The sequence below is a fragment of the Haloferax sp. DFSO52 genome, assembly GCF_048158745.1.
Classification (GTDB): domain Archaea; phylum Halobacteriota; class Halobacteria; order Halobacteriales; family Haloferacaceae; genus Haloferax.
This window is the reverse complement of the sequence record NZ_JBLOPB010000004.1, coordinates 1-57,268: the sequence shown is the minus strand read 5'-3', so window position 1 is coordinate 57,268 and position 57,268 is coordinate 1. Positions and strand designations below refer to the sequence as shown.

Sequence of the window (57,268 nt, the reverse complement as noted above, 5' to 3'; positions counted from 1 at the left end):
TGGTCTGTCGCCCGAGCGACTTCTTCAGCGCCGTCGGCGGCCTCTTCGACAGCGACGTCGATGCTCCGAAGTGCGGAGACGGCGGAATCTACCTCGTCGATTCCCTCGTTGACCTCGTCACTCGCGTGTTCGATGTTTCCGACAGTCGTCTTGGTCGTCGACTGGATGTCGTCGACGACGTCCTCGATTTCCGAGACGCTGTCACGAGATTGCTCTGCGAGGTCCTTGACCTCGTCTGCGACGACAGCGAATCCAGCGCCCGCTTCGCCTGCTCGGGCCGCCTCGATCGAGGCGTTGAGGGCAAGCAAGTTCGTCTGGTCTGCGATTTCGTTGATGACTTCGACGACGCTGTCGATCTGGTCGACCTTCTCGCGAAGGTCGAGAATTTCCTCGTGGACGTCCGACGTTGCTTCGTCGACTGTCTCCATCGCGGTCGCGGCTCGGTCTGCCGACTTCCGACCATCCGATGCGAGTTCGCGCGCCTGGTCGCTCATCGATTTCGTCTCTTCGGCGCTCGACGCGATCTCTTCGACGCTGGCACTGAGGTTCGAGACTTCACCAGCGACTTCACGCATATTTTCAGATTGGCTGCCAGCTAACTCGCTAATCTCCTGAGCACTGACGGCGACGGTTTCGGACGCCTGCGAGAGCTCGGTGACAGCAGCCTCGATCTCGTCAGTTGCGTCGTCGATGTCGTCGACATCGTCGAGGACATCGTCGGCATCGGCAGCGGCTGCACCCGAAGCCTGATGAGCCGTCGAGTTACTGCTGCCATTCTGGCTTCCGTTTCGATGCTGCAGGTGTGACCCGTTTTCTGATGCCATAGAACTGACCACCACGATAGATAACATAAATTCTTGTCACCAAATATCACCATAGATAACACCAACAACGGTGAATATATCCAGAAATATCACAACGAACCAGTGGAGAATGGCATAATACAATAAAAATTCAGAATTAGTTACGTGTGCGAAAAACCATCTTGTCGGGCCGCTATTGATAAATCGCGTTGACTTATCAAAGAATTTTACTTAAAAACATGGCACTGTCCTGCAATATTGCGCCATCCACCGAGTGACTCCATCGTGTTCCTAACTGAATCGACGAACGAGTTGCACTGCGACGAACCCAGCGAGTGCGACCATCACGATAGACCCACCGGCGGCGAGTCCGTAAAGATACGCGAGCGTCACGCCGACCACACCAGCCACTTCGCCAGCTAACACGCCGTACACCAACGACTGTTTGTAACTTCGGCCAAGGTGTGTCGCAGTGACGACGGGGATAACGAGCAACGCGGCGACGAGGATGACCCCCATTATCCGCATCGCACTGACGACGACGAACGCCGTGAGAATCGACAAGAGCGTGTTCACAGCGCGGACGTGAACCCGGGATGCGCGGGCAGACGTCTCGTCGAACGTCACGTACAGAAGCGGTCGATACGCGACTGAAACCGCCGTCACCACCACGAGCGTCATCGAGACGAGCAGTCCCACGTCGGCGCGAGAGACCGTTGCGAGCGACCCGAACAGATACTGGTTGATACCGACCGAGATGCCACCGTCGGTGAGCGAGATGAGGACGCTCCCCAGTGCGAACCCGCCAGTGAGAACCATCGCAAGTGCGGCATCGCTCCGTGCACCGGTGTACTCGACGAGGGCCTGGACGACGAGCGCTGCAATCGTCGCGACGACGAGCGCACCGACGAGCGGCGGAACTGTGAGTGCCACCGTCGCTTCGAGAAAGAGCGCGGCAGCGACGCCAGCAAAGGCAGTGTGAGCGAGCGTGTCGCCGACCATCGAGAGGTCACGATACACGAGGAACGACCCCACGAGTGGGCCAACGATACCGATTGCGAGAACCGAGAGATAGGCCCGTTGCATGTACGGATACGCGAGGAACTCGAGGCCAGTCACCTCCGCAACCCACGAGAACACGACGTCGGCGACGTTCAGGAACCAGTCGAACGGGGCCGACACGAGTGAGGCGACGATGAACTGCGAAATTACGTCTGCGCTACCGACCGCGAGTGGCGCGACAGTGTCCATCACGGGGCCTCCGAGTCAGCTGGGTCGTCAGCCGCATCGACACCATCGGCATCTCGCTCGCTGGACTCTCTCGCGTGACTGTCGTGGGTGTGGTCGAGGACGTGTTGATTTGCGCCATAGGCCGCTGCGAGTGCGTCGCTTTCGACGAACGACTCTGGCGGGCCGTGGAAATACAGACGCTTGTTCAAGCACGCGATACGTGACGCGTGTGCAGTGACGACACCGATGTCGTGTTCGACCAGGACGATAGACATTCCTGCCTCGTTCAGGTCCGAAAGGAGGGTGTAGAACGATTCGCGAGACTCCGAATCGAGAGAGACAGTTGGTTCGTCGAGGGCGAGTAACTCCACCTCGGCAGCGAGTGCGCGGGCGACGAAGACACGCTGTCGTTGGCCACCAGAGAGCGACCCGATGCGCCTGTCTGCGATGTCCGCGATGTCGACGCTCTCGAGTGCGTCGTCCACCGCAGCGTGGTCGGCGGCGGAGAATCGCCCGAACAGGTTCCGTGGGTACCGACCCATCCGAACCACCTCGCGAACGGTAATCGGCATCTCTCTGACGGTCTTGGTCGCATCCTGTGCAACGTACGCGACGCGTTCGCCTGCGCTGAACTCGTTGGCGGGTTCACCGAACAGTCGAACTGTCCCGCTGTCCGGTCGCAAGAGTCCGAGCATCAGCTTCAGGAGCGTACTCTTTCCCGACCCGTTCGGTCCGACGAGGCCGAGAAACTCTCCGTCTCGAACGTCGAACGAGACACCGTCGACGACAGAGAGGTCACCGTACGAGAACGCCACATCGTGGAGTGAAACGGCAGTCATCGTGTCTCCAGAGCGGTGCGAAGCGACGGGAGGTTCGTCTCACGCATGATGTCGAGGTAGCCCCACTGTTGTCGGACCCATTCACTCGTCAGACCCGGAATCGACGTCAGCGGGAGGACGCCCTCAGCGGTGGTTTCAGCGACGAGTTGCATCGCCGCGCGGTCGGATTCGAGTGGATCAGCGAGGACGTATCGAATCCCGTGTTCCTCGATAGCCATCTGTGCTCGCTCGATATCTCGGGGGGATGGGGCGTCGTCGGGGGAGACTCCAGAGAGTGCAACGACGTCGAACCCATATCGGTCCGACAGATAGCCGAACGCATCGTGACCGGCCACGAGGATTACGTCTCGTTCACGGGTTTCGAGACCGGATTCGAATGCAGCGTCGAGGTCAGTCACTGCCGTTCGATACGCGTCGGCGCTCTCGGCGTAGACGTCAGCGTTCGACTCGTCGACAGTCTGAAACGCATCGCTGAGCGTCGTTATCGCGGTGACGACGCGGAGTGGGTCCATCCAGAAGTGTGGGTCGACCAAGTCAAGACTGGCTTCAGCGTCGTGGTCGTGTTCATCGGCAGATGCCTCGTGGAGGTCGATGTCCGCAGCGATATCGACAGGCAAGACTGCAGCGTCGTCTGCGTCGAGTGAAGTCAGTACGTCGTCGACCCACGGCTGGAACGACGGCATTCCGTGGACGAAGATATCCGACTCGATAACGCGGCCCTGAACGTCGGGGCCCGGTTCCCAGCCGTGCCCATGCTGGCCGACGGGGACGAGCGTCTCGACGACAGCACCGTCGCCGGCGACGTTGGCCGCGATGTCGCCGAAAACGAAAAACGACGCAGCCGCCAGCGTCTCTGCCGTGGGTCGAGCGGACGAGTCCGACCCGAGACACCCGCCGACGCCCGCAGCGACGGCTGTTGAGACGGCGGCGAGGAACGCGCGTCGTTTCTGAGTTCGCATATTAATAGAAAGAAGATTTCAGATAATAAGTTCTGTTATTTTAGAGTGGGTGTTTATTATCTTCGTCTGTCGACTCCACGTCGAGACACGGAACTGGGTCGGTGGTGAAGGCGAACATGCCGGTTGCGTACGTCTCGTCACGGCCCTCACAACGAGTCTCGTAACAGTGACTCATCGCAGTGACTCGTCACGTACGGTCAGTGAGAGCGACTGAATCGCGGGACATTTCCCCACCCACCACCACCGTCCGACTAACGAATGCGCGAGGACGAGTTGGCGACCCATGTCGTCGAACATTTCCGCACGGCCTTCGACGACGTCGAAATCCACCTCGAAGAGCCGTACGACCACTACGGCAATCGTGGCGTCGCCGACGTGTACGTCCGCGTTCGAACGCCCGAGCCGGTCGATTATCTCATCGAACTCAAAGCCGACGCTGCCATCAGACACGCGACTGGCGCAAACGAAATTCTGCGTCAGTACCGCCGGATGGAACGCTACTTCTACAAAGACGACGAGCACGACATCCGCCCGAAACTCGGTCGTGAGGGGGCAGGCGTTCACGTCTTTCTCCTGTTCGCACCCACCACGCGGTGTGTCGAACACGTCCACGAACATCACGCACTCTACGAGTCCGTGGCTCCCGAAGCAGTCGTCGAAGACGTCCGCGCGACGCGAAAAGTGGCGTTCCTGACGAACTTAGCCCGTGCGGCCGATGGCGAACTCGGATTTCTCTCCGTCAACGGTGTGGTTCCACTCGATTCGTCGGCGTTCGTTGACGCGATTCCCACCGACTCTCGACTCGCGGAAGCGATGGACGACGCAACGATATAGCATACACTCTCATACACCCCCCGGCCCTAGGGGTGTCTATGGGAACGACGCGGAAGTCGGTTCGAATCCCGCTGGGTGACCTCCGGCAACAGGTAGCAGATGCACTTGGTATCGCGGCATCGCTGGTCGATATCCACGATATTCGACTCAAAGACGGCGCACTGGAAGTCGAGGCGAGTTACCCGGACGGAGAGAGCGTCCCCGTCGTCGAACTGTTCGTCACGGGGCCCGACGGAACCACCGAGTCGTACGTCACGGAGTTAGACGGGGCAAAGAACCTCCTCATCGCCGGCGAAGACGTGCTGGTCGAACTCGTCGATTACGACACCGAGAAACGTGAGGTGCTCGTCTCGGTGAAACACCGACAAGACGGTGAGATGGTGACCATCCTCGGGTGTGGTGAACAGTGGGTCATACCGGTCGAACGCGACGGGGAAGAACAGACGGTCCGGTGTCGAATCCAAAGCGCTATCGACCCACCAGCGTCCGACGAGTGAAGCGACCGTCGCTCGCTCTCGACAACCACCTCAGCCGTCGTACGCGACGAACGAGACGCAATACCCATCCGGTGCAATCTCTCCTTCGACGATTGAACACGCTCCCACCCCGTCGCCGTTTTTGTCTTCGATGTAATAACTGCAGTCCGAACACTGCTGGCCTTCTTTGGGTTCGTCCTGATAGGCGACCGCATCCTGTGACGAGAGTTGTTCGGGATTCCGCTCGGTGCCGCCGATCGACGTCGCAGTAGCGTACTCTTCTGGGACACCGCCAGTTTCGCCACCTGATGCAGTCGTCGGTTCGTCCGTCTCGGTTTCACCGCTACCGCCGCCACCGGTGTCGCCGCCACCACCGGCACATCCAGCGAGGCCAGCCATCGTCGCCGTTCCGGAGAGCCAGATGAACCGACGCCGAGTCTGTTGGTCGTCTGTCATAGCCACCCTCGGGGATGAACGAATAAATGGAAGATGGCGTTTCTTGGGGGGTGAGAATCCCGTGTGAAGTAGTGGCGTGCGTTACTCGTCGGGTTGGATTCTGGAGAGTCGCATCGCGTTGCCCGTCACACCGACTGTCATCCCGGCGTCACCAGCGAGGACGGCGAGTCCGACACTGACGAGTCCGAACGGGACGCCGATGGCGAGAAGCGCCTTGATTCCGAGCGACGCCCAGATGTTCTGTCGGATGACGTGGTTCGCCTGGTGGGAGAGTTCGTAGAGATACGGCAGTTTCGAGATATCGTCTGCCATGAGCGCGATATCGGCCGTCTCCAGTGCGGTGTCTGTGCCTGCGGCACCCATCGCGATACCGACCGTCGCGGTCGCCAGTGCCGGCGCGTCGTTGATGCCGTCGCCGACCATCGCCACCGACTCGTACTCGTCGAGTAATCCTTCGACAGCAGTGACTTTGTCCTCGGGGAGGAGGCCAGCGCGGAAGTCGTCCACGCCGACCTGTTCGGCGATTGCGCGGGCCGTCCCCTCGTTGTCGCCGGTGAGCATGACCACCGAGAGGCCGAACGACTGAAGGCGTTCGACAGTCGCTCTCGCGTCGGGGCGAACCTCGTCCGCGACTGCGACGAGGCCTTCGAGTTCGTCTGCCGTCCCGACGAGGACGACTGTCTTCCCTTCGTCCTGGAGTCGGGGAATCGTGTCTTCGACGAGGTTGAGACAGCCCTGTCTGTTGCACAGCGACCGAAGGTCGTCGGAGAGTGCGTCTTCGGCGTCGGTCACGTGAGTGTGTCTGAGGTCGAACTCGAGGTCAGCGAACAGACCGGGTTTGCCGGCGTAGTGCGGGACGCCATCGAGGTCGGCGCGGACACCTTTGCCGGTGATACTCTCGAACGCAGAGACCTCGCGCCCATCGAGATTATTATTCTCGGCGTGTGAGACGATTGCCTCACCGATTGGGTGTTCGCTCCGCATCTCGAGGCCACGAGCACACCTGAGCACGTCTTCTTCCGAGTTGCCATTCAACGGCACGACGTCGGTGACGGTGAGTTCACCCTTCGTCAGCGTCCCCGTCTTGTCGATAGCGATTGCTTCGACGGCCCCCATCGCTTCGAGGTACGAACCACCTTTGATGAGGACGCCGTTTCGGGCCGCAGACGTGATTCCGGAGACGACCGAGACGGGCGTCGAGATGACGAACGCGCACGGGCACGCGAGGACGAGCATGGTGATACCGTAGACGAACCACGTCACCCAGTCCAGTCCGAAGAGGAGTGGTGGAATCGTGGCGATGCCGATGGCGACGGCCACCATGAACGGCGTGTAGTATCCAGAGAACCGTTCGACGAACTGTTCACGTTCGGTCTTGTTCGCCTGTGCGTCTTCGACCATCGAGACGATTCGCGAGAGCGTGTCGTCGCCCGCCGCAGAGTCGACACGAACTTCCAGATAGCCCGCTTCGTTGACCGTCCCGGCGTAGACATCGTCACCAGCGGCCTTATCGACGGGGACAGACTCACCGGTGATCGGTGCCTGATTGACGGCGCTCTCGCCGTCGAGAACCGTCCCATCGACCGGTATCTTCTCCCCCGGTTTGACGACGACCACGTCGCCGACGACCACGTCTTCGACCGGAACGACCTGTTCTGTTCCATCGCGTCGAACCGTCGCCTCGTCGGGCGAGAGGTCCATCAGTTCACGAAGCGAGTTTCGCGTCTGGTCCACCGAGTACCGTTCGAGGAGTTCTGAGACGCTAAAGAGGAACGCAAGCGTCGCCGCTTCGAAGTAGAGACTGGTCGGTGCCGAGATGAGACTCGCGACGACGGCGCTGACGATTGCCGTCGACATCAGCAGGTCGATGTCGAGACTGCGATTTCGAGCGGAGTAGTAGCCGTTTCGAAGGATTTCCTGCCCGCCGATACCGGCACCGACGAGGTAGAGCACTTCTGGGAGGGTAAACGAGACGCTGAGAATCGTCGTGACGACGAGTTCGATGCCGAAGATGTACTCGGTGGCGATACCTGCAGCGAGGAACGCGCCACTAACCCACGTCTTCAGTGCGCGCGTGCTTCGCCAGACGCTCGAACGGTCGGTATCGCCATCCGAATCGGACAGGTCGTCGGCGTCGGTGCCGGTGACTTCGTAGCCGGCGTTTTCGACTGCGGTGACGACCGCAGAAAGGTCAGTCTCTGCTGCGAGCGTGACGATAGCGGTCCCTGCAGTCGGGCGCGTCTCGTATTCGAGGACGCCTGAGACCCCGTCGAGGGCGTTTTCGACCTTTCCTGCACAGGACGGACAGTCCATATCGGGGACCGAGAGCGTGACGGTACGCGTGGTTGGGTCGTCGTCTACGGCGTACCCCGCGCCCTCGATACTGGTCTTGATGTCGTCGAGCGTGGCCTTCTCCGGGTCGTACTCGACGACGAGACGCCCAGTCGTCACCTGTGGGTCGATGTCGCCGATACCGTCGAGTCGGCGGACGCTCGATTCGACTTTGCCAGCGCAGGAGGGGCAATCCATCTCTGGAACCCCGAACGCTGCTCGATTCGGAGCGAGGTCCGTGGCTGGACCGTCCGGTGGCGGTGTTGCTGCCGCGGAATCGACATCGGCATCGACATCGACGTCGCAGGCGGTGCCACACCCGCAGTCGTCTGTCGAAAGATGTGTGGACGTGTCCTCGCCGCCCGTGTGGACAGGTCCATCGTGTTCGCTCATTACCCGCACTAGCCAGTCACCAGTTAATAATCCACCTGTTATAAAGCGCCCCTAAATTGGCCTTTCTTAATAATTTTCTTCGTCTCAGTTAATATCTGCTAGAGGAACGGTGGCGACGCCGTCGGCAGCGAGATCAGCCACAGACTGAGAATCGTGTAGAGAATCATCACCGCGACGAAGGGGAATTGGCTTCGGACGGCTTGCATCCGACTCGGGAACGTCCGGTACGCCTGTGAGTGCGCCACCCAAACGGCCAGCAGGTGTCCGGCTAGGACGAACGCCACGTTGAGTCCGCCGAACCACGCTGGCAGTGTGAGAACGACCGGATTAGCTGGTGGGGAGAGTGGTGTCGAGAGTGCGCCGACCAGCATCGGCGATAACGAGACGAAAAAACCGAAGTAGTGCGCGAGGTGGTAGCCGGCGGCGATGGCGAGGAGTGACGGTGCGAACCTGACGGCGAGTGCGTGCGGCGGTTCGAACGTCTCGATACGACGGACCGTTATCCGAGCGGCGAGTAAGAAGAGACCCAAGAACGCCCCGAATCCGCCGAGATAGACGAGAACATAGACGAGGAGCGGTGGAACACCGGCACCGGCAACTGCCTCGATGACCGACGCTCCCTGTTCGGTCGTGACGAACCCACTGAACGTGAGTTCCCAGACGAGGACGACGGCCACAGCGACGTCTGCTACGGTCGAGACCTCGTCGTCGGTGACGAGTCGCATCCCGGGGAGACGAACCGAGAGTCCGTCGTCGGTGACACGAATCGGTGCGACCCGTCCGTAGAAGTGGAGGAACACAGAGACTGGGTCGGCCTTGTCGAACCACACGTCGACACCAACGGCGAGTGCGCCGAGGATGGTGACGATGGAGTACCCAACGAGGACAGTCGCCAGTATCGATGGTTGGCGAGTGACGCCGACAGCCGTCTCCACCCAGACGAGGGCGAGAATTCCCGCGACGGCGGGCCATCGACCGAGTCGTCGTGGATACTCGACGAATCCGTTGGGGAGGGCGCTCGCGATGGTCCGCCACGGGTTGAGAACTCGCCAGGTATCGGTGACGAGGTACGTGAACATCGTGTAGCCTGCACGAAGGCCGGCGAAGACGACGATAATCGCGAAACTGACTGTGGGGACCTGTGGACCGGTATAGCCGAGATAGACGATGAGTGCGAGAAAGGCGAGTCCGAGGATGTGCCCTGCAGCACCGAGTCCTCGGGAGACCGTCTCGGTGAATCCAACCGTCCGCCGCCAGCGGTGGACGCTGTCGATGAACCGCCGGTCGGTCACAAAGCTAGCGAGGAGCGCCGACGCACCGACTGTCGCCCCACCGGTGGCGAGATACAGCCATCGGGGAACTGCGAGGTTGTCCTGTGACGCGCCAGCGAGTCCGACAGCGGCGTTGCTCGCAACGACGGGGTCCGAAAGGAGAGCGAGCAGACTCGCGAGGAGGATACCGAGGCCAACACGGCGAAGGGTCGAGGCGTGACTCATGAGGCGAAGATGATGAACAGGATGAGGAATCCGAAGTACAGGACGACGAGGACACCGAGGGCACGAATACGGAACGACTTCAGTTCGCGTTCTTCCTCGTAGTACGCCTCGCGATACGCTTCGACTTCGTCTGCAGTCAGGTCGTCGGGGTGACGGACACCGCGGTGGAGGACCAGCAGACGCTCTGAAGGGAGGAAATCACCACATCGGTCGCAGACGTGTCGGTCGTCCGCCGTGTCGATGTCAGTCGTCATCCGTTGGATATTCGATGTACAGCGGTGGCAGGTTCTGAACGTTTCTGTTGCGGGCCGCCGGGTGGGGCGTCGCCGGTCGCATCATCAGACCTCGAACGACATCGGTTCGAACGAGCGGAACGCCGTCTCGTACCCGTCGTGGCGAGCAATCTGTGGAAGCACGTCGACGGAAATCGCCACCGAGTCGCCGGGTTCGAGTGTGTCGGTGGCGACGCCGACACCGTAGTGATAGCCAACGTCAGGGTCGAGTGTGCGCTGGAGTCGTTCGTCGTCGAGGAGTGTCGTCCCGTCTCGTTCGACAGTCCCTCGAACACCCATCATCGGAAGGGCGAACTCGTTGTGGGGTGTGCGGGCGGAGACGTATAGATACGACCCGTCCACGCCGAATCGAGACCCGTCTTCGACGAAGTACGCGTCGAAGAAGGCGTCGCCACTCGTCTGTCTTCCAAGGTGTGTTCCGGGTAGTGAGTCGGGTGCTGGAGCTTTCCCAGTGGGCATTCCCATCATCTGCATCGCAGGCACGGCACCGCGAGTGCCTGCTTCGTCGCCGAGTCGTTTCAGTTCGACGTCGTAGAGTTCGTCCGTCTCGAACGTGAACTCGAACGTGGCCGTCTCGACAGTCTCGAATCGGTCTGCGAACGAACCCGTTCGGTGGAGTGACGTTCCACCGACTGTCACTCGTGCGTCGTAGTCACCCTCACCTTCGAGCGCGTAGTTCGACCCGTAGTGCGTTCCCATCTGCTGTGACAGCATGGGATAGGCGACTTCTTCACTCACGAGCGACCCGTCTCGGAGAATTTCGATGGAGACACCGGCGTCGAACGGGAGTATCGTTCCGGTCTCGGTGTCCCACAGCGACGCCATCAGGTGGAGCGAATCATCCGCCTCGACGACGGTCTTCTGTAACTCCGTTCCGGCGACAGACCAGAATCGATGGGGGTAGGAGTACGACAGTGCGACACTGTACGGCCCGACAGTCGTCTTGCCGTACATCTTCATGCCTTCGGTGACGGCGGGGAGGTACACCGCGTCAGGGCGGTTTTCGACGAGTGGTGGGTCGCGCCACGCAGACTGCCGTTCGAACCCACCGAGACACCCTGCAGTCACGGTGAGCGCACCGATACCAAGCGTTTTGATTGCGTCGCGTCGTCTCATGTAGCGTTGCATCCCGACGAAGTTTCGTCGGGGTGTATCGCCGGAACTTACGGTCCGAGCGCAATGTCGGTTCCGCTTTCGTGCCGACGTCCTCGAGGCAGATAGGACGACGAAGGGGCTGACGGCGATTATCAAGCAATCGACGGCGCGAATCCGAGAATCGTATCCAGATTCGACGGTGGTCGTCGACGTTCCGTCGGACATCGCCGTCTGCGTCGATAGTCGCATCGGCGTAGCAGTCCGCGAGTTGCTGACGAACGCGCTCGAACACGGTGGCAACACCGTCTACGTCGACGTGACCAGAAGTCCGAGAGACGAGGGGAGAATCGTCGTCAGAGTCAGTGACGATGGCCCCGGACTCCCAAAGGGGGAGTGGCTAGCCATCGAACGGGGACGAGAGACACCACTCGAACACGGGACGGGGATGGGGTTGTGGTTGATTCACTGGGTCGTCACGAAAGCGGGTGGAAGTACCAGACTGGACAAGTCGCCCCTCGGTGGTGCGTCGGTCCAGATAGAACTGCCAGTCGAAGCGACATCCAAAGACGATACGAAACGCTGACGGGTTCGGCCGGAAGCGACCAAGGAACGAACGTTTAGGGTCGTCAGTCACGACATCGAAGACTAATGAACGGCCATCGAGACGGGAATCCAGAGGCTGCGTTCGGCGCACTCGGGAGCGAGCTTCGGCTCGACATCCTCCGGATTCTCGAGTCTGCTGCACGAGAATCGGCGTCTCGACTCACGTTTTCGGACCTCTACGACCGTCTCGACATCGAGAGCACCTCCCAACTGTCGTACCATCTCGGCCGACTAGACGGCGTGTTCGTCCAGAAGTCCAGTGACAAGTACGGGTTGACGCAGGCGGGCGAACGAGTCGTCCGGGCGGTTTACGCGGGAACCTACACAGCACATCCGTCGTTCGAAACGGTCTCGATAGACGGCACGTGCCCACGCTGCGAACACACAGAGTTACTCGCTACGTTCGAAGAACCGTTTCTTTCGGTTGTTTGTGACGAGTGTGGGGAGACGGTTGCAACGTACGACCTCCCACCGGCACAGGCGGTTGGGCGGACACCGAAAGAGGTTCTTCGGTCGTGTGACCGCCGCGTCTACCACGAACTGGGGATGGCAATCGACGGAACGTGTCCAACGTGTGGGGGAATCATGGATGCGTCGAGTCGACAGCGAACGTCTCCACGGACCGACGAGTACGTCATCACAGCATCCTGTCGGCGGTGTTTCAATCAGGTTATGCACCCGTCAAACTCTGTGTGTTCTACCACCCGGCCCTCGTCGCAGCATACTGGTCTGACGGGCGTGACGCGACGAACGTCCGTCCGTGGGACGTCTACTCGTATACGACCGATTGGGAGGTCACGGTCGTGTCCGTGGACCCATTCCAAGCGCGCGTCGAGACAGACGTGCTCGACGAGGAGTTCGTCGTGACAGTCGTCGACGAGTCCGTGACAGTAGATACCGAGTGACTCGATTGCTCAAACGAATTTGAGTTGTGCCTCTGACAATATGTAAGATATTAGATAACTTATTTCTACTCTCCCAACCAACGTCGAGATATGGCCCTCTTCGTAACCGAATGGATTCGACGGCATCGAATCGCCGCGTTCTTCCTTCTCACGTACGCTCTCTCGTGGAGTATCGAAGGCGCAGTGAGACTCGCCGGGATGGAACCCTCGTGGACGACGTGGTTCTTCGAGGGGTTCTTGAGTCCCCTCTCGCCGGGCGTTGCCGCCGCTATCGTCCTCGCTGTGAGTGGTGAGTCCGTCCGGGGATGGTTACAAAACATCCTCAAATTCCGTGTCCACCCCAAATGGTACGCCCTCGGCATCGGCATCCCGTTTCTCATCACGTACGCCGCGGGAATCGCATCGTGGGCGCTCGGTGGACCCGTCGACTGGAGTAGCTTCGAGTTCGACCCAGTTTCCATCGTCATCGGAATCGTCCTCGGAACGTTCATCGGCGGTGGACAGGAGGAGGTGGGATGGCGTGGGTTCGCCCAACCGGAGTTGCAGGAACGATACGGCGCGTTCCGGGCCGCAGTCGTCATCGGAGTGCTCTGGGGAGGGTGGCACCTACCACAGTTCGTCTTCCCCGGTGGGATGCGGGCCGATTGGCCGCTCGTGCTTACCGCCTCCTACTTCGTCGGTATCGTCGGGTTTTCGATCCTGCTCGCGTGGGTGTACAACGGGTCCGGCGGGAGTGCCTTCCTTGCGATGGTCATGCACGGAACGGATAATTCGACTCAGGGGCGCGTCCCCCTCGACGTCGACACCGTCCTCGTGGGCGACATCGTCAACTGGGAGTCGCTCGTGTCGATGTACGTCTCGCACGCGATTATCACGTGGGCCGTCGTCGCCATCGTCATCGCCGTCGTCGGGATTCGTCTCTCATCTGGGCGACGGTGGGGTGAGAAGTCCGCCACCCAACTGGAGGACTGATTCGCGTGAACCCTCACAGACCGAGGCCAGCCATCGACCACCCGAACGACCTACAGCGTCTCCGCGAGCACCTCGAATCGACGCGACAGCAGTTCGAGTCACACCCCGACGTCGTCGGCGTGACGCTCAACGGTGGCCTCTCACGCGGGTACGGAGACGAGTTGTCCGAAATCGACCTCACGCTCTACCTCACAGCCGACGGATACGAAACGTGGACGAGTGGCCGAGCAGCAGTCCCCACCGGCATCACCGTCGTCGACGGACAGTTGTACGATATCGAAATCGTGCAGATGGATACGTTCGAATCTGAGCCGTGGTCGGACACCGAGCAGTGGGACCGCTCGTACGCCGAAATTCTGTACGACCCGGAGGGGCGACTCGCCACCGCTTTCGACGAGCACCTCGACTCCCCGCCGGGACTGGACCGCGCCGAAGGGCTGCTCTTCGACTGCTGGTGGCACTTCAGGCTCACGACAGCGTGTTGGATACGACGCGGAGACGCCGTACAGGCCCACCACGTTCTCGACAACGCCATCGACCCACTGGTCGAGTCACTGTTCGCCGTCAACGGCGAGTACCTCCCCCACGAGAAGTGGCTCGTCAATCTGAGTCGGTCACTCGACTGGCGGCCCGACGACTGGGGGACGCGACTCCAATCCGCGGTGGCAACGGGAGACGGGTCGATGGAGGCAGTTTTCGAACGACGTGCGGCCATCGCTTCTCTCTGGGACGACATCGACCGATTCGCACGCGACCAATCGGGTGACGAGATTCCGGTTCGGTGGATGCAGCGCACGTTCTATCGGGCGCTCTCACACCTCGTCGAAACCGAGCGCATCCCACACGAGACGTGGGACGCCACCTACGGAAACCGACTCCTCTCGATGGAACCCTTCGCCTCCGTCGTCTCCGTCGAAGACGAGATGGTCACGCTAGACACCACGGCGCTGGATGCCCTGACGGCGGAAGACCTCTACGAGTGGCACTATCAAGTCGTCGAAGCGGTCAGGGCGTGAGTTCAGTGGTGGTTTTCGACCGCGGCAATCCGCTCTCGAGCGGCCGACATCGCGCTCGTCGGGGCGCTCGACATGGCGTAGGAGTCGACCGCCCCATCTCGCTTTGTGACGTGTAGCCGGCCATCTTCGTACGACACCGAGGAGAGTTCCGTGTATTCGTAGTGGTGGGCGTCGTCACCGACCGAGACGTACCGATGTGCGAGGTTGACCGTCGTGTCCTCGTGGACCGCGAACGAGTCGTCGCCTGCGACGAGCGTCGTCAAATCGTATGCGCGCGCGGGATTGACCAACAGAAGCGCTCGTCCATCGATGGGTATCGAACTCACCTCGCTATCGCCGTCTCCGGCACGTACGACGTCGAGGATGGCAGATTGTGCCTGTTCGATACCGGCCTCGAGAACCGCCTCGTATCGCTGATTGACGTACCAGATTCCGAGTGCAGCGAGTGCGCCACTGCCCGCGATAATCCCGAATCCCCCGAGGGAGTCGCCGAACTGAACCACGAGGTACACCCCGAGGAAGAGTGAGCCGGCGACGATCCACATCCACTGCCACCCGGCCGCCCACAGTGGTTGGAAGACCTCGGCATCGAGAGACTCCCTACGTCCCACGAATTGAACCCCTGTCACGCACTCGTGTACTCATCTGAACTACAAGTTAGCCCGTCGAGGACTTGGTATTTCCCACTTCGTCGTCCGAGCCCGTCAGATTTCGAGGAGTTCGACGAGGTTCCCCTCGGGGTCGCGGAAGAACACGATTCGCGTTCCGCTTTCAGTGGTCTTCGGTGTGCTCAGTGTGTCGATGTGTGGTGGGAGGTCGGCTACGGCGGCGTCGACATCGTCCACAGAGAGACCAATGTGTGTCGCACCGGGTTGGTCGAGCGTCGAGTCCGAACGAGACTCGCCTTGTGGGTCGTACTCGACGAGTTCGAGACGCACGTCACCGCCATCGAGGTGTGCGAATCTGCCCGTCGCGTTCTCGACGCCGACTGCCGTTGCGAAGTCCTCGCCCCCAACTTCGAACTGGTCTATGACCGCCAATCCGAGGGTGTCGCGGTAGAACGACAGCATCGGGTCGAGGTCGCTGACAGTGATACCGACGTGGTGTGCAGTGAGCGTAGCCATAGTCTGTCTGCGGGAGGACAGACCAATAGGTGCTTCGTTCGCCCGAGGGCAGACCGTGTCTCCTATATCGTCCCACGCGTGGAGTTACGCTATGAGCGAGACACTCGTCGAGTCACTTCCGCCCACGGCCGTTCCCGAGTCGTTCGTCGACGAACTCGAAGCACAGGACGGCGTCCAGCAGGCGATTGCCGTCCGTGGGTATCATCTCGAACGAGACGGTGAGACGATTCCGCACGCGTACCAACTCATCGTCAACATCCGCGGGAAGTACATCCTCGGACTCCACCTCACGAACGGCGAGTGGCGTATCGTCTTCGACACGCGCGACCACCCCGAACTCGCACAGAAAGGTGCCCGAGCAGGGTACAGCGCGGTTCACGATGCGCTCTACGAACGTGCGCCCTCGGACGCCGAAATCGATTTCGAGGCGACGCCCGAGTTCTGGCACGCCCCACAGTAACGGTTTCTTTGTAGTCGCGCACGCGAGAGGCGTCCACTGACGCACGTTTATCGTCTCATACAGCGTCTCTGAGTCGTGACTCAACTTACCACTTCAATCGACATTGACGCGCCTGCAGAGACAGTTTGGCAGGTTCTCACGGATTTCGATAGCTACCCCGAGTGGAACGGATACACGCGAATCGCCGGTGCTCCCGAAGAAGGGACGAGACTCGTCGTCTCGTCGGGCCCCGAAGTCGGCCGAATGCCCACGTTCAAACCGACAGTTCTGCAGGCCGGTGATGGCGAACTCCGGTGGCTTGGTCACCTGTTCGTGCGCGGCCTCTTCGACGGTGAACACCGGTTTGTGGTCCAGGATATGGGCGAGGGCCGTTCGAGACTCATCCAATCCGAGACGTTCTCTGGCCTCCTCGTCGGACCCATAAACCGTCTGTACGGTGACGACACGAAACGAAACTTCGACGGAGTGAACGCGGCACTGAAAGCCCGTGCAGAGGCGATGGCGACCGCCGACGCCGGGCACCAAGCGAGTGGCGAAGTCAGCGAAGTGTAATCAGAGGCGTCTCACCTCCATCGAACCGCCTCGTCGACACCACTGTGTCCGCAGTAATTTCCCGATAGATCTCCCATCACGAGCGCGCCCATCCCCCACATATCAGGTGTGGTATATTTTTGGACACATAGTCTAAACCCTCAAATTCGGGCGTTAGACGCCCCATAACCTCGAATAAACCACCGAAATAAACCCGTTATTCAACTTGAAATTAAATATATACTGAACATATGGTCTGCTAACAGGAACTGGCATGAGAAGCCGCTCGAAGTCCCGTATACGGGGGCACGATGCGGGTTTCGAGACCAGTCCTGGAGTAAAACAATGGATATCAAGAAATTCCTTAGCGAATCACGCGCAGTCTCGCCGGTCATCGGCGTCATCCTCATGGTAGCAATCACGGTCATCCTCGCGGCCGTCATCGGGACGTTCGTTCTCGGCCTGGGCGACAAGGTCGGCGACAACGCGCCTCAAGCGAGTTTCAGCTTCGACTACGATGAAGATTCGGCCACCCCCGCAAACAGCGTCCTGACCATCACCCACGAGAGCGGTGACGCGATTCCCGCTTCCCAAGTCACTGTGGTCGCTGACAGCGGTGCGATGAGCACTGATTGGCCCGATGACCAAATCAACGCAGGTGATTCCTACGAACTGACCGGTGAGCAAACCAACGGCGACACCGTCCGCATCGTCTGGACCTCCGAAAACGGTGACTCTGCGACCCTGCAGAAGTGGACCTACAACGCCTGAACCGCTGACGAGTAACCGGCCCCCCTCCAAACTTCCCTCCTCGATTATTTTTGACCGCCGAGCGACAGCACTACTCTTAGGACTGTTTTCCTCACGTCCGAGTGTGTTATTACCAATTACTGTCAGCGAGACTTTATTTACATGGAGAACGTCAGGATATCCTGTAGGTACCGAGTACAGGCACTGAAACTGAGGATTTAGGGAGTCCTCGTTTCACTGGGGTCGGCCGGTTTACCTAAGAGACAACAATGGACATCAAAAAATTCCTTACAGAGTCGCGTGCAGTGTCGCCGGTCATCGGCGTCATCCTCATGGTCGCAATCACAGTCATCCTCGCCGCCGTCATCGGCACCTTCGTGCTGGGACTCGGTGACCAGGTAAGCGAGACGGCCCCACAGGCGAGTTTCAGCTTCAAGTACACGGACAGTACCACCTTTGACACGCTCGAAGTCACCCACGAGAGTGGCTCCGCAATCAAAGCCACCCGGCTATCCTTGGTCTCCAACGAGGATTATGCAACCACCGCAGATGGTGCTGGCGATACTGAATACACCTTCGACCAAATCGACACCTCATTGACGGATGTGGTGGCAGGTACGACCGTTACGGCGCACAGCCCCGGGAGCGGTGTCGACCTCGGTAACCAAATCTTCCGAATCGTCTGGACCTCCGAATCCGGTTCGTCGTCTGCAACCCTCCAGAAGTGGAGCGGCCCACGCGCCTAATCACTGTAACCCCCCACAGACACCATCGAACCGACCGATTCGACTTTTTTGAAACACACCACACGCCGAGAGCCACCGTTCTACAGTATTGCACATCGAAAACAAACTTATCCGGTGGCGTACCGTACGTGTTCAGTAGGGACCATCATGCCGACATCCGCCATTTCTCCCGTCGTCACCTATCTTCGTGAGCATCGCGAGGACATCGCCGACATCGCACTCACACTCGTCGGGTACGATACACAGAACCCACCGGGCGACGTTCGCGACGTCGTGGCGTGGGTCGAATCGTTCGTTTCGGACCTCGGAATCGAGACTGAACGAGTCGTCTCGGACTCGACCAAGCCAAATCTCGTCTTTTCTCTCCCCGGAGATTCCGACCGAACACTCCTCTTTCAGGGCCATCTTGATACGGTCCCGTTCGACGCGAACGAGTGGACGTTCGACCCGCTTGGAGAACGAGACGGAGACCGAATCTACGGCCGCGGGGCGACCGATATGAAAGGAGCCATCGCGTCGATGCTCGCCGTCGTAACGGCCTACACGGAGACGAACACAGTTCCCGCGGCCAATCTCGTCTTCGCGTTCGTGAGCGACGAGGAGATTGCGGGCGACGCAGGGCTTCCTGCCCTCCTCGACCAGCACACACTCTCGGCAGACGGGTGTGTCATCGGCGAGACGACCTGTGAAAACGGCAGACATTCGGTCACGGTGGCCGACAAAGGGAGCATCTGGGTGACACTCCGAGCGACCGGAACATCCGCTCACGGGTCGCGACCGATGCTTGGTGAGAACGCGATCCACCGCCTCTTCGATGCCGTCGACCACGTCGAAACTGAACTGGGTGCAATACGGTTTGCGTTCAACCCAGTCGTCCAGGCGATCGTCGACGAATCAGTCGAGTATTACCGGCCACTGTTTGGGGCCGACACGTCGCTGGAGTTGTTCGACAGACCCTCCGTCAATCTCGGTGTCGTCGCTGGTGGTGACCGGGTCAACGTCGTCCCCGACGTGGCTGAAGCGAAGTTCGATATTCGCCTGACTGCCGGAGTCGATACGCACCGAGTTCTCGAGACGATTCGGGACGTTGTCGACGCCCACGACGGCGTCGAAATACGTGATGTCAGTTGGTCCACCGGTACCTACGAAGACCCAGATGGCCCGCTTGCGAACGCTGTCGCCAGTGTGGCGAGTGAGGTAACAGGCACGCGTGTGTACCGGCGAAGTGCAACCGGCGGTGGCGACGCAAAGCGACTCCGAAATACGGGCATTCCAACGGTCGAATTCGGCCTCGGGACGGATACAGTCCACGCTGTCGACGAGTTCACGACGACAGACGCCCTCGTGGATAACGCCGAAGTGTACGCACGACTCCCGTCCGAACTCGTTTCCCAACTCGACGCAGGCAACTCGACGTTCGAATCCACAGATGTGGGAATTTTAAGCACGATTATCCCGCAAAAAACCCATCACTCAGAGATGCACGACGACTCTCGGTAACTCCCAACGACCCAGTAGCCCGACGAACCCCAGAACCTTCAGTCGACGCCGGTAACCTTCACCGCAGCCGCGAACGTTCTTAACAGAAGAGGAAGAACCGGTGTGTATGCATCCCACCGCGCTGGATTTTACCAGCCAATTACGCGATACGTACGGATTCGAAGCGACCGTCCAAGAGTTCCCAGAGGGAACGAAGACCGCAGACGACGCCGCTGCAGCCATCGGGTGCGACGTGGCACAAATCGTCAAGAGCATCGTGATGCGAGTCGGCGACGAGACGGTGCTCGTCCTGACGAGTGGGGCGAACCGTGTAGACGAGACGAAGTTAGCCGCTGAATTCGATATCGACCCGAGTACAGTCCGGAGTGCGAACGCCACTGAGGTAAAGGACGCAACCGGATGGAGCATCGGCGGCGTCCCACCGACGTGTCACGCCACGGAGTTCCCGGTGCTCGCGGACCCCACGTTCGAATCGTTCGAAGAGATATGGGCCGCAGCAGGAACACCGGAGACAGTATTTAAACTGACGCCAGCCGACCTTTACTCACTGGCAAATCCTCGCGTCGTAGACGTGTTCGAGTGACCGCAGTCTGCGGATTCTAACACCACGGTGTCCGCTGTTCGAGCCGGTAGTAACGACTGCTGACACTGCTGGAAAACCAGTTGCGAGTAGGACCGTGATATTCGGTGGGTGGGTTACTCGATAGTGCCGGCGAACCCAGTCAAGTATCCCTCGACTGCGTCGACGTCGACGTGGTCGTCAGATCGCGCCACAGCCCCAGATGCAGCGGCCTCCTTCAGCCCAGTCCCGGTCAGTACGACTGCAACTTCGTCGCTGGCGTCGAGCATACCTCGTTCGACCAACTGCTTCGTCCCAGCGAGCGCCGTTGCCGACGCGGGTTCGACCGTGACGCCTGCTTCGACTGCGAGCGCACGTTGTGCAGTCCGAATCTCGTCGTCGTCGACAGCGATGGCCGCACCACCCGTCTCACGGGCGGCCCGGAGTGCCCGTGTGCCACTCGGTGGGTCTGGATTCGCAATCGAGTACGCGATCGTCTCGTCTGCGACGACACGAGTTACGTCCTCGGCACCTGCTTCGTACGCGTCAGCAACGGGCGAGCAGGCCGATGCTTGCACGAAGTACAGTTCAGGAACTTCGTCTATCGCGCCCGCATCGAAGAGTTCACGCACTGCTTTCCACGCGCCGCTTGCGTGGCCGCCACTACTGACAGGCATCACGAGTGCGTCCGGAACGGCAGGGGCGAAGGCCGCACAGATTTCGAGCGCAGTCGTCTTTTGTCCCTCGACGCGCAGCGGGACGTCAGAGTTGAGAAAGAGGATGCCGTGGTCTGGGCCTCGCTCCAACGTGATATCGTACAGGCGGCCGTAATCACCAGCCACGTCGACGACAGTCGGTCCGAACTGTGAGATGACAGCGAGTCGTTCGGGCGGGATGTCGTCGGGGACGAACACGACACACGGGCAGTCGTGAGCAGCGGTGTATGCCGCGGTACTCATCGCCATATTCCCGTGTGAAACAGTGCCGACAGCGGTCACTTCTCCGACGAGTCCGGCATCGACGGCAGCGAGTCCCAGCGCACTTCCACGGTCTTTGAAACTCCCTGTTGGGTGCTCACCTTCGAGTTTGAGGTGAACGTTCGTCCCCGCGTACGCGTCGAGTGGGGTCCCGGATATCAGTGGGGTTCCGCCTGCGGCAGCGGCGAGTCCATCGGGTCTACTGACCGGCAAGAGCGCGTCGAACCGCCACATACCCTGTTCGTCGGTGGTGTCGTTCCAGTCGAAGGGTCCGTAATCGGTGTCGAGCCACAGCGGTTCACCACAGACACATCGCGCCACAGGTTCCGTCGTCCGGTGACCACAGTCGTAACAGATTCGTTTGAGAGACATTCGGCAGATAGCCGACCTACGAAGGGTCGTTCGAAAACGCTTCGGGTCCGAGCAGGTTCGAATTGAGTTTCCGTTCGCGCCTACCAGTCCGGTTAGGAATTCGAGTCGTCGATGAACTCGACACCGGTCACGTCGAATCGGGCCCCGCCAGTGTCGCTTTCGGTGATTTCTATGGCCCACGAGTGCGCGTTGCAGACGCGTTTGACGATTGGCAGTCCAAATCCAGTTCCGTCCACGTTCGTCGAGTAGCCTCGTTCGAAGACGGCCGTCCGGTCTTCCTCGGGGATTCCACGACCGTCGTCCGCGACGAAGAATCCGTCGTCGAGGCGGCCGACAGTAACGGTAAGCGTCTGGTCATTGTGCTCGTATGCGTTCCGATAGAGGTTCGCGAGCAGTTTCTGCAGTCGGTTCGGATCGGCCACGACGAGCGTGTCGTACGGGAACTCGACCTCGAGACTGCACTCTCCGGTTTCGACGAGGTCCCACGAGTGGGACGCGATATTTCGAAGTGAGACGTGTTGAACTTCGAGATTCGAATACTCCTGTTTCGCGAACGAGAGTAAGTCGTCTATCAACGAACTCATTCGTTTCAGTGCCTCTTCGGTGGTCTGCAGATACTCGTCTGATTGTGTCTCTCGTCCGAGTTCCAGGTTTCCACGGGCCACGTTCAATGGGTTCCGAAGGTCGTGTGAGATTATCGCCGCCATCTGTTCGAGTTGGTCACGCTCGCTTACTTCTTGTGACAGTCGGCGAGTTCGAAGGAGCGATCTCAGTCGAGGTGCGAGCTCTGCGAGTTGAATCGGAACGGTGATGACTTCGTCGACCAGTTCGAGCACCGACGTATCGAGTTGGCCGAGTTCTCCGCGAGCGACGAGAAGATAGGGGAGAAAAACCGGTTCTTCTGCGTGTTTATGGGCAACGAGTTTCGAGCGGTGGTGCTGCAGCGAGCGTTCGTCGAGGATGCAAAGGTCGAAGTCTCCGCTGTTGAGTGAGTCGAGCGACGACGACACGTCGTAGTACGGAGTCAGTTTCTCAGAGAGAATCTCTCGGTTTCTATCGTGAGATAACAAGAGTAAAAGTCGCATATCGTCGGTCGAATACTCCCGTTCGTCGTCCCACGACGGGTTCGAAGATGAGTTATTGGACATCGTGGATTTGGGTTAGTGAGATGGGGTGGGGATGGAATCTTGGGTGGTATTCGCTTACTCGTCGGACGACTGCTGGGACATATTGCTCCACTCTGGGGTTCCCGAGAGGATGCCACGAAGGTCGGTCATCGGTTCTCCGACCACAACTCCGTTTTCTGAAATCTCGAACTTTCGAAGCATGTGCTCGAACTGCGTCGTCCGTTTTTTCAAGACACCGATGACCTTCTGTAGTTTGCCATCGACCTCGACGTGCTGGAGGAATACGATGTTATCTGCGAGGTAACTGACGCCCGAGTTGGTGGCACTGAACTCGCCGGTAACGTTCGTGTGTTCGTCGATGAAGATGACCGTGACACCCATGTTCTTGAGATACCGTCCGAGTGCATGGAGTTTCCTGATAAGTTCCTCCTTTCCACCCTGCACAGAGAGTTGGTACCCGTTGATTCCGTCTATCATCACGAGTTCAGTGCCGTGTTCTTCGACTTCGGTACGGACCTGGTGAGCGAACTCCTGTGGTGAGAGCAGTAACGGTTCCATCTCTCGGATGTGGAGTGAACCTGCGGATTCCATCTCCGTAACCGGAATGCCGATCGATTCGTTTCGTTCTCGGAACGTCGAATAACTCTCTTCGAATAAGTAGAGGACTGACCGCTCACCACGTGCCGCCGCATCGTTGATGAACTGTGTTCCGAGCGTCGTCTTCCCGACACCAGTCGGGCCACTGATGATACTCACAGTCCCTCGTTCGAGGCCACCGTTAAGCATATCGTCAATTTCGGGGACTCCAGACGGAATCGACTCCGTAGTGAATTCACGAGCGTGTGAGAGGGGTTTCAACTGCGGGTAGACGACAACCCCTGCGTCGGTAATTGTGATGGCATGTTCCCCATCTTCCGTCTCCGAACCCCGGAACTTTGGGACGTCGATCGTCGGCCCCACATCCCGGGAGTCTAATTCGATCGTCCCGTCGCTCATGAACTGAAGGTCGTCGTCAGGGGTTTCTGGGGTGTTTTGTGACGTGAACATGACGGTTGCCCCGTTCGATGTGAGGTATTCCATGAACCCAATCGCCTGTTTTCTGAACTGGTGGGCGTCGGTCGTCAAATATCGAAGTTGCGTAATCGGGTCGACGAAGACACGGTCTGGTTCGAGACTAGAGATTTTGTCGGTTACAGCGTCGATAAACGGTTCTTTCTCGACGTCGCTCGCGGAGAGAATATCGTACGATTGGTCGTCGGCGAATGCTGCAGCAGTCGGACTCAAGTCCAGAAAATCGACGCCCGCCAAATCGACACCAATCGACTCGGAATTTTTTCGAATGTCGGCTTCGGATTCTTCGAGGTTGATGAACAACGTCGATTCACCGTTCTCGACACCGTTCTTTAGAAAGTGGGTCCCGAGTATCGTCTTTCCAGTTCCGGGCGGTCCACGAACGAGATAACTCCGTCCAGGTACCAACCCACCGTTGAGAATCGAATCGAGCCCGTCGATACCTGTCGAGATTCGAGATTGCTGGCCCTCGTCTGTCATCGAGAACACCCACCTATCATCGGATGAAAGTTAGACAAAAGTTTGTCATTATGAGATTGCTCACCTGAAAATAGAGGGCCCGGCAGTAGACAGATGGCATCCAAATCACCGACAAGAAGGTTGAAATTCATTATTTATAGGGTATGTGACTGTTCTTATAAACCTACTGCCAATGCGAGATACTGTCAGGAACCAATGATGGTTTGTTGATATTGCGAGCTACTCTCGTGCCATTCAGCAGATTAGACAGAGCAGCGTTCCCACCGTCGTTCCAACTCAGTCCGTTGCACCGTTCACTGGGCCCACACCGATATTCGAACGGTTTGGGTCTGTGTTGTACTCGCGTTTCTCGCCAGCGTCGACCGTCGAGACGAGCTGCAGCTAACCGATTCAAGAGAATGTACGAACGGACAATCATCCCGTTCGATAGAAACAGATTACTGGATGTGGCCTTCGCGCCGAAGTTGGTCCGCGTCTTCGCCAGTGTACCGCCACTCGATGTTGGCTTTCTCGTCTTGCCAGTCCCACGGTTCGACGAGAACGACGTCGCCCTCGTTAATCCACGTTCGGTACTTCATTCGTCCAGGGATTCGACCCATACGGTTCTTCCCGTCTTCGCAGCGGATTCGAACGTGGTTCCCACCGTTGTGCTCGGTGACGACCGCAAACAGCTCATTGTCGTTGGGCATTCGGAGATTTCGACGCCCTTGATTTTCGCTCACATACGTATTCAGAGGCCGAGACGGATAACTCATAGGATGTACAAGTTACCACGTGACACAGACTATCATTCACTGAAGAACCACGCCGTCAGACACCACTATGTCCGCAGTAATCCGGTTATATAGACGCTCTATACGACGGTGAAAAAATCCACAGATTGTTGTACTGGTTTTGACGTTCGTAGTACTGAGATTGTCTACCGAACAAACCAGTTCTGCATGTGGTCGAAACCGTCGAAGTCGACGAAAGCAACACCACCATGTCCGCTGTTGTACCGATTCTATTCCAGTGCCTGTTTGAATACGAGGGCCTCACGACACAGCAAACTCAACCGGGGTATCGATTGATTTGGGAGTGAAAACCAGTAATTACTACGGACACGGTGGTGTTCAGAATCCAGACTATGAGGACAAAACCGAGCGACTGGGTCGACTATCTGTCCTATTCACGACTCCTTTCGAATGCTTGCAGGTGACTGAACCGCCAGCAGTGACTGACTTATTCACCCACTCACCCATTCATCCATTCACCCACTCACCCATTCATCCATTCACCCACTCACTCATCTCCGCATTCACCCACTCACTCATCTCCGCATTCACCTACCGCTCACCCACTCACTCATGCACAGACTTCCCCATTCACTCAAGCCCGTGCTAGATGTACACCACTCTGTCCGTAGTATTCAACCGCTAGTAGTCGTGTACAGTGTATTCAACCAGAGTACTTACTGTTCGACGAAGTCGTCGAGAGTGCTCGCTTGGTCTCCGTCGAGATACGGTTCGACCGTCTCGTGAACACCGACGAGGTCGATCGTGTCACGCATCGCGGAGATAATGAGACCAACATCCATGTCGAGGGCGTACTCACGGTAGGTTCCCCCGCGTCGACCCTCGTTACGTTCGGTAACTGAGACGATGCCGAGCATCGCGAGTTCACTCAAGTGGTCACGCATGCGTCGAGGAACCAGTGGATCACGATTCGCGAGTTCGGTGAACCGCGTGTATCGTGGTCGAACGTCACGAGACCGAATCGGTGTCTGGCCCTCCAATTCGTGCGTCAGGAGGGAGTAGAGGACGAGATGCCCGTGTTCGGTGAGCCCGTTGATTCCTTCTTTGATTCGACCCCGTTCGAGCGCTCGGCGGCCACGTTTAACGTGTTCTTCAGTGATGCAGTCGGTGTCGTCGTCACGTGCCAAGTCGCCAGCCTTCATCAAGAGGTCGATAGACTGACGGGCGTCACCGGCGTCTTTCGCACCGTAGGCCGCACAGAGCGGTATCACCTCGTCGGAGAGTACCCCCTCGCGGAACGCGACCGTTGCCCGTTGTTCGAGGATTGCCTGGAGGTTTTTCGCGTTGTACGCAGGGAAGTGAATCTCCTGTTCACACAGCGAGCTTTTGACCTTCGGAGAGAGGTCGTCACGGAACGAGAAGTCGTTCGAGATACCGATTAGCCCGACTTTAGCCTCGTCCAAGTTACCGTTCGCGCGTGCGCGGGGTAGTTGATAGAGGATGCTGTCGTCGTTGACGTGGTCGATTTCGTCGAGGACGACGATGATAGAGCCTCCTGTGTTGTCGAGTTCTTGCCAAAGCATCTCGTAGACAGACCCGAGTGGATATCCCGTCGTGCTAATCTGGTTCGACTCCGACCGAAACTCGTTGACGAGTCGCGTCGCGATTTGGTACGAACTCGTGAGTCCGTCACAGTTCAGAAACACGACGGTGAGATGGATATCGTCGTACAGACTCGCGTCTTCGCGGAGGTGACTGAGTAAGTAACGTGATGCAGCGGTCTTCCCGACACCAGTCTTTCCGTAGAGGAAGATGTTGTTCGGCTGCTCGCCGTTGATGACAGGTTGCAACGCCGCCTGAAACGTTCGGAGTTCCTCGTCACGCCCCACGAGTTCGTCGGGTTGGTAATCCTCACGAAGGGCGTCCCGATCCCGATAGATCTCGGTATCTCGCTCGAACAGGGGCATATTCCTAGGGTTCGACCACTTCGATTATAAAACCACCGTGTCCGGAGTGTCCGCTGTTCCAGTTGTTTATATACTCGGCGGGGGACACACCCCCTCCACTATGTCCGCAGTTAACCCAATCGAACGTGTCCGGTGGTCGTTTTGGTTGTCTAATTAAGGAGAAACATTTATTACCTCAAAAATAAAACCAAATCCGTAGTGGAGTAAAACAATGGTTGCTGCTGCTCAACATGACATCAATCAGCCATTTTCGGTCTGTAATTAATGCAGATTCGGCTCAGGTCGAGGGTGCCCTTCCTTCTCTCTCCGAGAACAGCGGACAAAGTGGTGTGAGTGTTCGACTCAATTTACTCTTCTCTCACGACTAACGAGTGATCGCCACCGAGAAACTCTCCGCAAACAGTCGTAACACAACTGGTTTCGGCCGTCTCTCATCACGAGAACAGCGGACAAAGTGGTGTCTGGGGTACCGTTGAGCGGTATCTGTGGTACCCTTCCTCGTGCTAATCTAGATGACGGACATCGTGATTCGACGGATCATGATCGATGGAATCTGTTCTCACGCTGATTTCCACAACGTTTCTCACAACAACGAATCCGTGTGTGGATACTCACCGCTCGAGAACTGTGGTTAGTCTCGAGACTTGTGATTGGATCCGAGAACAGCTGAGCGGTGCCAGAATTAGCCCTTCTCGGGTGATACAGCCCACTTGAGATATGATTACTCCGGACAAGACGGTGTTCCTTCTCGTTGATTTTCGGTACTCTTGAGCTGTATCGCACCTCGTACGGGAACTAACACCACTCTGTCCGCAGTACTGAGGTCTCACTACTCGCTATTCGGTGTCGATTTAGGTATTCGATGTCGATATTCCCGCATAGTCCGCTGAGTTCCATCTGGTGCAGAGTGGAAGAACCACTGCATCCCAGGTGTGCTAGCCTTGTCTCAGGTGTGCTAGTTGTCTCGAGTCTCTACGACGACGTCGGCAATCTCGTCAGAGTACGTGGCGGCGACACGGATGAGTGCATCGTGAAATTCGCGTCCGGTCAAGTCGCGGATGTCGTACTCGCGACGGAGATGGGATTCAACTTCAAACTCAGCGTCGTCCAACCGTTCGAGTGTCTCTTCTCGAACGTAGATGCTCTTTGCCGTCGTTGCTTCGAATTCGAATGCGGGTCCACCTTCGTCTTCGACAGGGCTTGCTGGTGGTTCTTTCGTTCCAGCTTCTGTTGTTGACGCGGTCGCTTCTCTACTGGACTCTGCTGGCTCGCCGCTCTCGTCGCCCACGTCGCCCACGTTGTCCTCGTCGCCCACGTTGTCTTCGTTGCTATCGTCGCCGCTCTTGGGGCGACCTGTGGCCGCTGTTTCTACGTTCTCAGATTGTGCTGCTGAACTTCGTGCGTCGCTGTCCTGCCCTTTACTTTCGGGCTTTTCTTCGCTCTTTTCGGTGTCCTCTTCACTCTCGTCGTCGTTAGTGATCGCCTCTCCGAGGCCTGCAAATCGATTTTCTTTAGGCATCGTTGGTGTCTCCTCGCTCGACGAGAGCGGCGAGTTCGTCGAGTCGGTCGAGCATATCGTTCGTTGGGTCGTACTCCCGAAGTGTCTTCCCGTCACGCCACGCACGACTGAACGCGATTCGGTGTCGGATTCCTGGTCCTTTGGAGTCGGGGTCGTCGAAGAGGTCAGACCGTGCGAACGCTGGGATAAATTTCTCGAACGGAGAGTCTTCTAAATCGCGGATGATTCGTTTTTCTTCGTTGTTCCCCGTGAGGTCGTTTGGGACGATCGCCAGGATATCGAGGTCGACTTCCCGTCGGATGGGACCGATCTGTTGTTCGAACATGCGCTCGAACCCGCTGACGCTCGGTTCACTCATCAACAGCGGAACCACAACGTGACCGGTCCCGATGAGAGCGGCGTCCGAAAGCGGGCCGAGACTCGGTGGTGAGTCGATGACGATGTAGTCGTACTCGTCTTCAAGCAGTGGGTCGACGATTCGACGTCGAACCCAGAGGACACCGAACGTCGAGTTTCGAACCCGGTCTTCGATGTCGTCTAAATCGACGTGTGCCGGGAGGACGTCGAAGTGGTCACGAGGGTGTATCGTTTCGCGGACATCGACTGGGTCGTCGTCTGTCAGGACGTCTCCGATATTTGGCTCTGCGGACTCGTAGGCGTCTTTCATTCCGACGCCTTCGGTCGCGTTCCCCTGTTGGTCTAAGTCGACGAGGAGGACGTCGTTGCCCCGTGCGGCGAGTGCATCTGCGAGGTTAATCGCGATTGTCGTCTTTCCGACGCCTCCTTTCTGGAGGGAGACACTCACTGCTCGCGACATTTAGCTGCGCTCCTGCGGCGTGGAAATTCCACAATTTGTACAATGTGTGGGCTGTGCTAACCGTTTAGACCGTGCAACCGGTGTGGGAATTGTGGGCGGCGTGGGCATACGGGCACTCAAAATCACGTTCCGCCTCCCGGTACATAATCCTATCCACGACTTTTAGACTGTCAACACTGTTGTAACTGTGTGGGCTGTTCGCACTTTGTGGGACTTCTACAAGCTCTACAATTTTTATAAATCCTACGACCTCTACAAATTGTAGAAAGTGTAGGAATTGTAGGAATTGTAGGAATTGGTGAAATTGTGGATGTTTTTGGATTTGTGAGCGGTGTGGACGGTGCACGAGGTTTAGAGTGTCTCGAACGTTCTGGAATTGCACACTCTCTCGACTGTGTCGACTGTGGGAACATCGTTCACGGTGCACGCAGTCTGTCTCTGCCGCCGCTCACAACAGTTCTCCGTTCCTCTTCTACTACTAGGACCCAATTCGACACTCTGCACGTGGCTAACTCATGCAACTTCCGCGACAGGGAAAATCCATACCCCAACGCAACACTGCCGGTCTTCGTCGGTAGCGCTACAATTCACACACTTCGGACACTCTGGAAATTGTAGAAATTGTAGGCTGTCCACCTGTGCTCAACTGTGTCGAATTCCCACATCGTGTACACTCTCGAAAATTTGAGTTTCACGAACTCTTACGGGAGAATACTGCGGACAGAGTGGTGTTCAGTGAAGACTCGATTGCAGTTCAGTCACGGACTCCAGAGTAGCCCAACCGAACGTGTTTGCACAGCTGAATTCGGCCGTCACCGACCACAACATTCAGTTTGAATACGGTTCACGTTTCAGACTGCTCCCACACTTTACAATTTGCACAAATTGTACAATTTTTAAACCGCTTTCCATGTGTACAACTTGGTCACAATGTCTCTGCCAGTTCGAGTCCACCAGTGGAAATTGTCAATCTGTGCTGCTTCAGTACGTGACCAAAAGATGATTCGCGACCACCACAACTGGGGGGCGTTCAGTGAGCGAGTTTGTCTGCGAACTTTTCGCGAACCTTCTCTACTTTCGGTCTCGCGTGGAATCGACAGTAGGCGTCGTTTGGATTCTTCTCGAAGTAGTCCTGATGGTACTCTTCGGCTTCGTAGAACGTCTCGAGCGGAGTGAGTTCTGTCACGACATCGTCGTCGTACGACTCGTCCAGCGCTTCGATGTACGCTTTTGCGAGGCGGTGTTGGTCGTCGTCGTGAGCGAAGATGACCGACCGATACTGGGTCCCGACGTCTGGTCCCTGTCGGTTGAGTTGAGTCGGGTCGTGGACGGCGAAGAACACGTCGAGCAAGTCTTCGTATGCGACGACGTTCGGGTCGAATTCGAGTTGCACAACTTCAGCGTGTCCGGTATTTCCAGAACAAACTTGCTCGTACGTCGGGTTCCCCACGGTCCCACCGGCGTATCCCGACGTTACGTCGGAGATTCCGTCGAGTTCCTTGAACGCTGCTTCGATGCACCAGAAACACCCGCCACCGAACGTTGCTTTCTGTGTGGCTTCCATACCACTGCTTACGTCGCGAATAGATTAAGCCCCGCGGCGGGGTCAGGAGACACGATTTCGTTCGAATCAGACGAAACTGCGAGTTTCTGTAGATAATTCTGTATTTGCCGGCCCAACACCCCGCATTTTGCGGTATCTGAAATTATTCCTCAGATGTGCTGAAAGCTAACATTTATACCTCGCCTCACTAAGCATTAATTATGGAAGATATCTTTGTTGCGAGACTCATGTCCACGGATCTTGTCACGGTGACTGCCGACACGCTCGTAGAAGATGCGGCGCAGTTGATTTTGGACAACAATATCAGTTCTTTGATCGTCGTCGACGACGAGAACAACCTCGAAGGGATTCTGACGACGACCGACTTCGTCACGATCGTCGCGAAGAGCCAACCGAAGGCCGAGACGACTGTCGAACGATACATGACTACCGACGTCATGACTGCGGACGCACAGGACCCGATTGCAGACGTCGCAGAAGCCATGACGTCACACGGATTCCACCACATGCCGGTCGTCGACGACGAGGAGGGTGTTATCGGTATCATCACCACGTCTGACCTGGCGGCGTACGTCTCTCAGGTTGGCCGTATTACGACGGCGTAGACTCACAGCTATCACAACTGCGTAACCTGGTAGACCCTCCATTTGCTCTCGGGTGGCTAGGAACGTTCGACGGCGGCCTTTTTCGACGACGGTTCGCACTGCAGTGACGAGACGAGCGTCTGGTAATCGAGTCGAGGACTCGGTTACAGCTGAGTGAAAACCACCACTCCCGTCACTTGACTCGCAGTGCTTGAACCGGCCGTTCGTTCGCCGCACGCCACGCTGGGTACAACCCACTGACGAGACTGATGAAGACGCCGAAGAGGACAGCAAACAGCAGATAGCCGACGGTTCTCAGGTTCGCGACGACGGGAAGCGTCACTTCAGGCACGACGAGATAGATACTGAGGGCGACTAATCCACTGATACCCGCACCGATAACGCCCCCGACGAACCCGAGCAACCCTGCTTCGACGAGGACTGTCCGAAGGATGTCCTCTCGCTGTATTCCCACGGCTCTGAGAACGCCGATCTCTCCACGCCGTTCTGAGACGCTCATCAACATCACGTTCAGAATACTCACGCCGGCGACGATGAGAGAGACGGCCCCGATAGCGATGAGGAACGCGTTCAAGAGGCCGAAAAACTGGTCGATTCGCTCGACGATACGTGACAGTTCGAGGACGCTGACACGCTCTTCGCGGGCGTTGAGCGAGGACCGGATGGCGTCTGCGGCGGCTGTTGCGTCGCTTCCGGACGCTGCGCGGACGATGACCTGTGTGTACGATTCGTCGGCAAACGCCGTTCGCGGAATCAAGACTGCACCGTCTGGTTGGAGGAGATTGAACCCATCAGACTCTTCGAGAACGGCGATGACGCGGTATTCGCGTCCTTCGATGGTAATAGTCCGGCCGACTTCGACACCGAGTTCGGTGGCAACGCCGCTTCCGACGATTGCGCCACGGCGATGGCGTTCGGGGAGTTCACCAGACCCCGCGACGAACAACTCACCGGGCCGTTCGACTGCATAGAGGGCGGCGAAGGTCTGCGCATCTCCTCGTTCGACCAGCGCCCCACCCGTGACGACGGGTATCACTGATGCTCCGTCTCCGACGACTCGCGTAATCGTCGTCACGTCTCTATCCGTCAGTCGCTCGACGCCTGCATCGGCGTTCGGTGAGACGATAATCTGGTCACCGAGGCCGCCGAGCGCGTCTGCGGCGGTGAGTTGGATGACGCTCCCGAGGATTCCGAGTGTCGCAATCGCGAACACGCCGATGATGATTCCGAGGATGGCGAGTGTCGACCTGAGGCCATTCCGAGCGAGGTTTCGTCTGGCGAGGTACACCGCCGAATCCAGCCCTGCTGTGAGTGTGGAGATTCGGCTGCGAATCTGGGTTCGACTCGTCATTTCGGATAGCGACGAATGCGTATCGCTCCAGCAATCGGGAGGACGAGGAGCGTAACGACGACGACCAGAGCGATGGCTTGCGTGGTTTCGTTGACCCCTGAGAGTGGCCACCGGGAGGTGCTCGCTGTTACTGTACTCTCAGATTCACCCGCGGAGGATTCGGCGACAGGTCCAGTGTGGCCACTTGCAACGCCACCCAGGGCACTCTCTTCAGCGTCACTCACGGAACCACCTCCAATGCCACTAGCGGCAGCCCCAACGAGGCTTCCAACTCTGAACCCGCCTGACTGGCCGTCGCTCGGCAGGTCGAACACTGCTTCTCGAACGACTTCGAACCCATCGACGGTGTACCGAACAGTGACTGTGGCGTTGGTTGCATCTTCCGTGGCAGTGCCCGTCAGTTCGAACGGAGCGAAGTCGTTCGGCGTGATGCGCCCTGCGAAGTAATCCTGTTGCGGATAGATGGGTTCGACAGTGTCGGTTCCGACGAGTTCGACGACGACACCCTCGGCGTCGCCGCGGCCTTGATTCGCGACGTTGCCGAGGACACGGAGTTCACCGTCGACGACAGTCACGTCGAGGTCGGTGAAGACGAGGTCGGCCACTGCCGGCCGGTAATCGATGGTCGTCGTGGACGTGCCCGACTGGATGCCGGCGCGGTACGTTGCCTGCAACGTGAGGGGCCCCGACTCGCGGACAGTTGTGAGGTCGAGCATCGCAGTCTCGGATTCACCGGGTTCGATTGGCCCCGGAATCGAGAGGCGAGGCAGTGACCCGCTCGGCCCAGTCGGTGCGACGACGATGTCTGTTATCGGTGCCGTCCCAAAGTTGGTGACGACGACGTCGAACTGACCGGTTGTGTCCTCGACTTCGCCGTCGGCCCCATCTGTGACGCCGCCACCAAACGCGGCACCTGCGCCGCCTCCGGCGAGTAACGAGGCGAGGTCAGGCCCGGCAGCTGTGTCTTCTCCATCACTGGCGGGTCTGAGCGTGAGTTGGACGTCGTCGGCAAACGTACTCACTGCCATCGGTGTACTGAGTGTCTGTGCTCGTTCAGTCCCCGAGGCAGTCGTGTAATTGACTTGCAGTTCGAGTGTCGTCTCGCCAGCGACACCGGGAACGACAGTCAGATTTCGAGTCTCGGTCGTCCCCGCTGGAAGCGTCGCGACAGCGGCAGTTCCGACGAGCGGTGTTCCTTCGACTTGCGTAACCGAGACGACGATATTTCGCATGTCTGCAGTCGTCGGATTGGAGAGCGAGACCTGGACACGTGTTTCCGCGTCAACGACAGCGTCGTCGATACGAACGCCGACGAGCGGAGGTGCGTCTTCGACAGCTATCGGGACGGGGCGTTCGATACGGACCCGGTCCCCGTCTTCATCAGTTCCCACAACTGTGAGCGACAGTGTCCGTGGCCCCGCCGTTGTGAACGTCAACGCGAGTGGAACGGTCACAGAATCTCCCGGCGAGAGCCCACCCAGATTCTCGGCGCGAACGCTCGTGTCGTCGACTGGGTCAGCGAGTCGAACCTCGTCGATAGTGGCTGACGACGGACTCCCGACAGAGTTCGCGAGAGAGACTGTGACGACGACTTGTTCGCCGACGACTGGTGTCGCTGGCGTCACCGTTGCGTCGCTTACTGTGAGTCGGGCGTCGGGGACGGCAGCAACGGGGGCGACGCTCGCAAAACACAGCATCACGATGATGGCGAGCGTGAGGGTGTAACCGCGGACCTGCATTGCGAGATGTTAGTGTCCAGTACAGTTAGCCATACCGCCGATAGTTGCCAGTACAGAACCTGAGACGAGTGTATTTGGATTCTCTCACGTCAGAACTGGATTACTTCGTCAGAACTGGACTCCTTCGTGAGAACTGAACTCTCACGTCGGAACTGTGCGCTCTCGTCAGTCTCAGATTTTGGGTTCGGCCACGCTCATTCGACTTGTTCTGAGAGTGTCTCGACGACGTTCGTGAGGTGTGGGTCGTCTGTGTGGCCGTGATGGACAGAAAGTGGCGAGACACTCACCTCACCGTCGACCATGCTCCGGCGGTCGGTCCCGACGGGGTACCGGTCACGATGCTCGTCACGGGGTGGGAATGGGTTCTCGTACCCAACCGTATCTGGCCACGAGACGTCTCGGAGTCTGACGAGCTGTTCGTCGTCACGGAGGCCATTGGACCGGTCACCGTCCGAAAGGAGTGCTGTATCGTCGTGATGGTCAACTTGCTGGTCGTAATCTGCGAGCGGACGAGTCACGCGCATTCGGGGACTTGGGACGTCGATTGGTGCGTTGACGTTCAACAGGTCGACAGTGTCGAAGCTTCCGACGCTGACGACTCGCTCGGTCAGTTCGCGAGCGATTCTGGCGGGCCGGGAGAAGTCGTACTCTTCGGGTGGATGACAGAAGAAATCGCGAGCGTGATAGCTCGAAACCGCAATCGCGGGCGTTCCGAGAAACGCTGCTTCGATACCGGCACCGACCGTCCCCGAGCGCCCGACGATGTAGTTTCCAGCGTTTGGACCGTCGTTGATGCCAGAAACGACGATGTCGAACGTCGTCTCGAGGCCACGAAGGCCGTAGGCAACGCAGTCTGCGGGCGTTCCTTCGAGGGCGTAGCCCCACGGATGTTCGCGGCAAACTGCGAGTTCGTTACGGGCGCGTCCAACTCCACTCTGGTTCTCTGCGGGGGCAACGACGGTCACCTCACCGAGCGCGGTGAGTTCTTCACGCATGGCGGCGATGCCGGGTGCGTCGATCCCGTCGTCGTTGGTGAGGAGAATCTGAAGGGTGGAAGGCGAATCGCTCATCTACGTTACAGCTATTCATCGGTAGTGGTAGTTGTTCCGAGTCTCGATTACGGAGTTCGAACTGAGTCAGCGATGGAACCGTCTTCGTCAGTATCTGGGGGTTGCTGGTCGAGACACCCGGCTCGAAGCATGTTGATACACTCAAATCACACCTCGAAGCGTCTCGATACACTCAAAATCACACCTCGAGGCATCTCGACACACTCATATCACACCTCGAACTACGACCAGTCCACGCTGAGCGCCGAACGTCTGATTCTGTTTCTGTAAATATTCGTCTGTGTGAGATAGTCACGATATCGTGAATATTGTTACAACGATGACTTTATGTAATTAAGTTCGTACTAACGAACGAATGAGCTCCAAACGAGTGCGACCGGCACTCCGGAAAGACGCCACCCTGGCCGTTAATTCCCCGTTAATTGGCACGAATCGGGCGTCTCTGTCGGAATCGCACCACTCCGGAGTCGAACTCGAACCGCAACTTTCCCCCTGCAGTTGGTCCCTGCGCTGGTTGTTGTGTGACACACAGCCGACTATCCATCGTCGCTCCTCCAGAACGACACCGGGAAATGAGACTGCTCGCGACAGCGACTCACTCCACTCGGAGGTGATGCTGACGTGAGTTCTGCCGTCGCGATGGCCGACGACGTCAAGTGGGACGATATCGGATTCGTCATCAGTTCACGGTACCGCGTCGACGTCCTCGAACGACTCGACGAAAGTCCTGCGACCCCCACGCAAATCGCATCCGACTCGAAACAACCCGTTGCCCACGTCTCACGGGCACTCCAGGAATTACGTGAGCGGTCACTCGTCGAACTGCTCGTCCCAGAAGATAGAAAGAAAGGCCGCGTCTACGGTATCACAGACGACGCCGAAGGTCTCTGGACGGTAATCGAAGGCCAGCAGATGGCCTAACCCGGTTCGGACGAACCATCCTCACGTAGGTTTCGACTACACCTACTTCCACACCCTCACTTACTTCGTCGGAATACGCTCACTTCCACGGTTGAGCAGTTGGTACGTCCGCTTCGCGATATTCATTCCAACACCCGCGGATTCGACGGTGTAGTACGGAACCAACTCGCCACCGAACTTCGACTTGTAGTCACAGAGACGCTCGGTGTTCGCGCCGACGAGGTCGTACTTCGTGACCGACTCGAGTGCGTCGTCGTGAGCGATGTCTTCGAGAATCTCCCAGTGGATGAGGTTGTTGATGCTGACGCCGCCATAACTACTGCGCGCTCCACCGATCCAGTAGTACCCGACCTCGTGGGAAAATGGGACGACGATTCCACTGAGATATTCTCCGTCCGGGTCGCGGACGATGTACACGCGGCAGTTCTCTCCCAGTCCCTCCACGACAGATTCGAGGAACTCCCACGGCATTCCGAACGCTTCGTCTTGTTCGTCGTATCGAGAGATGACGTCGTCGTACACCAATCGCGCGCCCTCGACACCTTCGTCTTCGACGGTGACGTCGAAGCCCTGTGCTTTCCGAATCTCTTTCCGCAGACTCGAACTGAATCGACCCTGGACCTCGTCGAGTGACTGTGAGGCTAAATCGATTCGGTAGGTAAACGCCGGCGTGACTGAGAATCCTGCCCATTCGAACGGTCTGGGGTCGACGTACGATGGTGAACAGAGGATTCGGATGAACGCCCGATTCGACCGGACGCCAAGTTCGTCCACGACGAGCTTAGAGAAGTCGTTGTTGATAGATTCGTAGACACTCTGTTTTGGGCTGTTCGGCATCATCACCGGTCCGATGTACGGAATTCCCATCGATGGTGGTGGGGAGACGAGCACCCGTCCGATCGCATTTTTGCGTTCGAACAGCGGGAGCAGTGCAACTGGTTGCTCGCCTTTGTACGCGCCGAGGAGATGCATCTCGCCGTCGAAGTGCTGGTCGATTGCACCGAGGACGGCGGACGAGTGGAATACGTCGACTCCTGTGTTCGGTAGCGTTTCGTCCCATTCGTCGAGGGTCAACTGTTCGAGGTGTAATTGTGTCATCTGTTATCTTTTGAATTGGCGTCTGAGAATACGCCTCCAGTAAGTGAATCACTTCTGGGAGTGGTGGTCAACGAGGGGATTGCTGCCAACATCCGCCGTGGCGCGAGTACGCGACGGGATTCGGCGAGTGTGGCGAGGCCTTCTCCGAGCCGACCTTTATACAGGTGGGCGGCCGCTCTGACCGGGAGTGACCCGTGTTCGATCTGGTAAAACGTGACCAGTTCGGGGTTGTACTTTCCTTTGTATCGGTTGAGGCGACGGTTGTTCGCGCCGACGAGGTCGTATCGAACGCAGCCATCGGCCTTTGCATCGCAGATTATCTGCCAGTCGATGAGGTCGTTCACGTCGGCGTTGCAGCTCTCTTCAGTGCGGACACCTCCCATCCACCGCGAGACAGTGGTGCCGTACTGGATGACGATGATGCCGCTGACGAACTCACCGTCTCGTTCGTAGACGTACGGACGAACCTGGCCGTCTGGGAGTTCGTCGTACAGGTCGCAGACGAACTCGGGTGGCACGTCGAAGGCTAAATCCTGTTCTTCGTATCTGCCTTCGACCAGCGAGAGTATCGTTTCGAGTTCGTCGCGCCCACCGACTGATATCGTTGCCGACGACTCGATTCCGTCTCTAATATTTCGCCGCGCGTTCCGACTGAACGACAACAACAGCTCGTCATCGTCGGGGGTCAAATCGACGTTGTAGGTGTACTTCGGCGTGACGACACACCCACCCCACTGGAACGCTCGCATGTCGGTGTAGTAATCGCCGACACGGAGGTGCGTGTACGCCGGGGAAATCTCACGATCAATCCAGTCGGCGCAGCCCTCGATGAACTGATTGCGTCGACGTTCGAGCTTTCGTCGTTTGATCGGGTCGGTGGTAATCATCACCGGCCCGAGGTACGGGACACCGATGTTGGGAGGTGGTGAGAACGCAGTACTGACCGGTCCTTTCTGTATCTCGAAAATCGGATAGAGGCCGATTGGTTGTTCGTTGTGAAACCCAACGAGTGGGTGGAGCGTCGAGTTCGAATGTGCTGCTTGCAGTTCGAGGGCGCGATACTGATGAAAGAGGCTCGCGTCCCCCGACCGTTCGACGTATCGGTCCCACTCGTCGCGTCGAGTTTCGTCGAACTCTTGAATGTGAATCGTCATGGTCTGGGAGGAAACTGGATGTCTTGGGGTGTCGTCGGCGGTGCCTCCCTTCCGGTCGCGTGGCTGACCATCGTACAGTCTCCTGAACCAATGGTCGTCGCTTCCGGCGGAAGGGCAACGGGGGACCCGTCTCGGGTCGTGCCCAGGTATATCACCACGCAAGACATTCTCGATTTGAGTTGACGTTGGGCCCGGGAATTGTTATGACGCAACTATACCACTGTCAGGGCTGTCGACCGGCGGTCAGGCAGTCTCTGACACCGTTTGGACGGCTTCGATTCCGAATCCGTGTGTTGCCTCACCAGTGACTCTCGTTGCCACGTATTCGGCGATTGCGTACGCCATCCACGCTTGCGCCCAGCGCATCAGGATCACCCGTTTGGTGTAGAATCGCTGTTTTCTGAAGTAGAACCGCCCGTCGTCGGGGACGTACATGTTGGCGAGTGTCCACTCGAGAATGCGCTCTGCCCTGTCGTACTGCCCAGCGTATGTGAAGACCAGGATACCCTGTGCCGCGGCGTGGATGTCCCTCGGATACGCGTTGTTCTCGTCGAAGTTGGGCGCGCCGTCGTCGAACAACTCCCTCGCATAGAACTCTAGTCCACGGGAAATCGTCTCGTCGTACCGTCCGGTACCGACGATGTGCTCGTACCGCTGGAAACACTCGATGATGAACCCGTTGTGGTGGCTGTCCATCGAGAGATGTGACGCAGTCGGTGGTTCGCGATAGTACCAGCCGCCCCGTTCGGTCTGTGTCGAAGCCACGAAGTCGAGTATCTTCTCTGCTCGGTCGAGCAGTTCCTCGTCACCGAACTCGTCGTAGAGTTCGACGAAGTAGCGCGCACCGAGGGCGATGGCGTTGAGTGTGTAACTGTCCTTCGGGTGCGATTGGTAGTAGTCCATAACCGCACCGTCGCCTCGTGGCCGGTAGTCGAGGTCCTCGACGGCGAGGTCTACGGCAGTCCGTGCGATGTCGGGGTACGCCGAATCGAACGACTTCCCGGCCAAGAGGGCTTTCACGCCGAACGATGTCGAGACGAGATTCGGTGAGTTCGGAATCTCTCCTCTCGGCCCGCTTCGACCGGTTGGGTGCTGAATTCTGTGTCTGTGACTGCCGCCGAATCCACTGAACCCCGTCACCTGATTGTCGACGAGCCATTTCGTCAGCGACTCCGCCTCTGCGAGATACTGCGCTGTGGATTCGTCTCCCTCGAACCACTGTCCGAGTTGTGCGCGTGTTCGATTCGCCATCGCGAACAGGGCGATTCCCTTGAAGTTTCGGCGTTGCTCGACGCGGAACAGCGGGCGGACGTTGACGGGCGACCGTTTGATAAACTCCTGGACAGCGAGGTTCAACACGAGGATGTCGGGCAACGACTGTAACACTCGACTGCTCAATCCGTCGCCGTAATCCCAGCCGTTGTAGTCTCGCACTCGCGCGTAGTCGAGAACGTCGTCGAGAACGTCGACGTACCGCTGGAGGTGGGCGATATCGACGGAGTTCTCGTGTGGTTGCTGTGTCGTCGTGGTGTGAATCATGGTAGGGCGGAAACTCCGCTCGCGGGGGGTTGTCTACTCGGGTAGAGCGTTGCGGATGGCTTTGTTATACAGCGAATATCGACCGACTGAAACGCCGTCTACCCTATCTACACTGCCTGCACCCTATCCGCCCTCTCCCCCACCTACGCCATCTAGGCCGCCTGTGGGACGCTCGTCTCCCCTTCGAGGAAGGTTCGATAGTAGTCACCGAGCGGGCCAACCCACGCACCTCGTTCGAGTGCGGTCTCGACGAGGCGGACGTACAGACGACGATAGCCGGGGAACTCGGCCTCATTGAAGTAGCGTGGATGCCACAGTGCCGTCAACACTGCCTCGTTTTCCTCGGCTTCGTCGAGGAGGCGTTCGCACGCTGCCCACGCAGCGTCGAAGTCCTCGCCCGGGTCTGGGAGTGAAACTTCCATCAGCGACAGCGGGAACACGACGAACTCGTCGTCGAATGGGTGGAGCGGTTGGTAGCCGTAGTCGAACCCATATTTGGTACTCGACCCGAGGCTTGCGTCATATTTGAGGCCGAGTTCACGGTGATACTGCCAGGTTCGGTGAGTCCGTCTGAGGTGATGTTGTCGGATTCCGAGTATCTCGTGACCAAGTATCGATTCGAGTTCTCGTTTCTCGGTTCTGAGCCGGTCGAAATCGTCACACGACCGGAACGACCCGTGCAGACCGACTTCCCAGCCGTCTGCATCGAGACGTCGAATCACGTCAACTATCTCGTCGTCGGTGATGTCGTATCGGCCGGCGTGTTCGAGCCAGTTTTTCGGGTCGAATAAGTCACCCAGTGACACTGTCTTCAGGAGACTCGGTTCGTTGAGGAAGTAGAACGACGAGCGAACTCCGAGGTCACGTTCGAGAGCCATAATTTCCTCGAACTGCCAGTACGGATTCGAGCGAGAGAGCAGCGTCTGGAGGTGGTACGGCGACCGTTCCGTTATCGCGTAGTAGAGCCCTTGATACGTCTTGTAGGGCCGGTCGACATCGTGAGTGAGACAGAGGGCGAACTTATTCATGATCTGTCGAGGATGCGTGTAGGGTGGTCAGTCGTGATGTCCGACTCTCGTGGTCGGTCGAAAGTACGTCGACGATTCGTTCGGCAGCGGTTCCGTCGCCGTACAGCGACGGTTTCTCGGGAAGCGACTCGGTCGACTGGAGTGCGGTTCGAATCGCATCGGTGTCGGCACCGACGAGGGTGTTCCATCCGGCGTCGACCGTTTCGACCCACTCTGTCTCGTCGCGAAGGGTGACACAGCGTTTGTCGAGGTAGAACGCCTCTTTTTGCACACCTCCAGAGTCTGTGGCGACGCGCTCGGCCCCGTCGAGCAGGCGGACGAAATCGAGATAGCCGACCGGTTCGACGAGCAGGATGTTCTCGTCGTCTGCAACCTGTGACCACAGTCCTGCTGCTTGGAGTGCGTTTTCTGTCCGGGGGTGAACTGGGAAGACGACCGGCCGTCCGGCGTCCGCGAGCCCAGCCATAATCGCTTCGAGCTTCGTGTGGTCGTCCGTGTTGCCGGCGCGGTGGACCGTCGCAAGGACGTACTCGTCGTCTTGGAGGTCCAAATCGTCGAGAATCGTCGAGTACTCTCGTGCCGGCTGCCGAACCGCGAGAATCGCATCGTACTGGACGTCGCCGGTCACGTAGACGCCGCCGTGGATCCCTTCGGATTCGAGCGTCGATGCGGCTGATTCGGACGGTGCAAACAGGAGGTCCGAACAGTGGTCGGTGAGGACACGGTTGACCTCTTCGGGCATCTCCCAGTTGTGACTCCTGAGCCCCGCTTCGACGTGGGCGACGCGTGGGTCTCGCTTCGACGCGACCAGTGCTGCGGCGAGCGTCGAGTTCGTGTCACCGTAGACGAGGACGATGTCTGGCGCTTCGTCAGCGATGACGGTATCGAGTCGCTGCATCATCTCGGCAGTCTGGACGGCGTGTGTGCCCGACCCGACACCGAGATTGTAGTCTGGTTTCGGAATGTCGAGTTCGTCGAAGAACACTCCAGACATCGACTCGTCGTAGTGCTGGCCGGTGTGGACGAGCACCTCGTCGTGTTCGCGTCGAAGCGCCGCCGAGACGGGGAACGCTTTGATGAACTGCGGGCGCGCGCCGACCACGGAGAGAACTTTCAATCGGGTCATCTGCGCTGCCCTCCACCAATCGTGTAGACCGAGTGGCCGATATCTCCGAGCGTGTCACGTCCGTCGACGACCACCAGATCGTCGAAGTCGCCCCACTCGATATCAGCGAACTCTTCGTGGGGTGTGACCATCACGACGGCATCGAGTGCGTGGTTCGAGAGGTCGGCGAGCGAGACGGGAGTCGCGCCGAACGAGGCGACCAGCTCGTCGTCGAGCATCGGATCGACTGCGAGCACTGTCGCCCCAAGTTCACGGAGTCGGTCGATGACGCCCGCCGCCGGGGTCGCGCGTGTTTCTGCGACGCCCGGTCGGTACGTCACGCCAAGCACAGCCACAGTTGCGCCATCGATACTTCGTCCCACGCGCGTGAGTTCGTCACGGAGTTTGTCGGCGGTGAACGCCGGCATACTGTCGTTTACCGCCCGAGCAGTCAGCAACAACGGCATCTCTTCGGAGACACGACTCGTGATGAAGTACGGGTACCACGGGATGCAGTGGCCACCGACACCCGGTCCGGGTTCGTGGATATGACTGTACGGTTGGGTGTTTGCTGCGTCTATCGTCTCTCGAACGTCGATGCCGAGGTCGTCACCCGCTCTGGCGAGTTCGTTCGCGAGTGCGATGTTGACGTCTCGGTAGACGCCTTCGAACAACTTCACCGACTCTGCTGTCGTGGCATCGCTCACCGCGATGACGTCGTTCGTGGTTAGCTCACCGTAGATGAGCGACGCGACGCGTGTCGCTTCTGCGTCCACGCCACCGACGATTTTCGGGTGCGATTCGGTGATATCTCGCAGTGCTCGCCCCGACGCGGTTCGCTCGGGACAGAACGCGACACCGAACTCCGAACGGGACACACCACTCTTCGCTTCGAGATGTGGGACGACGAGTTCGCTGCTCGTCCCCGGTGGGACGGTGCATTCGACGATGACCATGTCGCCCGGTTTGAGTCCCAGCGCGATGCTGTCGAGAACGGCTTCGAAGGCCGCCAGGTCTGGTTCACGGTCGTCGGTTAAGGGTGTCGGGACGATGATGACGTGAACGGTGGCTGATTTCGCCGCTTCGACGCTCTCTGTCGTCGCGCGGAGCGCACCACGCTCGACCTGTTCGGCGATGAGTTCCGGTAACCCGGGTTCTTTCGCGACGTGACACTCGCCGTCGTTTACACCGCGAACGACGGTGTCGTTGATGTCGACGCCGACGACGTTCCCCGACGACTGTGCGTAGACGCCCGCGAGTGGGAGACCCATCTTTCCGAGTCCGTAGACTGCCACCGGGACCGAACCCTCGCGGAACGCCTGTCGCTGGCCTGCCGGGGGGAGCTCCGAGTTGTAGAGTCCCACCATCGTGGTAATCATCGTGGCTCCTCAGTCGCTTCCATCGACTGTTCGTTCGCGTGCGCAGCCGCTTCGATGCGTTGTGCAACCGCGAGTGCACGGAGCCCATCTTCTGCGGTGACGACGACTGGGCCGCCGTTCATCGCCGCCTCGATAAACGACGTGAGTTCGTGTTTCAGTGGCTCGCCGGCCTCTATCATCGGCTGTTCCATGACGACTTCGTGGCGGAATCGGATGTTGCCGTTATCTCGCAGGTAATCGGGCCGAGACTGGCGGAATATCTGGACGGACTGGTTCAGGTAATCGACGCGGATGAGGCGGTCCCGTGCCGTGATGTCGAGGGTTCTGGTCTTCTGTTGGGTGAGGCGACTCGCGGTCAGCGTTCCGACGACGCCGTTGTCGAAGGTCAACTGTGCAGTCGCGTACTGTTCGTCTGCTGCGCTCGTCGCTGCGAGGTTCACGATATCCGAATCGACCAGCGAGAGGACGATGTCGATGTCGTGAATCATGAGGTCCATGATGACGCCGTCTCCAACGTCGCGAGTGAGTGGCGGGCCGAGCCTGTTGGCCGTAATCGCGATTGGCTCGACACCGTCGAGGATATCGTCGAGTGCACGCACGGCAGGATTGAATCGCTCGATATGACCGACTTGCAGTCTCACGCCGTGCCACTTGGCGAGTCCAATCAACTCTTCGCCCTCGACGATGTCGGCGACGAACGGTTTCTCGACGAGGACGTGAACGCCTGCTTCGATACACTGTCGTGTGACCGCTGCGTGATACGGCGTTGGAACGGCGACGGTGACGACGTCGACTCGGTCGAGGAGTTCGTCTATGGTGAACGCCTGCGTTCCGTATTCGGCGGCGACTTCCGCCGCTCTGTCGAGGTCGGCGTCAGCGACACCGACCAGTTCCACGTCTCTGAGTTCTGAGTAGACTCGGGCGTGGTTTACCCCCATCGACCCGACACCGATGACGCCGGCGGCGACTGGGGATATCACGTCACCACCTCGACGTACTGCGCGATGGTCTGGCCGACGCGCGCGACATCGTCTTCACGCAGACCCGGGTGGACTGGGAGTGAGAGGACGTGGGCTGCTGCTGCTTCGGCGACCGGTGCGGTCACCAACATGTGGGCGTAGGGTTGTTGTTTGTGAACCGGCTTCGGGTAGTAGACGCCCGTTGCGATACCCTTGGCATCGAGGTACGATTTGAGTGCGTCGCGCTCGACGCCGTCGCACTGGACGGTGTACTGGTGGAAGACGTGTGTTCGGTCCGCTGGGACGTACGGCGTCGTGACCGGGGCATCTTCGAGATACTCCGTCAACCGTGCGGCGTTCGTCTGTCTGGCCCGCGTAAACTCGGGGAGGCGGTCGAGTTGGACGCGACCGATGGCAGCCGAGATACTCGTCATCCGGAAGTTGTGGCCGACCTCCGAGTGTTCGTATCCGGAGACTCGGCCATGGTCGATGAACCGCGCCGCCCGTTCTGCGACGTCGTCGCGGGTGGTGGTTATCATCCCACCTTCGCTCGTCGTCATGTTCTTCGTCGGATAGAACGAGAAGCACGCGGCGTCTCCGAACGACCCGACGCGTTGGCCATCGACCTCTGCGCCGTGGGCCTGTGCTGCGTCTTCGATGAGGAGGAAGTCGTACGTCGATGCAAGTTCCGTGAGTCGGGTCATGTCGGCCGGGAGGCCGTACAGGTGGACTGCGATGACCGCATCGACTTGCTCGCCGGCTCGAAGTCGGGCTTCGAGTGCATCCGGGTCGATGTTGTACGTTCTGGGGTCGATGTCGACGAAGTCCACTTCTGCGCCGGTAAAGGCGACTGCGTTGGCCGTTGCGATGAACGTAAACGGCGTGGTCAGCACTCTGTCACCCGGACCGATGCCGAGCGCGTGGAGTGCCGCGTGGAGGGCAGTCGTCCCATTGGACGTCGCGACACCGTAGTCGGCATCGCAGTAGTCGGCGAACGCTCGTTCGAAGCCGCGTACTTCGGGCCCGTCCGCGATGATGCCGCTTTCGAGCACCGCCGCGATTCGGTCGAGTTCCTCTGTTCCGAGTTGTGGTGCTGCGATTGCGATTTTCTCGTCAGTCATCGTCGAATCCTGTTCTCCCCAGTCAGTGGTGCTGGTAACTCGCGATGCACTGCCGGTGCACCGACTGCGAGTGTCCGAGGCGGAACGTCGTCGACGACGACTGCGCCGGCGGCGACGAACGCTCCTTCACCGATTGTTACACCGGGGAGGAGCGTCGCGTTCGCCCCGATAGAGGCGTGGTCTTCGATAATCGGTCCGACGAGTTCCGTTTCGGTGCGAACCGGGTAGGGGTCGTTCGTCATCACGACCCCCGGGCCGACGAACACGTCGTTGCCGATGCGTGTGTTCGTCGGAATGTAGACGTTGGTCTGGATGCTGACTCGCGACCCGATAGTCGTCGTTCCATCGACGACGGACTGGGTTCCGATGAGAACCTGGTCACCGATGTCGGTCTGTTCTCTGACCAGCACGTTGTGTCCGGTGACGAAGTCGTCACCGATGGTTACGTCGTGGTAGATGACGCTCCCGGAGCGAATTCGCGCCCGGTCTCCGATGACTGGCGGTTTGCCGTCACCGTAGCCGATCGTTGCACCCTCGTCGACGGTAGAGGACACTCCCAACTCGACACTCATCGGCTGGTCACTCCGTCGAGGTGGTCGGTTCGAAACTGGAGTTGCGTTTCGGGACGTATCCGAGCCAGCGGTAAAATCATGGTATTCATAGTATTTCGGCGGGGAGTCTGCCTGCCTTGCTGAAAATCAGTCTCGGTAACGGCTTTGTTATGGAGTGATTGCTACCGAGTTTGGGGTGGTGTTCACCGCGTAACGCTCCGACGAATGTCGTTTACAGAGCGCTTCATCAGTGCGACTCCCGGGGCACCGTCACGTATCCAGAGACGAACTGCGCTTCCCACCAAGAGAAGTTCGAAGATGATGTACGCCCACGCTTCGGGGCGGCGAAGGTAGACGAGGAACCTGCTCAGGAAGTACCACGTCTGACTGAGGAACCCCACGCCAGACGATTCAGGCCCGTACGAAATCGGCCACAGGAACGACTGAAGCGCCCTGTAGTTCCCAAAAAAGAACCCGCTGTAAAAGAGGTCTGCTGGGATGTGCGAGAGATACCCAAGTGCAAACGCGACACCGACCACCGTCATATCGAATCGCCGGGCAACGAGGACGACGAGGAGTGCGAGCGGGATGGAGACGAAAATCGAGTGGGCAACCGAGATTCCGCTCGGAAGGAGCCCAATCGACCACGAGAGCGGTTTGTCCACGAGGTCTGGGAACTGTGTTCCGAAGACCACGGCGAGCGCCGCACGGCCATCGAGGCGTCTGTTCGTCGCTCTTGCCCAGAGTGAGACGAGGATGTACCCGACGGCGACGTGTTCCCACGGCCACATCTATTCGATACCTCTCTCATCGGCTCTCGTGTTGACGGCGGAGTACCTCGGTGACGTGTGGACTCGTGTTGACGCAGTGGGTTGGTGGAACATCTGGAAGGGCGCGGACGCTGTTGACTCGCCTGAAGGCTTCAGACGACTCTCACGCGGTGTAGTCTCGCGTAAGCGTACGTGTCACATCATCGAAAGCCGTTCGGTCGTTTTGTTATGGCGACTGTAACAGGCTGACAGCACCGTTTGCACACGTGGTGTCTCATTAACTGGGCGTTGTCGCAGAGTAGATGACGTATAACTACTCACACAGAGCGCATCTCTGTCGGCAGAGAGTATGCGCTACCTGTTCTTCACAAACACGCCCGCACACGTCCACCTCTACAAATATGCGGTCAGAGAACTCCAGCGGATGGGACACGACGTACTCATCCTTGGCCGGGACTACGGGTGTACCAAAGACCTGCTCGAATACTACGAGTTGCCACACAAAATCTACGGAGTGTGTGGTACGACCAAGTATTCGCTCTTCAAAAACTTGCCCGCTCACTACGTGAACATCTTCCGGGAAGTCCGGCGATTCAAGCCGGACCTCATCTTCGGGATGGGAGGCTACGCTGCACACGCAGGTGCCGTCTCGCGGACGCCTGTCGTCCTCGTCCTCGACTCGGAACCGACGTCACTCGACCACGTCGTCTCTCGCCCATTCGCGAAGGCCATACTGACGCCACACACGTTCGGCAAAGACCTCTCTGAGAACCACTACCAGTTCAGAGGGTTCAAAGAGACGGCGTATCTCCACCCCGACGTGTACGAACCGTCGGTCGATATTCGAGCGGAACTCGGACTCGACCCTGACGAAAAATTCGTCGTCGTCAGGTTCAACGCATTCGGGTCGCACCACGACGTCGGCCACCGTGGATTCACGCCCGAGCGTCGGGCCGAACTCATCGAGATGTTGAGTACGTACGCGACCGTGTTCGTCCTCGACGAGAGCGAAGAACGACGAGACGGCGACGTCGACACACGCCCGTTCGACTTCCACCCAGCACTCGTTCACGACGTGTTGGCCGAAGCAGAACTCCTCGTCGCGGACACCCAGACGATGGTCACGGAGGCCGCACTCCTCGGAACGCCCGCCATCCGGTCGAACTCGTTCGTCGGTGAGAACGACATGGGGAACTTCGTCGAACTCGAACAGCACGGCCTCATCTCCAACCTCAAATCGTTCGACGAGGTGATGGAACGGGCGGAGACGCTCCTCACCGACCCCGGCACGAAAGCAGTGTGGCAGACCCGTCGAGACGCCTTCCTCGCAGACAAGGTGAATCTGACCGACGTCATCGTCCAGGTGGCTCTCAACTACGGTTCAGTCGAACCAATCGAGTCGCTCTCCCGACACACGGTCCCAGCATAACCGTTCCACTCCAGTGGTAGATTTCCCGGCACTGACATCGACGCTTCCGTTCGAGCAATCGTCAACCGACCCATAACTAACCGCTTGACAGTCCAATTTTCGACACCGAACTGCCCGCTGAATACAGCTCTGGGCTCACTTTCACTATGAACGACAATACGAAACTCCTCATCGTCGGCCCTCGCGGGACCGGTGGTATCGACCGATACATCACAGAACAGCAACGATATCTCGAAGACCGGATGGACGTCCGCCTCTACACACGGTACGCTGCGCCGAAAGGCGAGGGTGTAGAACGGGCAGTGAGAATGATTCTGTCGTCGATTCTGGCCGTCTTCATGTTCCCGTTCCAATCCCGCCCAGACATCGTCCATGTCCACTCATCACACAAGTACTCGTTCTACCGGTCGGCGTTCTTCGTCCTCTACTCGAGTTACGTCTGGCGGGTCCCCGTCATCCTGCACATCCACGGGTCGTCGTTCGACGAGTTCCTCGAGACAGATTCGCTCGTGGTCCGCAGACTCCAGTCGCTCGTCTTCGACTCGGTCGACGACGTCGTCGTGCTCTCTGAGTATTGGCGCGGACTCGTCTCCCGACGCACCGACTACGACAAAGTGCACGTCATCGCCAACGCAGTCGAACCCGACGAGTACGAACCGACCTACCAGACAGACCCCGTCCACGTGGTCTTCGTCTCGAATCTCATCGAGCGGAAGGGAATCGGTGAGTTGCTCGAGGCGATCGAGGCGCTGGAGTCGATGCCACATCTCTCGTTCCACGTGAGTATCGGTGGCCGTGGCCCCTTCGCCGACCGTGCCGAAGCGGTCGCCGCAGCGTACGACAACGTCGACTATCTGGGCTTCCTCTCGGAGTCGGAAAAACAGAACCTGCTCAGTCGGGCGACGGTGTTCGTCCTTCCGACGTACGCCGAAGGGCTTCCGATCGCGTTGCTCGAAGGCATGGCCGGTGGAAATGCCATCGTGACGACGCCCGTCGGGAGCATCCCCGAAGTCGTCACCGACGAGCAGGGGATTCTCGTCACTCCGGGCGATGCCGAAGCGCTGACCGCAGCACTTGCTCGTCTCATCGACAATCCAGACGAAGCAGTTCGGATGGGCCGAGCAAACAGAGCGTTGGTCGAGTCCCGATACTCGTGGCAGTCGAACGCGGACAATCTCGTCGAAATGTACGCTGAAGCGAACTGAGTCTCTCTTTCCCTTTCTCCCTCTCCCAGACCCTCTCCCTCTTTCCCTTTCTCCCTCTCCCAGACCCTCTCCCTCTTTCCCTTTCTCCCTTTCCGTCTACTCGCTCACCCCGTCTCGACAGGAGTCGGTCAGTGAATCTTCGACGCGACAGTCGAGGAACAATACTCATATCCAACAGATACGAACCCGCCCGTGTGGACAATTTGAGTCGATTCTACGTCCGGTGGAAACTCATCGTGTACCTTCTTCCCGTCGTATTCATGGCTGCGGCGTTGGCCACTCGCGACACGTCGCTCACGGTGAGCGCACTGTTCATTTTGGGTGCAACCGCGTCAGTCGTGTATCTGTTCACTGACTACGTGAGCGATGTACTGTGACCTGCATGCGAAATGCGAACCTGAACTGATCGACGAACTCTACGGGCACTGAAATCGGTTCCCAGTGTGCTTTCAAACTCTCCGAGTCAGGACTGCGGAACCACCGACACAGAAAAAGGGTTTCTGTTGAAATCCTCTGGAGCTGATAGTTTTTCGAGGCCGTGCTGAATACAGGGCGCATAGTCAGCACGGCAGAATTTTGAATCTGGTCTATCTGAAAGTCAAAAGTTGACCTACTTCTCCCCTTCAGCTATAGGGATGAATGCCGCTACGAGTCCGACTTATCGCTAAGTACCAGCTCTAGAGCTGCCGGTTTCGGATGACCATTCAGCTGCCACGTGATTAATGTGGTTTCTATATGGGTGTCACTGTAATCTGTTTCCTTCTGTTCAATCGTGGCTGTCATCCGCAACGAATCTTCGCTGATGTCGGTGACTTTCGTCGTCAAGATTTGGTCTTCACGGAGAACAGCGTGGACAACTGATACAACGTGCGTAGAGTAATCAAGTGAGAAGTAACCATTCTCAGCAGGATCGAACACTTTCGTGCTACGGAAGTGTTCTCGCGCATCTGCAGAATTCTGAATGAGTACCCCATGTAGCGAACCTAGCTCTGTTGGTGCGTCGCTGAGGAGGGGTGAATCGGAGATAACGGTTGAAACCTGCCATGCATCGGGTGATTGAGTGAAGGTGTTGAAGACAGGTCGAACACACCCACTAGTTCCACTCACAGCAACAAGAGGAATCAAACGGAGGAAAGCTCGGCGTGTGGAGGTCATCAATTAAAAAGAGAGCACCATAGTGGCATAACAGTAACCACAATTCTGAAGTAAATAATCAGACCACCTCTGACGGAAAGTGGGGAGTTTCAATGAGCATGCTGAACTCACCCTCTGTCTGTGTCACGCCATTCCTGTCATACTCTGAGGATTTCAACAGAGCCAAAAAGGGGAATTGAAGGGGACTGACGCAGCGTGGTCAGGCAGTTGGCGTCGAGTCTTCAGTCGAGTGCACCGGGATTTCGGTCTCGGGACGGTCTGCGATCCGGTCGATGTACTTCTGGACCCAGAGCTCGCCGGTGACGATACCGGAGATCGTGCTCATGTGTTCTGCTTCACCAGTCAGTTCTTCGCGCTGAATCCGGCGAATCTCGTCGGCGTTGAAGTACGGTCGCTTCGCGGCCGCGTCGAGGAGTTCGTCGACCCGTTCGCGGAATCTGCGGTTCTCACGGTACCAGGTTCCTAACAGTGACCGGCCACCGTGTGCGTAGATGTCTCCGACGATTTTCTCACGGACCTGGTCGAACGAGGTGCTGACGACGAAGCCGGCAGCGTGTTGCCAGAGCGGTCGTTCTGGGGCGACTCTGGTCCGTTCGTATGGGATGTCCTCTAACCCGGCGTCGAGTCGGCGGACGAGTTCGAGTTTCGGGAAGGAGGTCCCTGCAGGGATGCTTCCGTTCGTGAATGGAATCGCCCCGATGCGATCCGAGAGCGGGAGTCTCGCAACTGCTTCGAGGAACTTCCTGTTGGCGTAGGGGACGCGAACGCCTGCTTGACTCTCTGGAATCGGGTTACTCGCGTACGTGAACCGTGGGTAGTAGTTCAGGAAGTAACAGTCCATCGCGGAGCTGTACTTGTCTGGTTGGTCGGCTTTTCGAACTTCTTCGCGGAACGACGTCATCGGGTCGAAGTCCGTCTCGAGGAGCCGTCGGGCGTCGTCGACGTCGGTGAAGTGCTTCGCCCGGTAGAGGGCTGCTTCAGGGGAGCCACTGAGTTCGATGGCTGGTCGAGACATGCCTTCTCCCAGCAGCTCGCCCTGTCCGGCCGCTTCCATCAGGACGTTGGGCATCTGGTCGATGTCGAACACTGACGAGAGGTTGAGGAACGTCGTGAGGCCGAGCATCCCACTCGTCAGCTGGACGGATTCGTCGAGACGGTCGACGAGTTGGTCGGGGCTGATGAGGACTCGTTCGTTCTTGACGCCGAGGACGTCCGCGATACTCTTTGCGTGTTCGAGGTTCCGACCGTGTGCGGGGTTGGAGTCGTACGTGAACGTGGTGAAATCTCTGTTTTTGCGCAGCGCAGCAGAGAGTGATCTGCTGTCGAGTCCACCGGAGAGGAAGAGCCCGATATCGCCGTCGACGGTCGCAGCCATGTCGGCAATTGCATCTTGGTACGCATCGACGAGGTCGTCGAGGTACGAATCGTCGGGGCTCTGGACGAACGTGTGTTTCCAGTACTGGGTCACTTCGGGCGCGTCACCGCCGGTGTATTCGAGGACACATCCGGACGGGAGGAAATTGATTCCCTGGACGAGCGTTCTGTCACCCCACACTTCCCCGATCATCATGAGGTCGCTGATGGAGCGTTCGTCTACCTGTGGGTCCTCCAGAAGCGAGGTCAGCACACCGACTTCTGTTCCGAACGCGAAGGGCTCTCCGTCGATGTAGAAGACCTGGCGGGTGCCTAGTTTGTCGCTGGCGATAACGACTCGTTCACTGTCGCCGTCGATGGCGACGATGAGGAACGTCCCGTCGATATCGGGGAGGAGGGCTTCCGGGTCGTCGAACATGTGTTCGAAGAGCTGGTCGATGTCGAGTCCGAGGTCATCGAGGTTGGTGATGACTCCGAAGATCAATCCTGCACGGCCGTCGTCTTCCCACGTCGTGCACCCGTTCGGGTCTTTTGCGCCGTGGTGAAGTACCGAGAGACCGATTCCATTCTTATCGAACGATTCTGACTCGTACCACTCTTCGTGGTGCATTTCAGCAACACACGAATCGACTGTCTCGGAGTCGAGGTGACCACCGACGAACCCGGTCATGACCGGTCACCAATCTGGGGCTGTTCTGCAACACTAATCGAGGCGATTGTGGATGGCATCGATGCTCAAACCATCGACAGTAGGACTCTTTGTTATCGCTGACCTATACATTCGAAAATCGGCACCGGGTACGGGTTATGTCTAGCCTCCCATCGATATCCCACACAGAGACTCGGCACGTGAATTGTGTCTGTTGAACACCACGTTGCTCTCGAATTGTCTGCTAAAAAAGCCTCCCACCCGAAGTAGTTGGCCACGGTTCTGTTTCGTTCAAGTGTGGTCCGCTGTTCAGGTGCCGTCCGTGGAGTTACGGAGCCCGTTCGACGTGTTGGTCGTCCGAAACGGTCCGCTCTTCGTCTGTGAACTCGGGGTCACGCTCGCCGTGACCTGTGTCGACTGTCGTCGCGATGTCACCTGACTGTTGGAGATGTTCGTTCATACCCTTGTCTAGCAGCATTGCGCCCACGAGCGCAATCGCACCTCCGAGCACGTGGGTCGTCGAACCGGATGACCTGTCTCGGCTAACAACCGCACGACTGAACCGGGCGACCCCCACGAGAAGGCTCACGACACCGAGGACGTACATGAGAACAGGTGCGACGTTCCCCCGGTAGAGATACTTCACGCGTAACCGCCAGAGGAAGTCTTTCAGGAGGAGGAACGAGAGTCCGGGGACGAAACTCGAGTACCGGATTCCACTCTCTTCGTCACCGTACCGAGCGTTCATCGGCACCGTCGCAACCCGCTTTTCGGCGACGTTCAAATTCACGAGCAGGTCGTTCAGGAACCCGTACTGGTCGTACAGGCGGTCGAACTCGAGCTCGTGAAGCGTACTGGCTGAGATGGCCGTGTACCCGTTCTGTGGGTCACGAATGTGCCAGTAGCCGCTGGCGATTCGTGTCAATCCCGAGAGGAGCGTGTTTCCGAAGAGACGCCACGGCGGCATTCCACGCCAGTACGACGGTCCACCGAGCCGGTCTCCGACCGCGTAGTCGGCCGTCCCATCCACCACCGGGTCGATAATCGACGTGAGAATCGCCGGGTCCATCTGCCCGTCGCCGTCCATGACGACGATAACGTCCATGTCGTCTTCGAGGGCGCGTTTGTACCCGGTCTTTACGGCAGCACCTCGCCCTCGGTTCGTTGGATGCCTGATAGCGATAACGCGTTCGCCTGTTATTTCGCCACCGTCGGCCGTCAATTGGGAAGGCTCTCGGTCTTGGTCGGTAGCACGCTGGTCGTTCGTACGTTGTACTGAGGGGTTGTTTGCGCGTGACGCGTGGACAGATATCTCGCGCCACGTGCCGTCAGTCGAGTGGTCGTCGACGACGTACGTTCGGTCGACGAACGCCGGTATCGTGTCGATGACTGTTCCAACGAATCCTGCTTCGTTGTATGCAGGGACGACGACGCCGATGGCGTTACCGAGGTACACTGTTGCCCTCCTGAATGTCCGTCGTCGTCCGTCTGGCACCGTGCAACCATGTGGCCGAAGCTAGCCGAACGTTCGGGGTGGAAACGAGGGACAGCGTAGATAGTGACATCGATAATTTCGACCGTAATTTGTGCTGTTGGAGACTTTGTTAATCGCGACAAACACTTTATAAAAAATGATGTTCTCGAAAAAATGAATATAAATATAACTCTACCAATACTCGGGTAAACGAGAATGTCTGTCTCTATATCCAATTAACGTTGACAGTCAGAATACCCTGATACTCTGTGTTTCCAGACAGTCAGACCCCCGAATCAGAAATTGAAGGCTTGACACGATTGGCTCAAAACGGCCGCCTCGGAAGCATTACTCGGGGATTATCGAACGAACGTTAATGGAATCCGGAGTAGAAAAATCGACCTCTCGAACATTACTTACGGTGACTGCTGGCACGAGTCGTCGGTTAGCATCCGCTGAACCAGTGGTGAGTCCAATCGGCAAATCCGGTGTTGCGTGGTCGAGACAGACTGAGTTAGGTCGTTGCTGTGTTGGTCGGCCGACGGTCTTCTGGGAGATGTCCAACCTCACCAGCCCGTCGGTCTTCTGGGTGTCTGCGGATGGCGACGTGGACGAGGAAGTGGAAGAACGGGAGTGGGTCGTCAGGATGCAGGAAGTCGAATCGCGGCTCGCGGACGATCGAAGAGACGACCTCCCAGAGTGATGTCGTGAGTCGTGGACGTTCGACGAGCGGTGAGTCGTCGTTGACCACGCTCATGAGATAGCCGAGTTCACCCCACAGGTAGTGACTCCCGGTGCCGAGGGCGTAGTCGGTTTCGACCAGGTGTTTCTGTCCTGTCGCCACCAACCAGTAGTAGAAGGGGAAGTCGGCACCGCTCCGCATTGCAGAGGGGAGTGACTGCCAGAAGCGAGGGTTCAGCTCGATTATTTTGAACTCGCCCGTCTCTGCGTCCTGAATGTATTCGATACACGCCAGTCCGTGCCACTGGAGATGGTCGAGCAGTGCTCGGCCGACTGCTTCGAGTTCCGGGATGTAGACCGCCGTCCGATAGACCCCGCCTCCACCGGTGTACGAGTTCCCACGAATCTGGCGGTGTTGGAACGTCGCAACTGCCTCCCCGTGGTCGTAGAGGGCGGCAAACATGTACTTGTCAGCAGGGCGAACGTAGTCTTGGACGATCGGGTCGTGGTTCATCTCCGTGAGAACCTCGTCGCGATTCAGGTCGTCGCCTGGTTGGACGTGGATAATCTGTTTGACGATATCGTAGTCTTCTGGCCCGAATCCGTCGACGTAGTCTCCGGCGAGAAGGTTGAATCGCGGTTTGATGATAGACGGCTGTTCGAACTCGTCGACTTCGCTGAGGAGTCGCGTCCGCGCCATCGGAACGCCCGCTTCCCGCGCCACCTCGAAGAGGCGTTTTCTGTCGTGGACCGACCGAAGCATCTCGAACGGTTGGACGACGACCCGAGCGTGGGCGGCGAACTCGTCGTAGTACTTCGAGAAAACGTACGCGTCTTCTGGACGAGTTGGGGCAATCACCTCGATATCTGGTCGCGCAGCGACAGCGACCAGCGCGTCTTTGTACCTGACGAGGCCGTCACTCGGGGCAGGGATTCGAACGAGTTCGTCACAGAATCGTGACGACCCGACGGGTGTGTCGTCGTGTTCGGACGCGACGACCGTCCGGATGCCATTCTTCCCTAACGACCGTACGATGGCGTAATACCCCGACGTGATGAGTACCGAACGAGTGTCGTGAGTACGTCTTCTCATGAACGACCTGTCACGTTGTGGGTGAATTACTATGAATTAACTAACACATTTCTCGCTCTGGCGTCCGAGAAACTGGTCGCCGTTTTCTCACGACGGCAACGAGTATCACCGTCCAGTCGAAACTGTGCGACTCCCTGAGTAGAACGTCATCGTCATCTCATCGTTATCTGTCTCATAACCACTCTCGATAACGACCGCTCCCGACTCTCTTGGACGAGAGAATGCGCTCGATTCGACACCCCACCTCGGATGTCGTAGACTGGTCGAACGTGAGTCTGCAAGGATTCCCTGCACCTTCTCGAATACGTCCTGCTGGTCGCGGACCGACGCCTCGAAACTGTGTGGGTTCTGGTCGAAAATGGGGGTGGGGACCTTGGACCGTCGGGTGCCCGACTAGAGGACGTCGTCGTCGAGGCCACCGGGGTCGCCGGCAGTATCGAACAGGTTGTTCTGCGCGCTCTGGACGAAGTCGGATTGGACACCACCTTCATCGTCGACGGGTGCACCGTAGGCGTCCATCCCCATCGAGAGGAGTTCTTCGACGGCCTGTTCTTCACTGATGAACTCTTCGTCGACGAGTTGTTCGAATTCTACGAGCAGTTCGTCCGGGAGGTTGACCTCTACGACGGGCATATCCCGGGGTTCGTGCTCAACGTACTTTAGCAACCGGGTGTCACGGGACAGAGTGAACGGCCATCAGTGGCCCACCTGTTTCTCGTCATCGTCGGCGACGTGTCCGTAACCACGTGTATTATCAACTCTCGTTCGGTCTGTCAGGACACGCGACTGTGTGGAATTCGAGAATCGATAGCGAATCCC

54 protein-coding genes (1 of these 54 cut by a window edge) are annotated in these 57,268 nt (G+C 58.3%); 17 read left to right on the top strand and 37 right to left on the bottom strand.

Annotated elements, in window-relative coordinates; genetic code table 11:
- The 5 genes from ACK3SC_RS17600 to ACK3SC_RS17580 form a co-directional block, all read right to left on the bottom strand.
- Positions 1–824, bottom strand: partial view of a methyl-accepting chemotaxis protein gene (locus ACK3SC_RS17600; RefSeq protein ID WP_416841552.1) — the 5' portion only. It extends 181 nt beyond the left edge of the window; only the first 824 of its 1,005 coding nucleotides appear in the window; its start codon is at positions 822–824; the stop codon falls past the left edge of the window.
- Between the two features lie 270 nt (positions 825–1,094).
- A complete protein-coding gene (locus tag ACK3SC_RS17595) occupies positions 1,095–2,054 on the bottom strand; it encodes a metal ABC transporter permease (RefSeq protein ID WP_416841551.1) in 960 nt (319 codons plus the stop codon).
- On the bottom strand, positions 2,054–2,872 hold the full coding sequence (locus ACK3SC_RS17590; RefSeq protein ID WP_416841550.1) for a metal ABC transporter ATP-binding protein: 819 nt from the start codon (positions 2,870–2,872) through the stop codon (positions 2,054–2,056). The genes ACK3SC_RS17595 and ACK3SC_RS17590 overlap by 1 nt, the downstream gene beginning before the upstream one ends.
- Positions 2,869–3,831, bottom strand: a complete 963-nt coding sequence (locus ACK3SC_RS17585) for a metal ABC transporter substrate-binding protein (RefSeq protein WP_416841549.1) — start codon at positions 3,829–3,831, stop codon at positions 2,869–2,871. The genes ACK3SC_RS17590 and ACK3SC_RS17585 overlap by 4 nt, the downstream gene beginning before the upstream one ends.
- 40 nt (positions 3,832–3,871) lie before the next feature.
- Positions 3,872–4,006, bottom strand: coding sequence for a hypothetical protein (locus ACK3SC_RS17580; protein ID WP_416841548.1), 135 nt, complete (start codon positions 4,004–4,006; stop codon positions 3,872–3,874).
- A gap of 83 nt (positions 4,007–4,089) precedes the next feature.
- Here ACK3SC_RS17580 and ACK3SC_RS17575 point away from each other — a divergent pair, with 83 nt between their 5' ends.
- Complete coding sequence (locus ACK3SC_RS17575) at positions 4,090–4,665, top strand: hypothetical protein (protein ID WP_416841547.1); 576 nt, start codon at positions 4,090–4,092, stop codon at positions 4,663–4,665.
- A 38-nt stretch (positions 4,666–4,703) separates the two neighbouring features.
- Positions 4,704–5,162, top strand: coding sequence for a hypothetical protein (locus ACK3SC_RS17570; protein WP_416841546.1), 459 nt, complete (start codon positions 4,704–4,706; stop codon positions 5,160–5,162).
- 30 nt (positions 5,163–5,192) lie between these two features.
- Here ACK3SC_RS17570 and ACK3SC_RS17565 read toward each other — a convergent pair whose 3' ends face one another.
- The 5 genes from ACK3SC_RS17565 to ACK3SC_RS17545 form a co-directional block, all read right to left on the bottom strand.
- Positions 5,193–5,597 carry a high-potential iron-sulfur protein gene (locus tag ACK3SC_RS17565; protein WP_416841545.1) on the bottom strand — a complete coding sequence of 135 codons (405 nt, stop codon included), beginning with the start codon at positions 5,595–5,597 and terminating at the stop codon, positions 5,193–5,195.
- 81 nt (positions 5,598–5,678) lie between these two features.
- The gene (locus ACK3SC_RS17560; RefSeq protein ID WP_416841544.1) at positions 5,679–8,321 is read right to left on the bottom strand and encodes a heavy metal translocating P-type ATPase; all 2,643 of its coding nucleotides are present in this window, start codon (positions 8,319–8,321) and stop codon (positions 5,679–5,681) included.
- A gap of 98 nt (positions 8,322–8,419) precedes the next feature.
- Entirely contained in the window at positions 8,420–9,817 is a 1,398-nt protein-coding gene (locus ACK3SC_RS17555) for a hypothetical protein (RefSeq protein WP_416841543.1), read from the bottom strand.
- Complete coding sequence (locus ACK3SC_RS17550; protein WP_416841542.1) at positions 9,814–10,071, bottom strand: DNA-binding protein; 258 nt, start codon at positions 10,069–10,071, stop codon at positions 9,814–9,816. The genes ACK3SC_RS17555 and ACK3SC_RS17550 overlap by 4 nt, the downstream gene beginning before the upstream one ends.
- Before the next feature lie 84 nt (positions 10,072–10,155).
- Complete coding sequence (locus ACK3SC_RS17545) at positions 10,156–11,226, bottom strand: iron transporter (protein ID WP_416841541.1); 1,071 nt, start codon at positions 11,224–11,226, stop codon at positions 10,156–10,158.
- A gap of 178 nt (positions 11,227–11,404) precedes the next feature.
- On the opposite strand from ACK3SC_RS17545, the gene ACK3SC_RS17540 reads away from it, so the two are divergent.
- The 4 genes from ACK3SC_RS17540 to ACK3SC_RS17525 all read left to right on the top strand — a co-directional run bounded on the left by ACK3SC_RS17540 (position 11,405) and on the right by ACK3SC_RS17525 (position 14,701).
- Positions 11,405–11,788, top strand: coding sequence for a sensor histidine kinase (locus ACK3SC_RS17540; RefSeq protein ID WP_416841540.1), 384 nt, complete (start codon positions 11,405–11,407; stop codon positions 11,786–11,788).
- A 65-nt stretch (positions 11,789–11,853) separates the two neighbouring features.
- Positions 11,854–12,675 carry an ArsR/SmtB family transcription factor gene (locus ACK3SC_RS17535; RefSeq protein WP_416841539.1) on the top strand — a complete coding sequence of 274 codons (822 nt, stop codon included), beginning with the start codon at positions 11,854–11,856 and terminating at the stop codon, positions 12,673–12,675.
- Positions 12,676–12,803: 128 nt separating this feature from the next.
- Positions 12,804–13,685, top strand: coding sequence for a CPBP family intramembrane glutamic endopeptidase (locus tag ACK3SC_RS17530; protein ID WP_416841538.1), 882 nt, complete (start codon positions 12,804–12,806; stop codon positions 13,683–13,685).
- A gap of 5 nt (positions 13,686–13,690) precedes the next feature.
- Positions 13,691–14,701: a hypothetical protein gene (locus ACK3SC_RS17525; protein ID WP_416841537.1), complete on the top strand. Its 1,011-nt coding sequence runs from the start codon at positions 13,691–13,693 to the stop codon at positions 14,699–14,701.
- Between the two features lie 2 nt (positions 14,702–14,703).
- On the opposite strand, the gene ACK3SC_RS17520 is transcribed toward ACK3SC_RS17525, so the two are convergent.
- Both ACK3SC_RS17520 and ACK3SC_RS17515 read right to left on the bottom strand, forming a co-directional pair.
- The gene (locus ACK3SC_RS17520; protein ID WP_416841536.1) at positions 14,704–15,312 is read right to left on the bottom strand and encodes a hypothetical protein; all 609 of its coding nucleotides are present in this window, start codon (positions 15,310–15,312) and stop codon (positions 14,704–14,706) included.
- 93 nt (positions 15,313–15,405) lie between these two features.
- Positions 15,406–15,825: a VOC family protein gene (locus tag ACK3SC_RS17515; RefSeq protein WP_416841535.1), complete on the bottom strand. Its 420-nt coding sequence runs from the start codon at positions 15,823–15,825 to the stop codon at positions 15,406–15,408.
- Positions 15,826–15,916: 91 nt separating this feature from the next.
- Here ACK3SC_RS17515 and ACK3SC_RS17510 point away from each other — a divergent pair, with 91 nt between their 5' ends.
- The 6 genes from ACK3SC_RS17510 (at position 15,917) to ACK3SC_RS17485 (ending at position 20,395) form a co-directional block, all read left to right on the top strand.
- Complete coding sequence (locus ACK3SC_RS17510) at positions 15,917–16,285, top strand: hypothetical protein (RefSeq protein WP_416841534.1); 369 nt, start codon at positions 15,917–15,919, stop codon at positions 16,283–16,285.
- A gap of 75 nt (positions 16,286–16,360) precedes the next feature.
- A complete protein-coding gene (locus tag ACK3SC_RS17505) occupies positions 16,361–16,837 on the top strand; it encodes an SRPBCC family protein (RefSeq protein ID WP_416841533.1) in 477 nt (158 codons plus the stop codon).
- A 324-nt stretch (positions 16,838–17,161) separates the two neighbouring features.
- Complete coding sequence (locus tag ACK3SC_RS17500; protein ID WP_416841532.1) at positions 17,162–17,587, top strand: type IV pilin; 426 nt, start codon at positions 17,162–17,164, stop codon at positions 17,585–17,587.
- Between the two features lie 248 nt (positions 17,588–17,835).
- Positions 17,836–18,312 (top strand): type IV pilin, encoded by a 477-nt coding sequence (locus ACK3SC_RS17495; protein ID WP_416841531.1) that lies wholly within the window; start codon positions 17,836–17,838, stop codon positions 18,310–18,312.
- Between the two features lie 147 nt (positions 18,313–18,459).
- Positions 18,460–19,812, top strand: coding sequence for a M20 family metallopeptidase (locus ACK3SC_RS17490; RefSeq protein ID WP_416841530.1), 1,353 nt, complete (start codon positions 18,460–18,462; stop codon positions 19,810–19,812).
- 106 nt (positions 19,813–19,918) lie between these two features.
- Positions 19,919–20,395, top strand: coding sequence for a YbaK/EbsC family protein (locus tag ACK3SC_RS17485; RefSeq protein ID WP_416841529.1), 477 nt, complete (start codon positions 19,919–19,921; stop codon positions 20,393–20,395).
- Positions 20,396–20,508: 113 nt separating this feature from the next.
- On the opposite strand, the gene ACK3SC_RS17480 is transcribed toward ACK3SC_RS17485, so the two are convergent.
- From ACK3SC_RS17480 to msrA, 8 genes are all read right to left on the bottom strand, one after another.
- Positions 20,509–21,720, bottom strand: coding sequence for a threonine synthase (locus tag ACK3SC_RS17480; RefSeq protein ID WP_416841528.1), 1,212 nt, complete (start codon positions 21,718–21,720; stop codon positions 20,509–20,511).
- 92 nt (positions 21,721–21,812) lie between these two features.
- Positions 21,813–22,868 (bottom strand): sensor histidine kinase, encoded by a 1,056-nt coding sequence (locus ACK3SC_RS17475; protein WP_416841527.1) that lies wholly within the window; start codon positions 22,866–22,868, stop codon positions 21,813–21,815.
- A gap of 54 nt (positions 22,869–22,922) precedes the next feature.
- Positions 22,923–24,398 carry an ATPase domain-containing protein gene (locus tag ACK3SC_RS17470; protein WP_416841526.1) on the bottom strand — a complete coding sequence of 492 codons (1,476 nt, stop codon included), beginning with the start codon at positions 24,396–24,398 and terminating at the stop codon, positions 22,923–22,925.
- A 437-nt stretch (positions 24,399–24,835) separates the two neighbouring features.
- The gene (gene eif1A / locus ACK3SC_RS17465; RefSeq protein ID WP_013035036.1) at positions 24,836–25,120 is read right to left on the bottom strand and encodes a translation initiation factor eIF-1A; all 285 of its coding nucleotides are present in this window, start codon (positions 25,118–25,120) and stop codon (positions 24,836–24,838) included.
- 728 nt (positions 25,121–25,848) lie between these two features.
- Positions 25,849–27,099 (bottom strand): orc1/cdc6 family replication initiation protein, encoded by a 1,251-nt coding sequence (locus ACK3SC_RS17460; RefSeq protein WP_416841525.1) that lies wholly within the window; start codon positions 27,097–27,099, stop codon positions 25,849–25,851.
- Positions 27,100–28,054: 955 nt separating this feature from the next.
- Entirely contained in the window at positions 28,055–28,618 is a 564-nt protein-coding gene (locus ACK3SC_RS17455; RefSeq protein WP_416841524.1) for a hypothetical protein, read from the bottom strand.
- Positions 28,611–29,435 (bottom strand): ParA family protein, encoded by an 825-nt coding sequence (locus ACK3SC_RS17450; RefSeq protein ID WP_416841523.1) that lies wholly within the window; start codon positions 29,433–29,435, stop codon positions 28,611–28,613. The genes ACK3SC_RS17455 and ACK3SC_RS17450 overlap by 8 nt, the downstream gene beginning before the upstream one ends.
- A gap of 1,030 nt (positions 29,436–30,465) precedes the next feature.
- Positions 30,466–30,999: a peptide-methionine (S)-S-oxide reductase MsrA gene (gene msrA, locus ACK3SC_RS17445; protein WP_416841522.1), complete on the bottom strand. Its 534-nt coding sequence runs from the start codon at positions 30,997–30,999 to the stop codon at positions 30,466–30,468.
- Positions 31,000–31,199: 200 nt separating this feature from the next.
- Here msrA and ACK3SC_RS17440 point away from each other — a divergent pair, with 200 nt between their 5' ends.
- Positions 31,200–31,604, top strand: coding sequence for a CBS domain-containing protein (locus ACK3SC_RS17440; RefSeq protein ID WP_416841521.1), 405 nt, complete (start codon positions 31,200–31,202; stop codon positions 31,602–31,604).
- Positions 31,605–31,776: 172 nt separating this feature from the next.
- Here the strand turns inward: ACK3SC_RS17440 and ACK3SC_RS17435 are convergent, their stop codons facing one another.
- From ACK3SC_RS17435 to surE, 3 genes are all read right to left on the bottom strand, one after another.
- Positions 31,777–32,955, bottom strand: a complete 1,179-nt coding sequence (locus ACK3SC_RS17435; protein ID WP_416841520.1) for an ABC transporter permease — start codon at positions 32,953–32,955, stop codon at positions 31,777–31,779.
- On the bottom strand, positions 32,952–34,694 hold the full coding sequence (locus ACK3SC_RS17430) for a hypothetical protein (RefSeq protein ID WP_416841519.1): 1,743 nt from the start codon (positions 34,692–34,694) through the stop codon (positions 32,952–32,954). Before ACK3SC_RS17430 ends, ACK3SC_RS17435 begins: the two co-directional genes overlap by 4 nt.
- Before the next feature lie 194 nt (positions 34,695–34,888).
- Positions 34,889–35,764 carry a 5'/3'-nucleotidase SurE gene (gene surE, locus ACK3SC_RS17425; protein ID WP_416841518.1) on the bottom strand — a complete coding sequence of 292 codons (876 nt, stop codon included), beginning with the start codon at positions 35,762–35,764 and terminating at the stop codon, positions 34,889–34,891.
- A 639-nt stretch (positions 35,765–36,403) separates the two neighbouring features.
- On the opposite strand from surE, the gene ACK3SC_RS17420 reads away from it, so the two are divergent.
- On the top strand, positions 36,404–36,685 hold the full coding sequence (locus ACK3SC_RS17420) for an ArsR family transcriptional regulator (protein ID WP_416841724.1): 282 nt from the start codon (positions 36,404–36,406) through the stop codon (positions 36,683–36,685).
- A 60-nt stretch (positions 36,686–36,745) separates the two neighbouring features.
- Here ACK3SC_RS17420 and ACK3SC_RS17415 read toward each other — a convergent pair whose 3' ends face one another.
- From ACK3SC_RS17415 to ACK3SC_RS17370, 10 genes are all read right to left on the bottom strand, one after another.
- A complete protein-coding gene (locus tag ACK3SC_RS17415) occupies positions 36,746–37,783 on the bottom strand; it encodes a lipid II:glycine glycyltransferase FemX (protein ID WP_416841517.1) in 1,038 nt (345 codons plus the stop codon).
- A complete protein-coding gene (locus tag ACK3SC_RS17410; protein WP_416841516.1) occupies positions 37,780–38,937 on the bottom strand; it encodes a lipid II:glycine glycyltransferase FemX in 1,158 nt (385 codons plus the stop codon). The genes ACK3SC_RS17415 and ACK3SC_RS17410 overlap by 4 nt, the downstream gene beginning before the upstream one ends.
- A gap of 243 nt (positions 38,938–39,180) precedes the next feature.
- A complete protein-coding gene (locus ACK3SC_RS17405; RefSeq protein WP_416841515.1) occupies positions 39,181–40,476 on the bottom strand; it encodes an antibiotic ABC transporter permease in 1,296 nt (431 codons plus the stop codon).
- A gap of 152 nt (positions 40,477–40,628) precedes the next feature.
- On the bottom strand, positions 40,629–41,504 hold the full coding sequence (locus ACK3SC_RS17400) for a polysaccharide deacetylase family protein (protein ID WP_416841514.1): 876 nt from the start codon (positions 41,502–41,504) through the stop codon (positions 40,629–40,631).
- Complete coding sequence (wecB, locus tag ACK3SC_RS17395) at positions 41,497–42,630, bottom strand: non-hydrolyzing UDP-N-acetylglucosamine 2-epimerase (protein ID WP_416841513.1); 1,134 nt, start codon at positions 42,628–42,630, stop codon at positions 41,497–41,499. The genes ACK3SC_RS17400 and wecB overlap by 8 nt, the downstream gene beginning before the upstream one ends.
- A complete protein-coding gene (locus ACK3SC_RS17390; protein WP_416841512.1) occupies positions 42,627–43,988 on the bottom strand; it encodes a nucleotide sugar dehydrogenase in 1,362 nt (453 codons plus the stop codon). The genes wecB and ACK3SC_RS17390 overlap by 4 nt, the downstream gene beginning before the upstream one ends.
- The gene (locus tag ACK3SC_RS17385) at positions 43,985–44,968 is read right to left on the bottom strand and encodes a Gfo/Idh/MocA family oxidoreductase (RefSeq protein WP_416841511.1); all 984 of its coding nucleotides are present in this window, start codon (positions 44,966–44,968) and stop codon (positions 43,985–43,987) included. The genes ACK3SC_RS17390 and ACK3SC_RS17385 overlap by 4 nt, the downstream gene beginning before the upstream one ends.
- The gene (locus ACK3SC_RS17380; RefSeq protein ID WP_416841509.1) at positions 44,965–46,068 is read right to left on the bottom strand and encodes a DegT/DnrJ/EryC1/StrS family aminotransferase; all 1,104 of its coding nucleotides are present in this window, start codon (positions 46,066–46,068) and stop codon (positions 44,965–44,967) included. Before ACK3SC_RS17380 ends, ACK3SC_RS17385 begins: the two co-directional genes overlap by 4 nt.
- Complete coding sequence (locus ACK3SC_RS17375; protein ID WP_416841508.1) at positions 46,065–46,640, bottom strand: acyltransferase; 576 nt, start codon at positions 46,638–46,640, stop codon at positions 46,065–46,067. Before ACK3SC_RS17375 ends, ACK3SC_RS17380 begins: the two co-directional genes overlap by 4 nt.
- A 182-nt stretch (positions 46,641–46,822) precedes the next feature.
- Positions 46,823–47,410: a metal-dependent hydrolase gene (locus ACK3SC_RS17370; protein WP_416841506.1), complete on the bottom strand. Its 588-nt coding sequence runs from the start codon at positions 47,408–47,410 to the stop codon at positions 46,823–46,825.
- Between the two features lie 328 nt (positions 47,411–47,738).
- Here ACK3SC_RS17370 and ACK3SC_RS17365 point away from each other — a divergent pair, with 328 nt between their 5' ends.
- The 3 genes from ACK3SC_RS17365 (at position 47,739) to ACK3SC_RS17355 (ending at position 50,400) form a co-directional block, all read left to right on the top strand.
- Positions 47,739–48,818: a DUF354 domain-containing protein gene (locus ACK3SC_RS17365; protein WP_416841505.1), complete on the top strand. Its 1,080-nt coding sequence runs from the start codon at positions 47,739–47,741 to the stop codon at positions 48,816–48,818.
- A gap of 146 nt (positions 48,819–48,964) precedes the next feature.
- Positions 48,965–50,023: a glycosyltransferase family 4 protein gene (locus ACK3SC_RS17360; protein WP_416841504.1), complete on the top strand. Its 1,059-nt coding sequence runs from the start codon at positions 48,965–48,967 to the stop codon at positions 50,021–50,023.
- A 194-nt stretch (positions 50,024–50,217) separates the two neighbouring features.
- Entirely contained in the window at positions 50,218–50,400 is a 183-nt protein-coding gene (locus tag ACK3SC_RS17355) for a hypothetical protein (protein WP_416841503.1), read from the top strand.
- 977 nt (positions 50,401–51,377) lie between these two features.
- Here ACK3SC_RS17355 and ACK3SC_RS17350 read toward each other — a convergent pair.
- The 4 genes from ACK3SC_RS17350 to ACK3SC_RS17335 all read right to left on the bottom strand — a co-directional run bounded on the left by ACK3SC_RS17350 (position 51,378) and on the right by ACK3SC_RS17335 (position 57,082).
- Entirely contained in the window at positions 51,378–53,222 is a 1,845-nt protein-coding gene (locus tag ACK3SC_RS17350; RefSeq protein ID WP_416841502.1) for an asparagine synthase-related protein, read from the bottom strand.
- Positions 53,223–53,529: 307 nt separating this feature from the next.
- Positions 53,530–54,657, bottom strand: a complete 1,128-nt coding sequence (locus ACK3SC_RS17345; protein ID WP_416841501.1) for a glycosyltransferase family 2 protein — start codon at positions 54,655–54,657, stop codon at positions 53,530–53,532.
- A 532-nt stretch (positions 54,658–55,189) separates the two neighbouring features.
- Complete coding sequence (locus ACK3SC_RS17340; protein ID WP_416841500.1) at positions 55,190–56,449, bottom strand: carboxylate--amine ligase; 1,260 nt, start codon at positions 56,447–56,449, stop codon at positions 55,190–55,192.
- Between the two features lie 393 nt (positions 56,450–56,842).
- The gene (locus ACK3SC_RS17335; RefSeq protein WP_058572429.1) at positions 56,843–57,082 is read right to left on the bottom strand and encodes a DUF7120 family protein; all 240 of its coding nucleotides are present in this window, start codon (positions 57,080–57,082) and stop codon (positions 56,843–56,845) included.
- Positions 57,083–57,268 lie beyond the last annotated feature (186 nt).

What these genes read in the sequence shown, in the direction of transcription:
- ACK3SC_RS17595 (WP_416841551.1), bottom strand. Translation starts at nt 2,054, where the DNA reads ATGGACACTGTCGCGCCACTCGCGGTCGGTAGCGCAGACGTAATTTCG.
- ACK3SC_RS17590 (WP_416841550.1), bottom strand. Translation starts at nt 2,872, where the DNA reads ATGACTGCCGTTTCACTCCACGATGTGGCGTTCTCGTACGGTGACCTC.
- ACK3SC_RS17585 (WP_416841549.1), bottom strand. Translation starts at nt 3,831, where the DNA reads ATGCGAACTCAGAAACGACGCGCGTTCCTCGCCGCCGTCTCAACAGCC.
- ACK3SC_RS17580 (WP_416841548.1), bottom strand. Translation starts at nt 4,006, where the DNA reads ATGAGTCACTGTTACGAGACTCGTTGTGAGGGCCGTGACGAGACGTAC.
- ACK3SC_RS17575 (WP_416841547.1), top strand. Translation starts at nt 4,090, where the DNA reads ATGCGCGAGGACGAGTTGGCGACCCATGTCGTCGAACATTTCCGCACG.
- ACK3SC_RS17570 (WP_416841546.1), top strand. Translation starts at nt 4,704, where the DNA reads ATGGGAACGACGCGGAAGTCGGTTCGAATCCCGCTGGGTGACCTCCGG.
- ACK3SC_RS17565 (WP_416841545.1), bottom strand. Translation starts at nt 5,597, where the DNA reads ATGACAGACGACCAACAGACTCGGCGTCGGTTCATCTGGCTCTCCGGA.
- ACK3SC_RS17560 (WP_416841544.1), bottom strand. Translation starts at nt 8,321, where the DNA reads ATGAGCGAACACGATGGACCTGTCCACACGGGCGGCGAGGACACGTCC.
- ACK3SC_RS17555 (WP_416841543.1), bottom strand. Translation starts at nt 9,817, where the DNA reads ATGAGTCACGCCTCGACCCTTCGCCGTGTTGGCCTCGGTATCCTCCTC.
- ACK3SC_RS17550 (WP_416841542.1), bottom strand. Translation starts at nt 10,071, where the DNA reads ATGACGACTGACATCGACACGGCGGACGACCGACACGTCTGCGACCGA.
- ACK3SC_RS17545 (WP_416841541.1), bottom strand. Translation starts at nt 11,226, where the DNA reads ATGAGACGACGCGACGCAATCAAAACGCTTGGTATCGGTGCGCTCACC.
- ACK3SC_RS17535 (WP_416841539.1), top strand. Translation starts at nt 11,854, where the DNA reads ATGAACGGCCATCGAGACGGGAATCCAGAGGCTGCGTTCGGCGCACTC.
- ACK3SC_RS17530 (WP_416841538.1), top strand. Translation starts at nt 12,804, where the DNA reads ATGGCCCTCTTCGTAACCGAATGGATTCGACGGCATCGAATCGCCGCG.
- ACK3SC_RS17515 (WP_416841535.1), bottom strand. Translation starts at nt 15,825, where the DNA reads ATGGCTACGCTCACTGCACACCACGTCGGTATCACTGTCAGCGACCTC.
- ACK3SC_RS17510 (WP_416841534.1), top strand. Translation starts at nt 15,917, where the DNA reads ATGAGCGAGACACTCGTCGAGTCACTTCCGCCCACGGCCGTTCCCGAG.
- ACK3SC_RS17500 (WP_416841532.1), top strand. Translation starts at nt 17,162, where the DNA reads ATGGATATCAAGAAATTCCTTAGCGAATCACGCGCAGTCTCGCCGGTC.
- ACK3SC_RS17495 (WP_416841531.1), top strand. Translation starts at nt 17,836, where the DNA reads ATGGACATCAAAAAATTCCTTACAGAGTCGCGTGCAGTGTCGCCGGTC.
- ACK3SC_RS17490 (WP_416841530.1), top strand. Translation starts at nt 18,460, where the DNA reads ATGCCGACATCCGCCATTTCTCCCGTCGTCACCTATCTTCGTGAGCAT.
- ACK3SC_RS17485 (WP_416841529.1), top strand. Translation starts at nt 19,919, where the DNA reads ATGCATCCCACCGCGCTGGATTTTACCAGCCAATTACGCGATACGTAC.
- ACK3SC_RS17480 (WP_416841528.1), bottom strand. Translation starts at nt 21,720, where the DNA reads ATGTCTCTCAAACGAATCTGTTACGACTGTGGTCACCGGACGACGGAA.
- ACK3SC_RS17475 (WP_416841527.1), bottom strand. Translation starts at nt 22,868, where the DNA reads ATGTCCAATAACTCATCTTCGAACCCGTCGTGGGACGACGAACGGGAG.
- ACK3SC_RS17470 (WP_416841526.1), bottom strand. Translation starts at nt 24,398, where the DNA reads ATGACAGACGAGGGCCAGCAATCTCGAATCTCGACAGGTATCGACGGG.
- ACK3SC_RS17460 (WP_416841525.1), bottom strand. Translation starts at nt 27,099, where the DNA reads ATGCCCCTGTTCGAGCGAGATACCGAGATCTATCGGGATCGGGACGCC.
- ACK3SC_RS17455 (WP_416841524.1), bottom strand. Translation starts at nt 28,618, where the DNA reads ATGCCTAAAGAAAATCGATTTGCAGGCCTCGGAGAGGCGATCACTAAC.
- ACK3SC_RS17450 (WP_416841523.1), bottom strand. Translation starts at nt 29,435, where the DNA reads ATGTCGCGAGCAGTGAGTGTCTCCCTCCAGAAAGGAGGCGTCGGAAAG.
- msrA (WP_416841522.1), bottom strand. Translation starts at nt 30,999, where the DNA reads ATGGAAGCCACACAGAAAGCAACGTTCGGTGGCGGGTGTTTCTGGTGC.
- ACK3SC_RS17440 (WP_416841521.1), top strand. Translation starts at nt 31,200, where the DNA reads ATGGAAGATATCTTTGTTGCGAGACTCATGTCCACGGATCTTGTCACG.
- ACK3SC_RS17435 (WP_416841520.1), bottom strand. Translation starts at nt 32,955, where the DNA reads ATGACGAGTCGAACCCAGATTCGCAGCCGAATCTCCACACTCACAGCA.
- ACK3SC_RS17430 (WP_416841519.1), bottom strand. Translation starts at nt 34,694, where the DNA reads ATGCAGGTCCGCGGTTACACCCTCACGCTCGCCATCATCGTGATGCTG.
- surE (WP_416841518.1), bottom strand. Translation starts at nt 35,764, where the DNA reads ATGAGCGATTCGCCTTCCACCCTTCAGATTCTCCTCACCAACGACGAC.
- ACK3SC_RS17420 (WP_416841724.1), top strand. Translation starts at nt 36,404, where the DNA reads ATGGCCGACGACGTCAAGTGGGACGATATCGGATTCGTCATCAGTTCA.
- ACK3SC_RS17415 (WP_416841517.1), bottom strand. Translation starts at nt 37,783, where the DNA reads ATGACACAATTACACCTCGAACAGTTGACCCTCGACGAATGGGACGAA.
- ACK3SC_RS17410 (WP_416841516.1), bottom strand. Translation starts at nt 38,937, where the DNA reads ATGACGATTCACATTCAAGAGTTCGACGAAACTCGACGCGACGAGTGG.
- ACK3SC_RS17405 (WP_416841515.1), bottom strand. Translation starts at nt 40,476, where the DNA reads ATGATTCACACCACGACGACACAGCAACCACACGAGAACTCCGTCGAT.
- ACK3SC_RS17400 (WP_416841514.1), bottom strand. Translation starts at nt 41,504, where the DNA reads ATGAATAAGTTCGCCCTCTGTCTCACTCACGATGTCGACCGGCCCTAC.
- wecB (WP_416841513.1), bottom strand. Translation starts at nt 42,630, where the DNA reads ATGACCCGATTGAAAGTTCTCTCCGTGGTCGGCGCGCGCCCGCAGTTC.
- ACK3SC_RS17390 (WP_416841512.1), bottom strand. Translation starts at nt 43,988, where the DNA reads ATGATTACCACGATGGTGGGACTCTACAACTCGGAGCTCCCCCCGGCA.
- ACK3SC_RS17380 (WP_416841509.1), bottom strand. Translation starts at nt 46,068, where the DNA reads ATGACTGACGAGAAAATCGCAATCGCAGCACCACAACTCGGAACAGAG.
- ACK3SC_RS17375 (WP_416841508.1), bottom strand. Translation starts at nt 46,640, where the DNA reads ATGAGTGTCGAGTTGGGAGTGTCCTCTACCGTCGACGAGGGTGCAACG.
- ACK3SC_RS17370 (WP_416841506.1), bottom strand. Translation starts at nt 47,410, where the DNA reads ATGTGGCCGTGGGAACACGTCGCCGTCGGGTACATCCTCGTCTCACTC.
- ACK3SC_RS17365 (WP_416841505.1), top strand. Translation starts at nt 47,739, where the DNA reads ATGCGCTACCTGTTCTTCACAAACACGCCCGCACACGTCCACCTCTAC.
- ACK3SC_RS17360 (WP_416841504.1), top strand. Translation starts at nt 48,965, where the DNA reads ATGAACGACAATACGAAACTCCTCATCGTCGGCCCTCGCGGGACCGGT.
- ACK3SC_RS17350 (WP_416841502.1), bottom strand. Translation starts at nt 53,222, where the DNA reads ATGACCGGGTTCGTCGGTGGTCACCTCGACTCCGAGACAGTCGATTCG.
- ACK3SC_RS17340 (WP_416841500.1), bottom strand. Translation starts at nt 56,449, where the DNA reads ATGAGAAGACGTACTCACGACACTCGTTCGGTACTCATCACGTCGGGG.
- ACK3SC_RS17335 (WP_058572429.1), bottom strand. Translation starts at nt 57,082, where the DNA reads ATGCCCGTCGTAGAGGTCAACCTCCCGGACGAACTGCTCGTAGAATTC.